General features: G+C 39.5%; 54 protein-coding genes, 1 tRNA gene, 1 pseudogene and 1 other annotated feature (1 of these 57 running past the window's edge). Of the genes and pseudogenes, 8 read left to right on the forward strand and 48 right to left on the reverse strand.

Annotated elements, in window-relative coordinates; all coding sequences use genetic code 11:
- From RQ973_RS03420 to RQ973_RS03470, 11 genes are all read right to left on the reverse strand, one after another.
- A partial coding sequence (locus RQ973_RS03420; RefSeq protein ID WP_311522744.1) for a G5 domain-containing protein occupies positions 1-4637 on the reverse strand: 4637 nt, incomplete at its 3' end.
- A 469-nt stretch (positions 4638-5106) separates the two neighbouring features.
- Positions 5107-5502, reverse strand: coding sequence for a YtxH domain-containing protein (locus RQ973_RS03425; protein ID WP_049548284.1), 396 nt, complete (start codon positions 5500-5502; stop codon positions 5107-5109).
- Between the two features lie 15 nt (positions 5503-5517).
- Complete coding sequence (locus RQ973_RS03430; protein ID WP_399553135.1) at positions 5518-5901, reverse strand: DUF948 domain-containing protein; 384 nt, start codon at positions 5899-5901, stop codon at positions 5518-5520.
- Between the two features lies 1 nt (position 5902).
- Positions 5903-6691, reverse strand: a complete 789-nt coding sequence (lgt, locus tag RQ973_RS03435; protein ID WP_311522745.1) for a prolipoprotein diacylglyceryl transferase — start codon at positions 6689-6691, stop codon at positions 5903-5905.
- Positions 6684-7619, reverse strand: coding sequence for an HPr(Ser) kinase/phosphatase (hprK, locus tag RQ973_RS03440; RefSeq protein WP_311522746.1), 936 nt, complete (start codon positions 7617-7619; stop codon positions 6684-6686). The genes lgt and hprK overlap by 8 nt, the downstream gene beginning before the upstream one ends.
- A 129-nt stretch (positions 7620-7748) precedes the next feature.
- Positions 7749-7925, reverse strand: a complete 177-nt coding sequence (rpsU, locus tag RQ973_RS03445) for a 30S ribosomal protein S21 (RefSeq protein WP_000048054.1) — start codon at positions 7923-7925, stop codon at positions 7749-7751.
- Between the two features lie 129 nt (positions 7926-8054).
- A complete protein-coding gene (locus RQ973_RS03450; RefSeq protein ID WP_311522747.1) occupies positions 8055-8381 on the reverse strand; it encodes a hypothetical protein in 327 nt (108 codons plus the stop codon).
- A gap of 47 nt (positions 8382-8428) precedes the next feature.
- Positions 8429-9136 (reverse strand): glucosamine-6-phosphate deaminase, encoded by a 708-nt coding sequence (locus tag RQ973_RS03455; protein ID WP_049508421.1) that lies wholly within the window; start codon positions 9134-9136, stop codon positions 8429-8431.
- A gap of 521 nt (positions 9137-9657) precedes the next feature.
- Positions 9658-10293, reverse strand: a complete 636-nt coding sequence (locus RQ973_RS03460; RefSeq protein ID WP_311522748.1) for an SGNH/GDSL hydrolase family protein — start codon at positions 10291-10293, stop codon at positions 9658-9660.
- 1 nt (position 10294) lies between these two features.
- A complete protein-coding gene (locus RQ973_RS03465) occupies positions 10295-11122 on the reverse strand; it encodes an HAD family hydrolase (RefSeq protein ID WP_311522749.1) in 828 nt (275 codons plus the stop codon).
- 21 nt (positions 11123-11143) lie between these two features.
- The gene (locus tag RQ973_RS03470) at positions 11144-12463 is read right to left on the reverse strand and encodes a CapA family protein (RefSeq protein ID WP_311522750.1); all 1320 of its coding nucleotides are present in this window, start codon (positions 12461-12463) and stop codon (positions 11144-11146) included.
- A 160-nt stretch (positions 12464-12623) separates the two neighbouring features.
- Here RQ973_RS03470 and def point away from each other — a divergent pair, with 160 nt between their 5' ends.
- Both def and rlmB read left to right on the forward strand, forming a co-directional pair.
- Positions 12624-13235 carry a peptide deformylase gene (gene def / locus RQ973_RS03475; protein ID WP_075228015.1) on the forward strand — a complete coding sequence of 204 codons (612 nt, stop codon included), beginning with the start codon at positions 12624-12626 and terminating at the stop codon, positions 13233-13235.
- A gap of 44 nt (positions 13236-13279) precedes the next feature.
- Positions 13280-14008 (forward strand): 23S rRNA (guanosine(2251)-2'-O)-methyltransferase RlmB, encoded by a 729-nt coding sequence (gene rlmB, locus RQ973_RS03480; protein WP_311522751.1) that lies wholly within the window; start codon positions 13280-13282, stop codon positions 14006-14008.
- A 181-nt stretch (positions 14009-14189) separates the two neighbouring features.
- Here rlmB and trxB read toward each other — a convergent pair whose 3' ends face one another.
- From trxB to RQ973_RS03515, 7 genes are all read right to left on the reverse strand, one after another.
- Positions 14190-15101, reverse strand: a complete 912-nt coding sequence (gene trxB, locus RQ973_RS03485; RefSeq protein ID WP_311522752.1) for a thioredoxin-disulfide reductase — start codon at positions 15099-15101, stop codon at positions 14190-14192.
- 65 nt (positions 15102-15166) lie between these two features.
- Positions 15167-15391: a DUF4059 family protein gene (locus tag RQ973_RS03490; protein ID WP_000960970.1), complete on the reverse strand. Its 225-nt coding sequence runs from the start codon at positions 15389-15391 to the stop codon at positions 15167-15169.
- 79 nt (positions 15392-15470) lie between these two features.
- A complete protein-coding gene (locus RQ973_RS03495) occupies positions 15471-16214 on the reverse strand; it encodes an amino acid ABC transporter ATP-binding protein (RefSeq protein WP_311522753.1) in 744 nt (247 codons plus the stop codon).
- Complete coding sequence (locus RQ973_RS03500; RefSeq protein WP_311522754.1) at positions 16214-17014, reverse strand: amino acid ABC transporter permease; 801 nt, start codon at positions 17012-17014, stop codon at positions 16214-16216. The genes RQ973_RS03495 and RQ973_RS03500 overlap by 1 nt, the downstream gene beginning before the upstream one ends.
- Before the next feature lie 156 nt (positions 17015-17170).
- Positions 17171-17527 (reverse strand): Spx/MgsR family RNA polymerase-binding regulatory protein, encoded by a 357-nt coding sequence (locus RQ973_RS03505; RefSeq protein ID WP_311522755.1) that lies wholly within the window; start codon positions 17525-17527, stop codon positions 17171-17173.
- A gap of 12 nt (positions 17528-17539) precedes the next feature.
- A complete protein-coding gene (locus RQ973_RS03510; RefSeq protein ID WP_311522756.1) occupies positions 17540-18052 on the reverse strand; it encodes a methylated-DNA--[protein]-cysteine S-methyltransferase in 513 nt (170 codons plus the stop codon).
- On the reverse strand, positions 18045-18545 hold the full coding sequence (locus tag RQ973_RS03515; RefSeq protein WP_311522757.1) for a GNAT family N-acetyltransferase: 501 nt from the start codon (positions 18543-18545) through the stop codon (positions 18045-18047). Before RQ973_RS03515 ends, RQ973_RS03510 begins: the two co-directional genes overlap by 8 nt.
- A 134-nt stretch (positions 18546-18679) precedes the next feature.
- Between RQ973_RS03515 and RQ973_RS03520 the strand changes: the two genes are divergently transcribed.
- A complete protein-coding gene (locus RQ973_RS03520; protein WP_311522758.1) occupies positions 18680-19135 on the forward strand; it encodes a DUF1836 domain-containing protein in 456 nt (151 codons plus the stop codon).
- Positions 19125-19772, forward strand: coding sequence for a hemolysin III family protein (locus RQ973_RS03525; protein ID WP_001097751.1), 648 nt, complete (start codon positions 19125-19127; stop codon positions 19770-19772). The genes RQ973_RS03520 and RQ973_RS03525 overlap by 11 nt, the downstream gene beginning before the upstream one ends.
- Before the next feature lie 29 nt (positions 19773-19801).
- Here the strand turns inward: RQ973_RS03525 and pdxT are convergent, their stop codons facing one another.
- The 6 genes from pdxT to RQ973_RS03555 all read right to left on the reverse strand — a co-directional run bounded on the left by pdxT (position 19802) and on the right by RQ973_RS03555 (position 23669).
- On the reverse strand, positions 19802-20374 hold the full coding sequence (gene pdxT, locus RQ973_RS03530) for a pyridoxal 5'-phosphate synthase glutaminase subunit PdxT (protein WP_311522759.1): 573 nt from the start codon (positions 20372-20374) through the stop codon (positions 19802-19804).
- Positions 20375-21250, reverse strand: a complete 876-nt coding sequence (pdxS, locus tag RQ973_RS03535; protein WP_006153788.1) for a pyridoxal 5'-phosphate synthase lyase subunit PdxS — start codon at positions 21248-21250, stop codon at positions 20375-20377.
- 138 nt (positions 21251-21388) lie between these two features.
- A complete protein-coding gene (locus tag RQ973_RS03540) occupies positions 21389-22021 on the reverse strand; it encodes a Pr6Pr family membrane protein (protein WP_311522760.1) in 633 nt (210 codons plus the stop codon).
- 2 nt (positions 22022-22023) lie between these two features.
- Positions 22024-22362: a zinc ribbon domain-containing protein YjdM gene (locus RQ973_RS03545; protein WP_311522761.1), complete on the reverse strand. Its 339-nt coding sequence runs from the start codon at positions 22360-22362 to the stop codon at positions 22024-22026.
- Between the two features lie 138 nt (positions 22363-22500).
- The gene (gene cmk / locus RQ973_RS03550) at positions 22501-23172 is read right to left on the reverse strand and encodes a (d)CMP kinase (RefSeq protein ID WP_075231790.1); all 672 of its coding nucleotides are present in this window, start codon (positions 23170-23172) and stop codon (positions 22501-22503) included.
- 8 nt (positions 23173-23180) lie between these two features.
- Positions 23181-23669 (reverse strand): SAG1386/EF1546 family surface-associated protein, encoded by a 489-nt coding sequence (locus RQ973_RS03555; RefSeq protein ID WP_311522762.1) that lies wholly within the window; start codon positions 23667-23669, stop codon positions 23181-23183.
- 45 nt (positions 23670-23714) lie between these two features.
- Here RQ973_RS03555 and RQ973_RS03560 point away from each other — a divergent pair, with 45 nt between their 5' ends.
- A complete protein-coding gene (locus tag RQ973_RS03560; RefSeq protein ID WP_311522763.1) occupies positions 23715-23918 on the forward strand; it encodes a ferredoxin in 204 nt (67 codons plus the stop codon).
- A gap of 98 nt (positions 23919-24016) precedes the next feature.
- Here RQ973_RS03560 and RQ973_RS03565 read toward each other — a convergent pair whose 3' ends face one another.
- The 6 genes from RQ973_RS03565 to RQ973_RS03590 form a co-directional block, all read right to left on the reverse strand.
- Positions 24017-24967: a glycosyltransferase family 2 protein gene (locus RQ973_RS03565; protein WP_311522764.1), complete on the reverse strand. Its 951-nt coding sequence runs from the start codon at positions 24965-24967 to the stop codon at positions 24017-24019.
- A complete protein-coding gene (gene galE, locus RQ973_RS03570; protein ID WP_311522765.1) occupies positions 24951-25970 on the reverse strand; it encodes a UDP-glucose 4-epimerase GalE in 1020 nt (339 codons plus the stop codon). Before galE ends, RQ973_RS03565 begins: the two co-directional genes overlap by 17 nt.
- A gap of 103 nt (positions 25971-26073) precedes the next feature.
- Positions 26074-27171, reverse strand: coding sequence for an FAD-binding oxidoreductase (locus RQ973_RS03575; protein ID WP_049548265.1), 1098 nt, complete (start codon positions 27169-27171; stop codon positions 26074-26076).
- A gap of 16 nt (positions 27172-27187) precedes the next feature.
- Positions 27188-27985 carry a Nif3-like dinuclear metal center hexameric protein gene (locus RQ973_RS03580; RefSeq protein WP_311522766.1) on the reverse strand — a complete coding sequence of 266 codons (798 nt, stop codon included), beginning with the start codon at positions 27983-27985 and terminating at the stop codon, positions 27188-27190.
- Positions 27972-28649, reverse strand: a complete 678-nt coding sequence (locus RQ973_RS03585; protein WP_311522767.1) for a tRNA (adenine(22)-N(1))-methyltransferase TrmK — start codon at positions 28647-28649, stop codon at positions 27972-27974. Before RQ973_RS03585 ends, RQ973_RS03580 begins: the two co-directional genes overlap by 14 nt.
- 101 nt (positions 28650-28750) lie before the next feature.
- Positions 28751-31087 carry a cation-translocating P-type ATPase gene (locus RQ973_RS03590; protein ID WP_311522768.1) on the reverse strand — a complete coding sequence of 779 codons (2337 nt, stop codon included), beginning with the start codon at positions 31085-31087 and terminating at the stop codon, positions 28751-28753.
- 132 nt (positions 31088-31219) lie between these two features.
- On the opposite strand from RQ973_RS03590, the gene RQ973_RS03595 reads away from it, so the two are divergent.
- Entirely contained in the window at positions 31220-31969 is a 750-nt protein-coding gene (locus RQ973_RS03595; protein WP_311522769.1) for a 1-acyl-sn-glycerol-3-phosphate acyltransferase, read from the forward strand.
- A gap of 117 nt (positions 31970-32086) precedes the next feature.
- A tRNA-Thr gene (locus RQ973_RS03600) sits at positions 32087-32159 on the forward strand.
- Positions 32160-32688: 529 nt separating this feature from the next.
- Here the strand turns inward: RQ973_RS03600 and pyk are convergent.
- From pyk to RQ973_RS03675, 15 genes and pseudogenes are all read right to left on the reverse strand, one after another.
- Entirely contained in the window at positions 32689-34194 is a 1506-nt protein-coding gene (gene pyk, locus RQ973_RS03605) for a pyruvate kinase (RefSeq protein WP_311522770.1), read from the reverse strand.
- Positions 34195-34260: 66 nt separating this feature from the next.
- On the reverse strand, positions 34261-35268 hold the full coding sequence (gene pfkA, locus RQ973_RS03610) for a 6-phosphofructokinase (RefSeq protein WP_075231570.1): 1008 nt from the start codon (positions 35266-35268) through the stop codon (positions 34261-34263).
- Positions 35269-35349: 81 nt separating this feature from the next.
- Positions 35350-38451, reverse strand: a complete 3102-nt coding sequence (locus RQ973_RS03615) for a DNA polymerase III subunit alpha (RefSeq protein ID WP_311522771.1) — start codon at positions 38449-38451, stop codon at positions 35350-35352.
- A gap of 247 nt (positions 38452-38698) precedes the next feature.
- Positions 38699-39367 (reverse strand): annotated as a pseudogene (locus tag RQ973_RS03620) (B3/4 domain-containing protein).
- Between the two features lie 77 nt (positions 39368-39444).
- On the reverse strand, positions 39445-39831 hold the full coding sequence (locus tag RQ973_RS03625) for a VOC family protein (protein WP_075231568.1): 387 nt from the start codon (positions 39829-39831) through the stop codon (positions 39445-39447).
- Positions 39832-39888: 57 nt separating this feature from the next.
- Positions 39889-40248 carry a 50S ribosomal protein L20 gene (rplT, locus tag RQ973_RS03630; RefSeq protein WP_000124830.1) on the reverse strand — a complete coding sequence of 120 codons (360 nt, stop codon included), beginning with the start codon at positions 40246-40248 and terminating at the stop codon, positions 39889-39891.
- Between the two features lie 51 nt (positions 40249-40299).
- Positions 40300-40500: a 50S ribosomal protein L35 gene (gene rpmI / locus RQ973_RS03635; protein WP_001125942.1), complete on the reverse strand. Its 201-nt coding sequence runs from the start codon at positions 40498-40500 to the stop codon at positions 40300-40302.
- A 32-nt stretch (positions 40501-40532) separates the two neighbouring features.
- Positions 40533-41063 (reverse strand): translation initiation factor IF-3, encoded by a 531-nt coding sequence (gene infC, locus RQ973_RS03640; RefSeq protein WP_000848177.1) that lies wholly within the window; start codon positions 41061-41063, stop codon positions 40533-40535.
- Between the two features lie 15 nt (positions 41064-41078).
- Positions 41079-41209 (reverse strand) — a sequence feature (ribosomal protein L20 leader region).
- Between the two features lie 86 nt (positions 41210-41295).
- Positions 41296-42687, reverse strand: coding sequence for a peptidoglycan-N-acetylglucosamine deacetylase PgdA (gene pgdA / locus RQ973_RS03645; protein WP_311522772.1), 1392 nt, complete (start codon positions 42685-42687; stop codon positions 41296-41298).
- A gap of 115 nt (positions 42688-42802) precedes the next feature.
- Positions 42803-44530 (reverse strand): septation ring formation regulator EzrA, encoded by a 1728-nt coding sequence (gene ezrA / locus RQ973_RS03650; protein ID WP_311522773.1) that lies wholly within the window; start codon positions 44528-44530, stop codon positions 42803-42805.
- A gap of 81 nt (positions 44531-44611) precedes the next feature.
- Positions 44612-46558: a DNA topoisomerase (ATP-hydrolyzing) subunit B gene (gene gyrB, locus RQ973_RS03655; protein ID WP_311522774.1), complete on the reverse strand. Its 1947-nt coding sequence runs from the start codon at positions 46556-46558 to the stop codon at positions 44612-44614.
- A gap of 29 nt (positions 46559-46587) precedes the next feature.
- Positions 46588-47151, reverse strand: coding sequence for an HAD family hydrolase (locus RQ973_RS03660; protein WP_311522776.1), 564 nt, complete (start codon positions 47149-47151; stop codon positions 46588-46590).
- Positions 47152-47256: 105 nt separating this feature from the next.
- Positions 47257-47808, reverse strand: coding sequence for a DJ-1 family glyoxalase III (locus RQ973_RS03665; protein WP_248034594.1), 552 nt, complete (start codon positions 47806-47808; stop codon positions 47257-47259).
- A gap of 10 nt (positions 47809-47818) precedes the next feature.
- Positions 47819-49042 (reverse strand): FtsW/RodA/SpoVE family cell cycle protein, encoded by a 1224-nt coding sequence (locus RQ973_RS03670; protein ID WP_153225409.1) that lies wholly within the window; start codon positions 49040-49042, stop codon positions 47819-47821.
- A 32-nt stretch (positions 49043-49074) separates the two neighbouring features.
- Positions 49075-51528, reverse strand: coding sequence for a bifunctional DnaQ family exonuclease/ATP-dependent helicase (locus tag RQ973_RS03675; RefSeq protein ID WP_311522778.1), 2454 nt, complete (start codon positions 51526-51528; stop codon positions 49075-49077).
- A 118-nt stretch (positions 51529-51646) separates the two neighbouring features.
- On the opposite strand from RQ973_RS03675, the gene RQ973_RS03680 reads away from it, so the two are divergent.
- Positions 51647-51832, forward strand: a complete 186-nt coding sequence (locus RQ973_RS03680; RefSeq protein WP_311522779.1) for a hypothetical protein — start codon at positions 51647-51649, stop codon at positions 51830-51832.
- Positions 51833-51855: 23 nt separating this feature from the next.
- Here the strand turns inward: RQ973_RS03680 and RQ973_RS03685 are convergent, their stop codons facing one another.
- The 3 genes from RQ973_RS03685 to RQ973_RS03695 form a co-directional block, all read right to left on the reverse strand.
- Positions 51856-52704, reverse strand: coding sequence for an NAD(P)H-hydrate dehydratase (locus tag RQ973_RS03685; RefSeq protein WP_311522780.1), 849 nt, complete (start codon positions 52702-52704; stop codon positions 51856-51858).
- Between the two features lie 3 nt (positions 52705-52707).
- Positions 52708-53532, reverse strand: coding sequence for a phosphate ABC transporter ATPase (locus RQ973_RS03690; protein ID WP_311522782.1), 825 nt, complete (start codon positions 53530-53532; stop codon positions 52708-52710).
- Positions 53533-53659: 127 nt separating this feature from the next.
- On the reverse strand, positions 53660-57671 hold the 3' portion of the coding sequence (locus RQ973_RS03695) for an SIALI-17 repeat-containing surface protein (RefSeq protein ID WP_311522783.1). It continues 3785 nt past the right edge of the window; 4012 of the gene's 7797 nt are visible here — the last part of the coding sequence; its start codon lies beyond the right edge, outside the window — the gene reads right to left on this strand; its stop codon occupies positions 53660-53662.

Consider the following 57671-nt stretch of genomic DNA (forward strand, 5'->3'; position numbering starts at 1 on the left):
TTATCCTTCGCTGGAACCTTGACAATAGTTTCTGTTGGATTTACTACTACTGGTTCTCCTACTCTTTCTGTAATAGCACCTGTAGTAGGATCAACACTATATGTTGTTGTGATAGTGCTTGAACCTGCTTGGCCTGCTTCTTCTACATTGTCTTGGCCTTTATCGCGTGTATCATCTTTCACATATTTCTTAGGTGATGGGATTTCGGTTGTTTCTACTTTATCCTTCGCTGCAACTTTAACAATAGTATTAGTTGGTGCTTTCGTACGAACTGGTTGACCTTCATTTGCTGTAATCTTTCCAGTATTAGGATCCACAGTGTAAATGGTTGTGATAGTGTCTTCACCATCTTCACCTTTAACAGTAGTTGGGGCTGTACCTTTTTCTTTCGTATCATCTTTTTCATAGACAACAGGTGATGGTACTACTCTCTTCTCAACTGTTGGTGCTTTCGTTTTCCCATAAGTTCGAACGGTTGTTGGAGTTACCTTACCTGTTTTTGAATCAACTTCATAGGTAGTGGTATCAATCACATCGCGACCTTGGTTATCCTTATTACGTTCAACCTTAGTTTTCGCACCAACTTTAATGACTGTCTTACCTGCTGGGGTGACGACTGGGTTGCCAACGTGTTCTGTGATATGACCATCGTTTGAATCTACATCGTAAGTGGTTGTAGTAACTGTTTTACCTTTAGCTCCTTCAACGCGTTCATTAGGTGTGTCAACTTCTCGTTCACCATCTCTAACATACTCAACTTCTGGTTCAATCGGGGTTTCTACTACTTTGTCCTTGGCTGCGACTTTGACAATTGTTACTGTTGGATTTACTACTACTGGTTCTCCTACTCTTTCTGTAATTGTTCCATCTGATGGATTTACTTCGTAAGTAGTTGTTACTGTGCTTGAACCTGCTTGTCCTGCTTCTTCTACATTGTCTTGGCCTTTTTCGCGCGTATCATCTTTTACATATTTCTTAGGTGATGGGATTTCTGTTGTTTCTACTTTATCCTTCGCTGGAACCTTGACAATAGTTTCTGTTGGATTTACTACTACTGGTTTTCCTACTGTTTCTGTAATAGCACCTGTAGTAGGATCAACACTATATGTTGTTGTGATAGTGCTTGAACCTGCTTGGCCTGCTTCTTCTACATTGTCTTGGCCTTTATCGCGTGTATCATCTTTCACATATTTCTTAGGTGATGGGATTTCGGTTGTTTCTACTTTATCCTTCGCTGCAACTTTAACAATAGTATTAGTTGGTGCTTTCGTACGAACTGGTTGACCTTCATTTGCTGTAATCTTTCCAGTATTAGGATCCACAGTGTAAATGGTTGTGATAGTGTCTTCACCATCTTCACCTTTAACAGTAGTTGGGGCTGTACCTTTTTCTTTCGTATCATCTTTTTCATAGACAACAGGTGATGGTACTACTCTCTTCTCAACTGTTGGTGCTTTCGTTTTCCCATAAGTTCGAACGGTTGTTGGAGTTACCTTACCTGTTTTTGAATCAACTTCATAGGTAGTGGTATCAATCACATCGCGACCTTGGTTATCCTTATTACGTTCAACCTTAGTTTTCGCACCAACTTTAATGACTGTCTTACCTGCTGGGGTGACGACTGGGTTGCCAACGTGTTCTGTGATATGACCATCGTTTGAATCTACATCGTAAGTGGTTGTAGTAACTGTTTTACCTTTAGCTCCTTCAATACGTTCATTAGGTGTGTCAACTTCTCGTTCACCATCTCTAACATATTCAACTTCAGGTTCAATTGGGGTTTCTACTACTTTGTCCTTGGCTGCGACTTTGACAATAGTATTCGTTGGTTCTTTCGTACGAACTGGTTTTCCTTCACTTACTATAATCTTTCCAGTATTAGTGTCCACAGTGTAAGTTGTTGTGATAGTGTCTTCACCACCTTCACCTTTAACAGTAGTTGGGGCTGTGCCTTTTTCTTTCGTACCATCTTTTTCATAAACTACTGGGGATGGTACTACTTTCTTCTCGACTGTTGGTTCTTTCGTTTTCCCATAAGTTCGAACGGTTGTTGGAGTTACCTTACCTGTTTTTGGATCAACTTCATAGGTAGTGGTATCAATCACATCGCGACCTTCAGAATCTTTAGATTGTTCAACCTTAGTTTTCGCACCAACTTTAACGATTGTCTTACCTGCTGGGGTGACGACTGGGGTACCAACGTGTTCTGTGATATGACCGTCCTTTGAATCTACATCATAAGTGGTTGTAACAACTGTTTTACCTTTTTTACCCTCAGTACGCTGAGATGTTGTACCGAAGTCTTTTTCAACATCTTTAACGTATTCTACTTCAGGTTCAATCGGTGTTTCTACTACTTTGTCCTTAGCTCCCACTTTTACAACTCTAGCTATTGGTATAGTTACGACTTCTGGTTTGCCTTTTGATGGAGTTAGGGTTCCATTTACTGGGTTTACGCTATATGTTGTGGTGACTTTAGTTTGTCCTGCTTTCCCTGGAAATTGAACGGTAACAGTACCTTTTGGACTGTTCTCATCTTTTAAATAAACTGGTTTGGGTTCAACTGAATTATACTCAACTATATCCCTCGCGCCACCTCTATTGACTACTTCTTCCTTCTCAGCCGAAGTAAGACTGCCAATTTTGGGGTCTACTGTGTAGCTTGTTGTCTTCTTAACAACGTCGTCTCCTTTTTTAATGTATTCTACTTCATCCTTGGCTGCGACTTTGACAACTGTTTCTGTTGCCGGTTGCTTAACTACTGGTTGTCCTACATGTTCAATAAGAACTCCAGTTTTAGGATTTACACTATAAGTTGTTGTTACCGTCTGTTTCCCGATTTTTCCAGGTACTTCAACATTAGCTTGTCCTTTTTCGCGTGTATCATCTTTCACGTATTTCTTAGGTGATGGGATTTCTGTTGTTTCTACTTTGTCCTTCGCACCATTTTCCTTGAACACTTGATCAAGTGCATTTTTAGTAATCTGTCCTGTATCAGGATCCTTGATACTAACAGTTGTTGACTTAATGATGTCATTTCCGAGTTTGCTATATACAACAGTTTCTCCAACTTTTTCTAGAGACTTGGCTGTAGTAATCTTAGGATTTTGAAAACCTATCCCATCTAAAGAAACACGTTTTCCTGATATGAATTTCGGTTCCCTATTAATCATATCATTTTCAAAATAAGAACGGGAACTATGCCCTCCTTTTGTATCCCCAACATTTATAACAACATCACTATCATTACTGACACTTTTTCCTATAGTAGAATCGTTATTAACTATATAATGGGTCAGTTTACCTGACTTAGCTATTTTTTTACTATCTAAACCTTTTTGCCAAAACGCAGATGATGAGAGAAGACCTGTCCTCACTTTTGGAGCATTAAATGTTGTTCCTTTTTTTAATACATTATTATAAAAGTTTCTATAAGCCAGCTGTTCTTTAGTAGACATGACTCTGCTGTCAGAATATGCCAACTGATAGGCTTCAACCATTGCCCGTTGTACTAAATATCCTCCCAGAGAATGTCCTGTTAGATAAAGGTTGGTGATACTCTTATCCTTAGCTAATTCACGCATAATTTCTTCTGCTTCTATCGCCTGTTTAGGATTACTCCCTGTTCCAAGTGTTATATCAGCACCTATATCTTTAGAATCACTAGTCCCACGAAATGCTAGTACCTGGGCAGTTCCATTTGGTAAATATAAGAAATCGCTCTTAGTCTCAAATAATACAGCATCAAGTCCACTGGATGTATGATAACTTTTCTTTCTTTTCCAATAAGGTCCCAATTCCCTATTCATCATCATATATTCATAGCGTGGTTTACTTTCACCTTTCTTTTTGTATAACTCTGCTTCTGTTAAAGGTGTCTTATGATCCAGTACTCTGTCAATGTACTTATCGTCACGGTAGGACAATTCCATGAACATAATCATATCACGTTCACTTACATTCCATTTTAATTTTTCATCTGACTTTTCGTCACTGTCAATAATACCATCACCATCAGTATCCTCTAGTAGCGGATGGCTATTATAACCTACATACTTTTTCCCATTTTTTTCATAAATATAAAGCTCTTCTTTATCCTTCAAGTAATCATCATCTGTATAACCTTCTGGATTTAACTTGGGACCATTAACTAATAAACTATCAAGTTGATCACCTTCTGAACCGATTATTCCTGCTTTGATTTTTTTAGCATCTTCCTCAGTCAATTCATATTTTTTAATCTCAGTAGGATTTGATGCTGCTCTAACCTCTGGAGCACTTGATCTGTCTTCACCAGCCACCAAAGTAGTTGCCGTCGAATTGATATTTTCCTTACCACCGGAAGTATCTAGAACTGTCTCTTTTGTAGCTACTGTTGAAATCTCTTTAGCATCTATCTCAGAAGAAGCATTGTTTCGATGTTCTGAGATACTTTGAACTTCTTCTTTGATCTCCACAGTCGGCAGTGAATTGTCAATCTCAGAATTAACTTCTATCCCTGATTTATCATTATTTTCCGTAGAAGCCAAAACTCCTTGAGTTGGAGCAAACAAGGCAACCCCTATTAGTACAGATGCCGCTCCAACAGAAAACTTCCGAATCGAAAAACGTTGGCGTTTATTAAAGATATCTTTCATGTTACCCAATTCCTTTTTAACTATCATTTCTATATATAATATAGAAGGTGTCAACATTTTCTGTTAACAAAATCATACTTTTTTATTTTCCTAAAATTTAGGAACTTTACTCTACTTTAATACATCACATTTTAAATCCTTTCAATCTTTAAATAACTATTTGTTGTAATAGCTAAACCCAGTCCCCCTGTTAATCAGGCGGGTTATTTAGGTTACGGACAGAACCGCTAATTTTAGACTTCCAAACAACTCTGTAAAAAATAACAAGGTTATCTTTTTCTCTTTTATCATCTAGGTACATTTCCCCATCCATATGAAGATCAATAACTTGCTGTTAAAATTTCAGTAAATTAAGAAAGAAATCTAAATATTACACTTTCTATACTGCCATTATATCACAAAGAGTTCATTAAAGGAAAAAAATCACCATTCTTGATTCTCTAGAAAACCAAGAAATGGTGATTCTATGTTAATTTTCTTGAAGCTCGATGACAATTTCTTGACCATTTTCTTTTTCTTCCACAACTACTTTCTCTTCCAGTTGTGATTTAAAATGATTCAAGGTTTCTTTTGAAGCTTCAGTCGCTTGTTGAGCATGATATTTTGCTTTATCAAGAACAGTGTCAAGAGTAATTTCCCCAGATTCAATCTGCTCTTTTGTTTTAAGAACAAATTCTTTGGTTTGTTCTTTGACATCCGTTAATTTTTCACAAACCTGCTCTTTAGCATACTCAGGATCTTCTTTTAGATCTTCTAAAAATTCTTGTGCTTGGCTTCTAACTTGTTTTCCTTTGTCACTTGTTAGAAACAAGGCTGCAGCAACACCTGAAACAGTTCCTAGAAAGATAGATGATAGTTTACCCATTAGCTTACTCCTTTTTTATTTTTTGAAAAATTTACTTGCAAGACGAAGAGCTGACAGACTTGCACCAGTCTTGAGTGTTTTTGAACCAGCAGATGATGCCTTTTTACTCAAAACACGCGCTTGATCATTAAGGTCTGATACAGAAACAGACAAATCAGCCACTGCTGTAAAGAGGGGATCAATTGTAGCAACTTTGACATTGATATCATCAACAAGAACGTTGACTTTTGTAAGCAATTCATTTGTTTGATGAAGAGTTACATCTACATCTGATGTTAAAGTTTTAACAGTTTTTTCAGTTTCATCGATTACACGACCAACTTTTTGAAGGGTAATAATCAAATAAACTAAAAATACAACCAAGGCAATCGCCACAATAATATAAGCCGCTTCTAACATTTTAATTCTCCTTTTTTACATTATAAAATGGTGCTTTTTTCCGATTTTGATAAAAGATGATATAAATACCAAGGCCAATCAATAGGGCAGACAACCATTGAGATACTCGAAGCCCAAAGAACATGAGACTATCTGTACGCATGCCCTCAATAATCATACGTCCAAATCCGTACCAAATTAGATAAAAGGCAGTGATATGACCGCGACGGATACTCTTTAATCGGCGTCTAAAAATGACAATCAAGGCAAAACCGATCAGATTCCAGATAGACTCGTATAAGAAGGTTGGTTGGCGGTATGAGCCATCAATATACATCTGATTCTTAATAAAACCAGGTAAATAGTCTAGATTTTCAACGACTGCTCCATAAGCTTCTTGGTTAAAGAAGTTTCCCCAACGCCCTAAACTCTGAGCAATCATGACGCTCGGAGCTGCAATATCTAAGAAATCCCAAGTATTGATTAATTTGCGATCAGCAAAGATATAGAGAACAACCGCTCCAGTAATTAAACCGCCATAAATCGCAAGGCCACCATTCCAAATAGCAAAAATCTCTCCCAGATGTTGGCTATAATAATCAAATCTAAAAATAACATAGTAGAGTCTAGCACCAATGATGGATAAAGGAAAGGCAATTAAGATAAAGTCCAAAATATCATCAGATAAAATCTTCTTTTTAGGCGCTTCTTTACTGGCAAGGTATACCGCTAAAACAAGACCTGAAACAATGCAGAGTGCATACCATCTAACAGCTAAAGGGCCAATTTGAAAAGCAATTGGATCAATCATCTTTCACCTCGTTCTTTGCAATCAGATTTGTCAATCTTTCTTCAAACAATCGAGTAGCATCAAAGCCCATTTCCTTAGCACGATAATTCATCGCTGCTGCTTCGATAACGACAGAAATATTACGTCCTGTTTTTACAGGAATGCGGATACGTGGAATGGCTACTCCAGAAATCTCCAATTCTTCAGCATTATTGCCTAGGCGATCAAAAGTCTTTTGTGTGTCATAATTTTCTAGATAGACAGCCAACTGAACTTGTGAAGAATCCTTAACTGCACTGGCACCATAAAGACTCATCACATCTATAATACCAACACCACGAATCTCAAGTAAATGCTTCAAGATTTCAGCTGGTTCACCCCAGAGAGTCATTTCATCCTTAGCAAAGATATCTACACGGTCATCCGCTACCAAACGGTGTCCTCGTTTCACGAGTTCTAGACCTGTCTCACTCTTACCAATACCACTGTCGCCCTGGATTAACACACCCATACCATAGATATCCATCAAGACACCATGTACACTTTCACGCTCAGCCAAACGAGAATCTAGGTAACTTGACAATTCCCCAGACAGACGACTTGTTGCTGTACGACTCGTTAAAATAGCGATTTTACATTCTCTAGCAGCCTTTAGCATTTCCTCTGGAACTACTAAACCACGCGCAACAATAACTGCAGGTGTTTCTGGTTGAAACATCTTTTTCAAAACCTGGTAGCGGTTATGAGAAGACATACTAATCAGATAAGACCACTCTTTCATTCCCAAAAGTTGAATCCGCTCTGGAGTATAGTAGTCAAAATACCCCGTCATTTCAAGCCCTGGCCGCGTAATATCCGCAGTATTGATTTTCTTTTCAAGTAATTCAGGCTCACCATAGACAATGTCTAGTCTGAGCTTATCAATCACTTCTTTGACTAAAACCGACATAATTTTCTCCTTCAATCAAGTTCTTCCCTCTATTATATCAAATTGTAGGAGGAAGTTTCAGAATTTTGCAGGATTTATAGGATTTATTTAAAGCAAAAAAGACTAGATTACTCTAGCCTTTCTTATTAATTAGAATTTTTTACGTTTACGAGCTGCTTCTGATTTACGTTTACGTTTTACAGAAGGTTTTTCATAGAATTCACGTTTGCGTGTTTCTTGAAGAGTACCAGCTTTAGTAACTGCACGTTTGAAACGACGAAGAGCATCGTCAAGAGATTCATTCTTACGTACTACTGTTTTAGACATTTTTTTCACTCCCTTCAAGTTCAAGATCTATTCTATTTTACACGGAATGAAGAAAATTGTCAAGAAAAAAATGAAATTCTCCCAAATCATTCCATTTAAAATTTATAAGATTTTACCATTACGTCTAGCCTAGTTCTCCACTTCTAAAGTTTGTTCTAAACAAACACTTAATTTTTTAATTTCTAACCCCATGTGATCTAGGTACTCCCAATAATCTGACGGTAGATCAGAAATGGTATATAAGTCCTTGCTGCCAACGTGATCAACAAGATGTTTCAGTATTTGCTCTCGAATAAAATATAAATCCTTTACTTGACCTAAACTAATAGTTTCTAACTTTGCTAAATACTGACATAAAGCAGAAAGTGAAGAACAGTCAAATTTGTCTTCTTCATGTAAAAAATATAAAAATTTTGATTTCCAACCCTTATCATATTTGAAATATATCCAGACCAAAAAACCACCCAATCCATAGGATCGAATGGTCTTTAATGATTAAAATCTTATTTTTTTAACAAGCTGAGTGCTGCTGCATCTGCGATAATGGTCACATCTGGATGGTTTTGCAGGCTACTTGCCGGTAGACTTTCTGTCACTGGCCCTTCAACAGTCCCAGCGATAGCTTCTGCTTTTGATTCACCATAAGCAAATAGAAGGATAGACTTAGCATCCAAAATGTTCTTAATCCCCATTGAAATAGCTTGGGTTGGAACATCTTCAATCTTCTCAAAAAAGCGCGCGTTAGCTTCGATTGTAGACTGATCTAGTTCTACAAGATGAGTTTGACTGTCAAATGGTGTGCCTGGTTCATTAAAGCCAATATGACCATTGCGACCAATTCCTAAGATTTGTAGGTCAACTGGATGGTCAGCAAGAATTTGGTTGTAGCGTTCTACTTCTGCTTCTGCATTATCCTTGACACCACGTGGCAAGAAACTTTCTTTAAATGGTTTCTTGTTGAAAAGATTTTCTTGCATAAAGTAACGGTATGATTGAGGATTGTCCCCATCAAGACCTACGTACTCATCCAAGTTCACACTTGTAAGATTTGAAAAATCAAGATCGCTCTCAACGATTCGTTGGTAAAATTCCAGAGGGCTACTTCCTGTTGCAAGTCCCAATGTTTGTGCACCGTTTTCCAATTTTTCTTTTAAGATATCAAAAGCAACTTTTCCACCTTCAATTGGATTTTCCACTTGAATAACTTTCATAATTTTGTCCTCCATATTCTTTATTTTATTATATGGTATAGACCAATTTTTGTCAAGTGAAAACGATTTATTTTTGTTGAAAATATGACAGTAGCCTCAAATAGCTACTGTCTTGTCTCATTTGATTCTTAAAACCTTGATAGACTTGACAAATAGTAGGAAAGAGGCAAAAAAAGCTCGATAATATTTGTAATAGGCAAATTCCTATAGATATTATGGAGCTTTTTATTGTATCGAATTGTCAAATGAAGAGCAGATAGTAGATTGCATACAGAATAGTGCACTGTGACTTCTAAAACATTGCTAGAAATTGATTTGACTTCCTTAATCAATTTATCCAGATTTCATTTCACTTCACTATACTTTCAAGGTCTATTATTTAGTATATCCTCCGACAGGTGAATGGTATCATCAACTAACATGAGATCGCTAGCATTGAGAGAATTTTTTAATAATATTAGCAACATATTTATTTTACAAAAAATATTAATCATAAAAAATCTTGTTCATCTATACTGAATCTATAAAATATATTTTTTTAAAGTATTTGATAAAGCTTGATAACCAGCGACACCGAGATGAAGACCATCCGTTGTATAGTCTGCCTTGAGTTGCCCCTCCTGATCGAGTAAGTTCTCAAAAACAGGCACAAATTCAACCTGCATATAGGCAGAGGCGAGGTCTTGATAGGCTTGGTTCCAGGCCATGATCTTCTCATTGGTACGAATATAAACTGTCTGTTTGTATTCTTCCCCTTGATGAACTGGCAGAATAGAAACTAACTTTATCTGTGACAGTGGATAGTCGCGAGAAATACTTTGAATCACGCTTTCAAGATTGTTTAGCGCTTCATTCATTGGAACATCTTTTCCAATGTCATTTGTTCCAATCAAAAGTACAATTTGATCTACTGCATCGCCATAGAGATGAGCATCAAGATTTTCTCGTAAAAGTCCCGTCTGGTAGCCTCGAATCCCTCGGTTCACAATGGTTTTTGACGTTCCCAATAATTCTTGCAAGGGATAATACTCAATAATAGAATCCCCGATAAAAATGATATCTGGTTCAATTACTGAGATTTGATTAAGTTCACGATACTTGGTTTGAATTTTCTCTTGCTCTTTTAAGAGCCAGTTTTCTAAAAGCTGTACTGCCAAGTTATTCTCCTCTTTCTAGCCAATTTTCTAAAACTTGGTAAACACCTGCCTGACTGTTGGCTGGCGCCACTTTTGTCGCAACTTCCTTAACAGACTCCTCAGCATTTTCCATGGCGTAAGAAATTCCTGCTAGTTCCAACATTTCAATGTCATTTTCACTGTCTCCAAAAGCCATGATCTGTTCAGATTCTAAGTTCCAACGTTTGAGTAATTCTTTTAAGCCCCAAGCCTTATGAATCCCATCTTGTAAGATATCAATACAGCCATACCCACTAGAAACAGCTCGCACATGACCGTCAAACAAGTCATTGATTTCTTGTAAAACAGAATTTAATCGTTCTTCTCCAACAACCATACTCATCTTGAGGACACCTCCAAAGAGACTGGAATCAAATTCATCAACAAAGTGCATCCGTTGATAGAATTTCTCTATCATCTCCGGAGTCATAAAATTTTCAAGTTGAGTAAAAACGGTGCCTTCTTTCACAAAACCGCCATTCATAGCAGTTACGACAAACTGATCCTGACACTCTCTGCCTTTAAAATGGCCCAAAGCCCTATCAACCATAGCATCGTTCCAAGTCTGAGCTTGAATCAATTGATCATTTTCTAATATACGAGCACCATTAGCAACCACAAGAACTACTCTTTCTGCTAGATGTCCCAGTAATTGTCGCATTCGATGAACTTCATTTCCCGTTGCAATGACAAAACGAACGCCACGTTGATCTAGCTGATCTAAAATTTTCTCTAGTCGAGGTAGGTCCAGTTGTCCTTGAGGATCCAACAAAGTACCGTCCATATCCGTCGCTATTATCTTAATATCCATCTTGCTCCTCTTTTAATGTCACTACCACTTCAAACCTACATGCTCGTTCATTTCTTTATAGGCTGTATCAATCCGTTCCTTGGTATCTTCATCTAATTGACTACGATATTTCCCACCCTCTATAAAATCTTCTAAAATGTAGGTCTGGTACAGATAGAGCGGATAGCCTTCAGGAGAATAAGTTCCTTTTGGTGTTCTATTAACCCAGCTAGGATGAGCTTGAGCTGTCTCAATCGTAGTCTTACCTGCTTTTTTCTTAATAGTCACATCCATGAGAACACCACGTTCTGTCCATTTTGCATTTTCCTCATCTTGCATAGTCTCAATTCGCTGATTTGAGATAAAATTCCCCATAGAATAGATAATGAGTTTCTTGTCCCCATCTTTCTCAACCGTTTCAGCAGGCTCAACTACGTGAGGATGGCCACCAAAGATAATATCAGCTCCCCAATCAATCATCTTGTGATAGAGTTGCTTTTGCTCTTCAGTTGGTTCCAATTGGTACTCAATTCCCATCTGAGGCATGATAATTGTAATATCCGCTTCCTTCTCTGCTCGTTCAATTTCAGCCTTCATCTTGTCCTCATTTAGGTCAGAAAGATGATTATCATAGTCTTCTTTAGAAATGTATTCTTCAATGCCGTTAAATCCATAAGAATAGGCTAAAAGGGCAACTTTAATTCCATTGACTTCCTTGATAACTATCGGTGCTTTCTCTCGTGGTTCATGGGTATAAACACCAATTGGTGTCATTCCAGCTTTTTCGATAGCATCTGCAGTTGAAAAAACTCCCTCAATCTGAGAATCCAAGATATGATTGTGAGCCAAGTCTAAGACCTGATAACCAGCATCCTTTATAGCATCCATGACTTCACCAGGTGCATTAAACAAGGGGTAACCTGCGAGATAATGGTCTTTATTTACAGTTCCTTCAAAATCACCGATGACTAAGTCTGCTTGCTTGAGCCATGGTTTTACATAGTCAAAATTTTCATGGAAATCATAAGTCCCATCTTCTTTTAGAGCGGTTCTATAAATCGGAATATGATAGAGCAAATCCCCATTTGCCATAATACGCGCACTTGTTTCTTGCTCCGTATCTGCATTCTTTTCCTGAGAATTTAACTTTTTCTGCACAGCACTTGGATCACTACTGCTTAAAGAAATTCCTCGAGTTCCTTCCACTAGTAAAGTAAGCATCATCGAGACAGCTACCGAAGCTAACAAGACCACAATAAAAGTGCGATTGTTCCACTGCTTATAGTTCCTGAAAAATCGAACAGAATGTCTAATAGCATGTAGAACAGGACCTTTTTTTCTTTTTCTACTACGTTGTTCCAAATTTTTTCTCCCTACTTTTTGATGCAAGTCACCTTACCTTATTATACCACAGACAAATTGGTATTTCCTTTTATTATATTATTTTTTAGCAACTTCTGTGACTTTCTTTCTCATCTGTTTTGTGTTATCATGTAATTGTAATAGAAGGAAAGGAAAGAATATGTCTGCTATAGAACGAATTACCAAAGCTGCTCATTTAATCGATATGAAAGATATTATCCGCGAAGGGAACCCTACTCTTCGTGCCGTTGCCGAGGAGGTCTCTTTCCCCTTGAGCGATCAAGATATCATTCTCGGAGAAAAAATGATGCAATTTTTAAAACACTCGCAAGATCCTGTTATGGCTGAAAAATTAGGTCTACGTGGAGGTGTTGGGCTTGCTGCACCACAGCTGGATATCTCAAAACGCATCATCGCCGTACTGGTACCAAATATCACTGAGGATGGCGAAACACCTCAGGAAGCCTATGACTTACAAGCTGTAATGTACAATCCTAAAATCGTCTCACATTCAGTCCAAGATGCTGCTTTAGGTGAGGGAGAGGGTTGCTTGTCTGTTGACCGTGCTGTTCCAGGTTATGTTATCCGCCATGCCAGAGTAACTGTAGACTACTTTGATAAGGATGGAGAAAAACATCGTATCAAACTAAAAGGCTACAACTCAATCGTTGTTCAACATGAAATTGACCACTTAAATGGCATTATGTTCTACGATCGTATCAATGAAAAAGATCCATTTGAAGTTAAAGATGGATTGCTCATTCTTGAATAAAGAAAATCCCGTTGCAAGACGGGATTTTGTGTTATAATGAAGATATGAAAACAAACGATATTGTCTATGGCGTTCATGCCGTCACAGAAGCTCTTTTAGCAAATACTGGAAACAAACTCTACCTTCAGGAAGATTTACGAGGAAAGAATGTGGAAAAAGTTAAGGAATTAGCTACTGAAAAGAAAGTAGCCATTTCTTGGACTTCCAAAAAATCACTTTCTGAGATGACTGAAGGAGCTGTTCACCAAGGTTTTGTCTTACGCGTTTCTGAATTTGCCTACACTGAACTTGAGCAAATTCTTGCTAAGACACGCCAGGAAGAAAACCCACTACTACTAATCCTTGATGGTTTAATGGACCCACATAATCTCGGTTCTATCTTGAGAACAGCGGATGCAACCAATGTTTCAGGTGTCATCATTCCCAAACACCGAGCTGTCGGCGTCACTCCTGTCGTAGCAAAAACAGCAACAGGTGCGATTGAACACGTTCCTATCGCTCGCGTGACCAATCTCAGCCAAACCTTGGACAAACTCAAGGATGAAGGCTTCTGGACATTCGGTACTGATATGAACGGAACTCCTTGCCATAAATGGAATACCAAAGGAAAGATTGCTCTCATTATCGGAAATGAAGGCAAAGGTATCTCTAGCAACATCAAAAAACAAGTGGACGAGATGATCACCATTCCTATGAATGGTCACGTACAGAGCCTCAATGCCAGCGTTGCTGCTGCCATTCTCATGTACGAAGTCTTTAGAAATCGACTCTAATAAAAAGTGAGGTTGGGACAAAAGATCCCGACCTCACTTTTTATTAGCAATCAAACTTTGACGCGGTAGCTGATTGAACTTTTTGTTCGTCTTTTGGACTCCAAAAAGCTCCTAATCATCCTCGAGGGGCTGGGACTACGAAATCGAGACTTTGTCTATCGATTTCTATCCCACCGCCTTTTTAACTATGTTCAGTAATATATTTATAGGCCTCTTGACCTGCAATAGCACCATCTCCAACAGCTGTTGTAACTTGTCGAAGGTCTTTCTGGCGAACATCCCCAACTGCGAAGACCCCTGCAACGCTTGTTTTCATGTGGTCATCTGTCACAATCCAACCTGCCTGGTCTCGAATCTGCAACTCTTGGACGAAATCACTAACAGGGTCCAATCCAACATAGATGAAGACACCACCAAAGTCTTGTTCTGTCACTTGTCCTGTTTTAACATTTTCAATGACAACTGACTCTACACGGTTCTCACCCTTGATTTCTTTGACAACAGAATCCCAAATGAAATTGATTTTTTCATTGGCAAAAGCTCTATCTTGCAAGACTTTTTGAGCACGAAGTTCATCACGACGGTGAATGATGGTTACAGACTTAGCAAATCGTGTTAAGAAGATAGCCTCTTCAACTGCGGAGTCACCTCCACCTACGACCAACAAATCTTGGTCGCGGAAAAAGGCTCCATCACAAACCGCACAGTAAGAAACACCACGGCTATTGAGTTCTTCTTCACCTGGAACTCCCAAGAGACGATGTTTAGAACCAGTCGCCACGATAACTGTGCGAGTTTCATAAACTTGGTCGTCTGTTACGACTTTTTTAAATTCCCCATGATCCTCAACATTTTCAACGAAGCCATAGAGATGCTCAACACCCAGATTTTCAAGAGGTTCAAACATTTTTTCAGCTAATTCAGGACCACTGATATTAGCATAACCTGGATAGTTTTCAATGTCAGAAGTATTATTCATCTGACCTCCTGGAAGGCCCCCTTCAATCAAAGCCACTTTCAGATTACTGCGTGCTGCATACAAGGCTGCAGTCATCCCAGCAGGACCTGCACCGATAATAATCGTATCGTACATTCTCTTTCCTTCTTTCTTGTTGTAACTATTTTTATTCTAACGAATTAAATCCCATTTTACAACTATTAAGCCTTGAGAACCAACAAGATGCTCATGGTTGCAAATGACAATACTGGAATGGTCAAAACTCCAATCATAATCATATCGTAGAGATGGGCTTGACGTGCTTTAGCAGTTTTATCAACCCCCGACAGAGCTCTAAGTCCAATCCAGAGTCCCAAAATAATCAAGACCAGTAGAATTGTCAACACTAAACTCTCTAAATACAAAGCAAATAGCTGAACTAGCATGCTCTCTCTCATTTCTATTAATTTTAAAGAGCAAACCCAGTTAGCCTAGCTAACTGAGTCTTTCTTATCTTCTATTATATCAAATATAGGTCCGTTTGTAACTAGCAAAGAATTCTTTTGTTCGTTCTTCTTTAGGATGATTGATAATCTCATCTGGTGTTCCAGACTCAATAATCTTTCCTTTATCCAAGAATAAAACCTTATCGGCTACCTGAGAAACAAAGGACATATCGTGACTGACTAAAATCATGGTTTGACCTGATTTAGCTGCATTAGCAATAGATCTTTCTACCTCACCAACCAATTCTGGGTCAAGGGCTGAAGTAGGTTCATCCAAGAGCAAGATAGCTGGCTTCATGGCCAAAGCACGCGCCAAAGCCACCCGTTGTTTTTGTCCACCTGATAAGTGGCGAGGATAATGCTGTTGACGATCTGAAAGACCAACCTTAGCCAACTCTTCTTTGGCAATCTTAGTTGCTTCTTCGTCGGAAAGTTTTTTAACAACTACCAAACCTTCCTTGACATTGTCTAGAGCTGTTCTACGTTCAAATAAGTTGAACTGTTGGAATACCATAGACAACTTGCGACGAAGAGTTAGGATTTCTTCTTGAGTGATTTGAGAAAAGTCGACTTTAAAGTCATCAATCTGAATGCTTCCACTATCAGGTGTTTCCAGATAATTTAGGCTACGAAGAAAGGTAGATTTACCCGCTCCTGATGAACCAATCAAAGCCACTACTTCCCCTTTTTGAATATCTAAATTCAGATGATCCAAGACGGTTTGACCTGAAAAGGATTTGCTTAAATTTGAAATCTTAATCATTAGCGAAGGTCTCCTTTCACATCTGTTTTTACATTATCTGGTGCTTCGATGGCCATTTTTCTCTCAATAAAGCGACCAAGATTTTCAATAGCGATATTTACCACCCAGTATACAAGAGCAACTGAGATGAAACGTTCGAAGTAACGGTAGTCGGCACCACCCAAAATCTGAGCTTGGGCAAAGACTTCTACAACACCCGCACTAAAGGCTAGGGAAGTACCCTTAGTCAAACCGATTAGGGAGTTAATCAAGGTTGGAGTTGCTACTACCGCTGCATTTGGAATAATCACACGACGGTAAACTTGTGCACGTGTCATTCCAAGACTACGAGCGGCTTCAATCTCTCCAGGATTGACAGAAAGAATAGCGGCACGGATAGTTTCACTAGCGTAAGCTGCTTCGTTAAAAGCAAAGGCTACAATGGCAAAAGCTGCAGCCGGAATCGCATTGATATTAAAAGCAGTCCCCCATTGTTGATTCAACGCTTTTAATGCTAGAGGAATTCCATAGTAAGTCAACATCAGCTGCACTAGGATTGGTGTCCCTTTTAAGAAACTAACAAAGAATGCTTGTAATGGATAAAGAATTCTAACGCGATTAATTTTTACAATAGCAAAAACCAAGGCCAAGATGATACCAAAAAAAGCACCAAATACTGTCAACATCAATGTTGTTGGCAATTGTTGTACAATTCTTGGAATCCCATCAAAGACAGAACGAAAACTAAACAGTTTACCGTCTGGAATATACTGCATCAAGTTTTGGTACCAATCTGATGCTAAAATTATTGTAACATTCATAGAAACATCCTCTCCTGATAATGAATCATTCTATCATACTTCTGCCTAGATTTAAAATATTTGCTACGAGCAGAAGAGACTTTGTCTACCTACTAGTTTATCATACTTTAAAAGCGTGAGGTTATATATTTTACCTATCAAGGAGATAGAAAAAAACTATTTCAAGTCTAAGTTGTCGTAGGTTTTACGATAACCAATCTGCTTGACAGCACCATTCTCCACTAATATTGGACGTTTTAATAACATACCATCACTGGCCAAGAGTTTGGCTGCTTCTTTATTTGATAAAGTTCCAACCTTATCTTTTAAACCCAGTTCACGGTATTTAATACCACTAGTATTGAAAAATTGCTTCAACTCAAATTCTGAAGTTTCAAGCCAATTTAAAATGACTTCTTCACTCGGAGTTTCTTCTACGATATGAACATCCCTATATTCTAGTCCGAGTTGATCTAATTCTTTCTTAGCTTTTTTACAGGTTGTACATTTTGGGTATTCGATAAATTCTAACATTTTCTTTTCTTTCTATTCCTTATTCTCTTGAAATACTGCACCTTCATGCTTTAAGAGCCAAGCCTTCTTGTCAATTCCTGAAGCATAGCCCGTCAGCCGATTGCCAGCTCCTAGTACACGGTGACAAGGTACGAGGATAGACCAAGGATTTCGGCCTACAGCTCCTCCGATAGCCTGAGCCGAAGCTATCTGCAAATCCTTAGCTATTTGTCCATAAGTAACTGTCTGACCAAAAGGAATTCCACGCAAGTAGTTCCAGACTCTTTTTTCAAAGTCACTACCAACAGGAGCCAAAGGTAACTGAGACAAATCTTGATTTTGTCCTTTAAAATAAGCATCTAAATAGCTAGCAATCTGATTTAAGATGGGATGACTTTTCACCTCAACTAGATTACCTAGCGACAAGCCTCGCTCAAAATGGCTCTGTGCTTCAACCCATATCCCAAACAGATAGTGATCATCTGCTACCAAAGATAAGATTCCAATCGGAGACTTGTACAGCATCTTTGCATACTTCTTAGACATTTGATTTTAATTTTTGATAGGCCAAACGTTCCCCATCTACTGGAACTTTACCGACCTGTTTAAAACCAAGCTTTTCAAAGATATGTTGCATGGCTTTGTTTTTAGCGTGCGTATCTGAACGAAAATCTAGGTAATCAAAGCCTTCAATCAAGCCTTCCAAGAAGGTCTGGGCAACACCTTGCCCTTGGACATCTCTAGAAACCGCAATCCGGTGAAAAACTAGATACTCTGACTCTCTTCCTTCCCAGCTTCCATCATAAATGGCTTCATAGGCTTTTTCTGGACTCTTGGTTACTGCTGCATAAGCTAAGAGCTCTCCTTCTTCCAGGGCTACATAAGCCTGACCTGAGATAATATCTTCAATAATCGTATCAGTATTTGGATAACCATTTTGCCACTGAGTGCTACCAGCTTCCGCCAAGCATTTTTTAGCTTCCTCAATCACTTGCATAATTGCATCTACTTCGTTTGGAAAGGCTAAACGAATTTCCATCTTATCTCCTCTTTTCTGACTAGTTTCTCTCATCATAGCATAATTTAAGGCTTTCTACAAGCAGTTAAAACTTGACTTTTTATTTCTATTATTTTATAATCTAGTTATTAAAACTAGATAAACAGGAGTTGGAAATGAAATCTACTTTTTCCTACCCAGAATGGGACGAAATTCCAAACATTGATCTCTATTTGGACCAGGTCCTACTTTATGTGAATAAAGTTTGTTCCCCTATTTCTCTTGCTAAAGAGAAAGGTTTAACTGCATCAATGGTGAACAACTATGTCAAACACGGATATATCACCAAACCTGAAAAGAAAAAATACCAACGCAAACAAATCGCCCGATTGATTGCTATCACAACGCTCAAGTCTGTTTTTTCAATCCAGGAAATTGCTCAAACCCTGAATAGCCTACACACAGAGGCTAACTCAGAAGAACTTTACAATGCTTTTGTAGACTATATGAATGAAGACCTAGACCCAGCCAATCCTATTATCCGAACAAGCTGCCAAACGGTCAAGCTCTATCATCAAACACTTGCACTGGTCTATAAAGAAACCGAAGAGGAGGAAACAAATGAATACTAGTTTCAAACTTAGCAAGCGCCTTAGTTTTGGAGAAGAAATAGCAAACAGTGTCACCCATGCTGTAGGGGCACTTATCATGCTGATTTTGCTCCCTATCTCATCGACATATAGTTATGAAGCTCATGGATTTTTATCATCGATTGGGGTGTCGATTTTCGTTATTAGCCTCTTTCTAATGTTCCTTTCATCGACCATTTATCATTCTATGGCTTATGGTTCCACTCATAAGTATGTCTTGCGCATTATCGACCATTCCATGATTTATGTTGCGATTGCTGGCTCTTATACTCCTGTCGTTTTGACCTTGATGAATAACTGGTTTGGTTATCTGATTATCGCCATTCAGTGGGGAACAACTATTTTTGGTATTCTTTATAAAATCTTTGCCAAAAAAGTCAATGAAAAATTTAGTCTAATTCTCTACTTAATCATGGGTTGGTTAGTTGTGGCTATCCTACCAGCAATCATCAGTCAAACAAATCCAATCTTTTGGACTCTTATGGTATCAGGTGGTCTTTGCTATACAGTTGGTGCTGGATTTTACGCTAAGAAGAAACCATACTTCCACATGATCTGGCATCTCTTCATCCTAGCAGCTTCTGCTCTCCAATACATTGCCATTGTTTATTACATGTAAAAATAGGCCGGGAAAATCCCGACCTATTTTTATTTGCACATGTTGATAAAGTATTGATGCAAGCGAAGATCATTTGTCAATTCCGGATGAAAGGAGGTCACTAGCATATTCTTTTCTTGAGCAGCAACGATTTGATTGTTCACTACTGCAAGAACATCAACACCCTTACCAACTTCACTAATAATAGGTCCACGGATAAAGGTCATGGGAATTTTGCCAACACCCTTACAGTCTGCTTCGGTATAAAAGCTTCCTAGCTGACGTCCATAGGCATTGCGCTCAACTATTATATCCATAGTCGCTAGATGACTTTCCTCTTGAGAAGTGATTTGACTCGCTAGCAAAATCAAACCGGCACAAGTCCCAAAGACTGGTAAACCATTGAGAATAGCCTCTCTTAGAGGGAGTAGCATTTGCTGGTCACGTAGGAGTTTTCCCATAGCTGTAGACTCACCTCCAGGTAAAATCAAACCTGACAAGTCACTCTGATGTTGTTGAAAGTCTTCAAGATTTCGCAGTTCAATACTTTCTACTCCTAGTTTTGCAAGGACTTTCTCATGCTCTACAAAGGCTCCTTGCAAGGCCAATATTCCGATTTTCATCTATTTTCCTCGCTCTGCCATAAGAATTTGAATTTCATTCTCATTGATACCAACCATGGCTTCTCCCAAATCTTCTGAGATTTGAGCTAAAATTTGAGGATTTTGATAGTTGGTAACTGCCTTGACAATTGCTGCTGCACGTTTGACAGGATCACCTGACTTGAAAATCCCTGAGCCAACAAAGACTCCTTCCGCACCGAGCTGCATCATGAGAGCAGCATCTGCTGGTGTTGCAACTCCTCCAGCTGCAAAGTTGACAACTGGTAATTTCCCATGTTCGTGGACGTATTGAACTAATTCTACCGGAACTTGGAGTTCTTTTGCTGCGACATAGAGTTCATCTTCACGGAGATTTTGAATGCGACGAATTTCTTGATTCATCATGCGCATATGACGGACTGCCTGAACGATATCTCCTGTTCCAGGTTCCCCTTTTGTTCGAATCATTGAAGCTCCTTCAGCGATACGACGCAAGGCTTCTCCTAGATCTTTTGCACCGCAAACAAAAGGAACTTGAAATTCTTTCTTGTCTACATGGAAACGATCATCAGCTGGAGATAGAACTTCGCTCTCATCAATATAATCAATCTCAATAGCTTCTAAAATTTGAGCTTCAACAAAATGCCCAATTCGAACCTTAGCCATAACCGGAATGCTGACTGCTTCTTGGATTTCCTTGATCATCTTAGGGTCGCTCATACGAGAGACACCACCAGCTGCACGAATATCAGCTGGGATTCGCTCCAAGGCCATAACTGCTGCTGCACCTGCAGCCTCTGCAATTCTTGCTTGTTCAGGATTTTGAACATCCATAATGACGCCACCTTTAAGCATCTGTGCCAAATTTTTATTTAATTCATAACGATTTTCAGTCATTTTCTCTTCCTCAATAGTTGTATTGGTAGCTACAGTTTTATTGTAAGGTAGAAATGACTCAAGAACAAGATAAAAAAAATTGATTTGTCCGGGTACAATTATATCAATCATCAAAAAAAGTACCCACAAAGGGTACTTTTATTTCTTAGATTTTTTAATGTTTTTAACAAGATAAAACAGATATCCTGAAACCATGTAGGCAACAAAGATAATGGCTGCCCATCTAAAGACAAAGCCCCAACCATGTTTATTGGCATTTAAAAAGAAATAAGGGAAGGGACTATCCTTAGCGTTAGGAACGTCCATCTTTAGAACAAAGCCGTTTAAGATTGCAAATCCCATATAGAGCAGTGGTAAAACTGTCCATACAATAGGATCAAAACACTTATATTGACGACTCTTATCAAAAATGATGGTATCAACTAGAAACCAGAGGGGTACGATATAATGGCAAAGGAAGTTTTCCAAACGGTAAAAATCTTTTGTCAAGGGAGCCAACATGAAATGATAGATGACACAGGTAATCATGATACTCATGGTGATACCACCCTTGAGTCGCAAAAGACTTGAACTTTGCCAATGGTCACCCTCACGTCGCATCTTCCATAAAAGATAACCTGTAAAAATCATCACCAAGAGGTTGGAAAGCACTGTATAGTAGAGCAACATCCCGAAACCACCGTGCTTGGTAATTTCCAGATAAATACCTGTAAATGCTGCTAAAAACATGAAAGAGCGACTGAAAAAAATTATTTTATTCCAAGCAGTCATGATTAGATCTTTTTAACAAATTCTGATTTTAATTTCATAGCACCAAAACCATCAATCTTACAATCGATGTTGTGGTCACCCTCAACAATACGGATATTTTTAACACGTGTCCCTTGCTTAAGGTCTTTTGGAGCACCTTTTACCTTAAGGTCTTTGATCAAGGTTACTGTATCACCGTCAGCCAATTTATTTCCATTAGCGTCGATAGCAACAAGGCCTTCTTCAACCTCTGTTTGCTCAGCAGGATTCCATTCATAAGCACACTCTGGACAGACTAGCAAGGCTCCGTCTTCATAGACATATTCTGAATTACATTTTGGGCAATTTGGTAGATTGTTCATCTTATCTCCTTCTATTTTTATGATGGTTTGAATGTCAAATTTTCGTTAACAAAGACTATTATACCTTAAAATTAAAAATTTGACAAATTGCTAAAAAACCGACTCACCACTATCGTGGTCAATCGGTTAAAATTTCAATTAAAAATGTTTGACTGCTTCTGATTTAATTTTTTCGACAACTTCTAAAATACTTAGCCCTGTTGTGTCCAAATAGATTGCATCATCAGCCTGTTTAAGAGGAGAAGTTTCACGATGACTATCCTTATAATCACGCGCAGCAATCTCTTCTTTCAAAGTTTCCAAATCTGTTTCGATCCCTTTTGAAAGATTTTCCTTATAACGTCTTTCCGCACGTTCATCCACTGAAGCAACAAGAAAAATCTTCAATTCAGCTTGAGGTAATACAACTGTACCAATATCTCGACCATCCATGACGATTCCGCCTTGTTGGGCAATTTCTTGTTGAAGGGCTACCAATTTTTCACGAATAGCTGGAATGGCTGCAAAAGCAGATACAGCATTGGTTACTTCATTTTCACGGATTGGATTGGTAACATCAACGTCTCCAACGAAAACAAGCTGTTCTCCTGTTTCAGCACGACCAAAGCTAATCGGATATTGTTCCAATAATTCAAGAAGTCGAGAAGACTCTTCTGGACTTACTTGGTTGTTCAAAGCGATGTAAGTCGTAGCACGATACATGGCACCTGTATCTAAGTAGGTATATCCAAAGTCCTTAGCAATAATCTTGGCTACTGTACTTTTACCACTGGATGCTGGTCCATCAATAGCGATCTGAATTGTTTTCATCGTCACTCCTATCTTGTCTTAAGGACATCACCAGGATTTGCAAACCAAGTTCCTGAAGACATATGACCAGGGTTCAAGGCTTCAAGCTGAGCAATAGAAATGCCTGCTCTAGCTGCAATAGCTGCTTCACCTTCACCTGCAAGGACAGTAATGGTTCCCTCAGCATTTGTATGTTCCTCTGAACTACTTGAAGAAGTTGATCCTGCTTCAGAACTTGATGCTTCAACTGAACTACTTGATGACGTTGAAGAAACTTCCTCTACCTTAGGCGCAGAAGAATCATGAAAATCTTTCAAGGCTGCTGTACGATCACTTCCACCAGATGACAGGTAGATTAAAACAGCAATCATACCGACCACGATTACAAAGAAAATACAAGCTAAAATGGTTAGAATACGGTTGGCTACCACTCCTGTTCCCTTATTTCCTCTGCTTCTACGCTCCGAACGGCTTTCCTCATTGTTATAGATATCTTCTTGCCACGGTTCCTTTTCCATACCTTACTCCTTGTTTTTTTTCTATTTTCTTATTACAATATAAATATGAAAATCACACTTATACCTGAACGATGCATTGCCTGTGGGCTTTGCCAAACTTATTCTGATTTATTTGATTACCACGATAATGGAATCGTGCGTTTTTACGATGATCCTGATCAACTAGAAAAAGAAATTTCTCCTAGTCGAGACGTCTTAGAGGCTGTCAAAAATTGCCCAACTCGTGCGCTCATCAAAGACCAGTTTTAATCGTTAATGGAGATTATATTTCTAAATCCCGCTTCTTCTAGTTTAGCATATTTTTCCAGAAAATTATAGTCTTTTGAAGGACTAATTTTTATCAAAGCCTATCTCGGCTCACTCTGTTCTTTTATCAGATAGAGGGGCCTTTTTTTTGTTTCTAGATATATTTTACTGACATATTTTCCCAGAATACCAATGGTCAATAATTGGACACCACCAAGAAATAGAATGACAGCCATCAGAGATGTCCAGCCAGAGGTTGGATTCCCAAGCATAAGAGTACGAATAACTACAAAAAGGGTCATCACCAAAGCCATAAAACAAGACGTAAGACCAGCAACAAAGGCTAATATCAAAGGAAAATCTGAAAAATTTACAATCCCTTCGATAGAGTAGAAAAAGAGTTGCCTAAAGCTCCAACTAGTCTTACCTGCCTGCCTTTCAACATTAGGGTATTCTAGATAGTGAGTATGAAAACCAACCCAGGCAAAGAGGCCTTTGGAAAAGCGATTGTATTCTGTCAATTCTAACACTGCATCTACTACTGATTTTCTCATCATCCTAAAATCACGAACCCCTAGGGGAAGAGCTACTGGGCTAATTTTTTGCATGAAACGATAAAAAAGATTGGCACAGAAACTACGTAGAAATGGTTCTCCCTCTCGACTAGTTCTACGAGTTCCCACACAGTCCAAATCCGGATTCTGATCTAGTAGTTCTTTCATCTCAAGTAAGATACTTGGCGGATCCTGAAGATCTGCATCCATAACCACAACCAAATCTCCACTTGCTTGCTGTAATCCTGAATATAAGGCTGCTTCCTTCCCAAAGTTTCGCGAGAAAGAGATATAATGTACTGCAGAATTTTGCTCCCGATATGCCTTTAAAACTTCCAATGTCCTATCAGTTGACCCATCATCTACAAAAATATATTCGATTTCTGTTCCCAAATCTGGGATCAATGCTTCAAGAGTTTGATAAAAAAGAGGAAGTACTTCCTCTTCGTTTAAACATGGGACTACGATTGAAATCATCATTTTAGTCTTCAAATCCATTTGGATGCTTGCTTTGCCAACGCCATGCATCTTCACACATTTCTGTAATACCAAGTCCAGCTTCCCAACCTAGCTCTTCCTTAGCTTTTGCTGGGTCTGAGTAGCAGGCTGCAATATCACCAGGGCGACGTTCAACGATACGGTATGGAATTGGGCGTCCAACAGCTTTTTCCATATTTTGGATAATTTCAAGAACTGAGTAGCCTTTTCCAGTACCAAGGTTATACACATTGAGTCCAGAGCCTTTTTGAAGCTTCTTAAGGGCGGCAACATGTCCTTTTGCTAGGTCAACGACGTGGATATAGTCACGAACACCTGTTCCATCTTCAGTATCGTAGTCATCTCCAAAAACCTGAACTTGTTCCAACTTACCAACTGCAACTTGTGTCACATATGGAAGAAGGTTATTTGGAATACCGTTTGGATTTTCACCCAAATCACCGCTCTTATGGGCACCGATTGGGTTGAAGTAACGAAGCAAAACAACATTCCACTCTGAATCTGCTTTATAGATATCTGTCAAAATTTCTTCCAGCATTAGTTTGGTACGGCCATAAGGGTTGGTAGCTGAAAGTGGGAAATCTTCTAGGATTGGAACAGTATGTGGATCTCCATAAACTGTTGCTGAAGAACTGAAGATAATATTCTTACAGTTTGTCTCTTCCATAACTTTCAAGAGACTGACAGTTCCAGCGATATTGTTATCATAGTAGGCAAGTGGGATACGTGTAGACTCACCTACAGCTTTCAAACCAGCAAAATGAATCACACCTGTTGGTTCTTCATGTTTGAAAATATCACGAAGTGTATCTGTGTCACGAATATCTGCTTCGTAGAAAGGAATTTCTACCCCAGTGATTCTTTCGACTACTTCAAGACTTTTACGACTACTGTTTACCAAATTATCCACGACAATTACTTGGTGTCCAGCTTGGACCAATTCAATGACAGTGTGAGTTCCGATAAAACCTGCTCCACCTGTTACCAGAATTTTTTCTTGCATTTTATTTCCTCAATTCTTGGATTATTTTTTTCATTTTACCATTTTTGATAGGGAAAGTCATTTACTTTCCTAAGACTATCGTAAAAACTAGGTAAAAAGTTTACTATTGTTTCTTTTTAATATATCTTTCAGTCGGATAATCTGCTGGATCCAATACTCCTTTTCTCCCTTGAAGCATTTGAGCTAGATGATAACCGATAATAGGACCAGTCGTTAACCCTGAAGATCCTAGACCACTTGCTGTATAGACTCCTGATAAGTTTGGAACCTGTCCGAAAAACGGCGAAAAATCACTCGTATAAGCACGAATCCCCACACGTTCACCACTTATCATTGCATCTTTTAAACTAGGATAAAACGAACTTGCTGCTTCAGCCATTTGTTGGAGCAAATTTTTATCGACTGTAAGATCAAATCCCATGTCATTTTCATGGGTAGCTCCTAGAGATAACTTACCTCCAGGAAATGGTATCAAATCCCACTCACCTTCCGGCATAACTACAGGGTAAGCTCCCATGTCTTGTGGCACTTGATAATCTCTAAGTTGACCTTTTTGAGGACGAACATCCACCTCATAGCCTAAAGGCTCCAAAAAGTGTCCAAGCCAAGCTCCCGTAGATAAAATTACTTGGTCAAACATTTGATTGTCTATCTGATAGCCTGATAATAAAGGAGTTAGACTAACCTCTTTCTTTACGACCTTAACCTGACTGGCATCCAGTAAACGACTCACTAGGAGTTGCCCATCTACTCGAGCTCCACCAGAAGCATAAAGCAATCTCTCAAATCCCTTTAGACCAGGGAATAACTTACTCGCAGACTCTTGATCCAGAATGGCTAATTCCCCTATTAAGGGAGATTCATCTCTACGTTGCAGAGCTAGTTGATAGAGTTCTTCCAATTTAGACTCATCTTTTTTCAAGAGAAAGACTCCTGAGCGCTGGTAAAAATCTACCTTTTGACCAGATTTTTCTATATCAGCTAATAAATCTACATAAAAATCTGCTCCTAGGCGCGCCATCTTGTACCAGACCTTATTGCGTCGTTTAGAAAACCAGGGGCTGATAATTCCTGCCGCTGCCTTGGTCGCTTGTCCGTGCCCATGATCAAAGACAGTTACTTCGATATCAGTTTCTTTAGAAAGATAGTAGGCAGCCGTTGCCCCTACAATTCCTGCTCCTACAATAGCAACTTTTTTCATTGTCTTTACCTTCTAACTAGATATGATGGAATGGATTGGTCGATGCCTGACTTGCGATAACCTCTAAAGGCCAATCATTTTCTTCCTTCCATTCATTCAGGAACGCTGCAATTTTTTCAACAAAAAGAACTTCGATATAGTGGCCTGGATCCAATGCCAGCAAACCGTCAGACAACATATCCTGGGCAGTATGATAATAAATATCACCAGTGATATAAAGATCTGCTCCTTTTTCTAAAGCATCAGAGTAGAAAGATTGTCCACTGCCACCACAGATAGCCACTCTTGAGATTGTTTTTTGCAAATCACTCTCATGATAATACACCATACGAAGGCTATCTAGACCAAAGACTTCCTTAACATGACTGGCAAATTCTTCAAATGTTTGAGGTCTAATCGTTCCAATACGCCCAATCCCACGTTCAGGACCTGTTTCCTGCAGATAAGTTGTATCTTCAATACCCAATAGTTGGCAAAACCAATCATTAAGACCATTTTCAACAATATCGATATTAGTATGGCTAACATAGACGGCAATATCATTTTTGATGAGATTGATGTAAATCTGATTTTGAGGACGACTAGCTACCAAGTCCTTGATAGGACGAAAGATAGGAGCGTGCTTAACGATAATCAGATCAACACCCTTGTCAATAGCTTCAGCGACTGTCTCTTCACGGATATCAAGAGCAACCATGACTTTTTGGATATCCTTATCTAGAGTACCAATTTGCAGACCACGACTATCACCTTCCATAGAAAATTCTTGTGGGCAATAGGCTTCATAACGCTTAATCACTTCACTTGCTTTCATGGAGCACCTCCTTGATGGCTTGAATTTTATCTGCTAGAACCTGACGTTCTTCTTGATTTTTTTCTGGAATTTGACTAAGGGCAAACTCAAGCTTGCTGGCTTCTTTTTGCCATTTTTGGATGAAGACTGGACTGACTTCTTTGGACAAGAAGGGGCCAAAGCGAACATCAGTGGCTGATAGCTTCATTTCACCAACTTCTACAACTATGATCTCGTAGAATTTCCCAGCTTCTTCTAGAATACTTTCTGCTATGATTTGAAAACCGTGTTCTTGTAACCAAGAACGCAACTCATCTTCTCGGTTATTTGGTTGAAGAATCAAACGCTCAACATTGGCAAGTTTGTCTAATCCTTCTTCTAATATCGTAGCAATCAAGCGACCACCCATTCCAGCAATAGTGATAACAGAAACTTGGTCAGCCTCTTCAAAAGCAGCCAAACCATTGGCTAAACGAACCTGAATTTTCTCAGTCAAACCATGACTCTCAACATTTGTAACTGCAGATTGATAGGGACCTTCTACAACCTCTCCTGCAATGGCACGATAGATGTGACCTTTTTCAACCAATTCAATGGGTAGATAAGCATGATCACTCCCGACGTCCAGTAAAACGGCTCCTTGAGGTACAAAAGAAGCTACCATTTCTAATCTCTTCGAAATCATTTTCTCTCACTTTCCAAAAGTCTATTTCTCTTTATTATACCATATTTTGTCTAGCAATCCTGTACCTAAAAAAGACCGCAATCATAGATTGCAGCCTTTCTTTATCTTCTAGCTTGATAACGACTTGTCAGGATGAAAATCACAGTAAAGATCAGCATCATGATGCCATAGACAGGTAATGTTTGTCCTGTCAGTGTTGAAATTTCAAGTAGTTTTTGGATTCTTGGGAATAGAGCTGTTCCAAGGAAGCCACCAACTGACCAAATAATCAAGAACACACGCCATAGACTAAATGGCAAGCAAGCTCTAACTACAGACATGAAACCAATCGACGCTAGTAAATAATACAGAAGAGTCGAAATTTCAATGGCTGACCAGCCTTGACTGGTTCCAAAAATTTTAACAAAGAGAACACTAAAGACTACCATCAAGGCACTTGGTAGTGCACGGAGCATGGATTTTCTGAGGAAGTTTTGTTCGACTGGTTTAATATTTCGCTCAAAGGTCAATACGAACGGTGGGAATCCTTCTACAAACTGGTCAATCATGGTAATCTGAATCGGGATGAATGGGAAAATCAAAATCCATTCACTACGTCCCAACAATGCACTTGCAATACAGATAACTGCTAACAAGAAAGAATAGATTGTCTTAATCAAGAAAATTGGAGCAATGTGGGCAATGTTATTGACCACACGACGACCTTCAAAGAGAATCTCAGGGACATCATTAAAATCTGAGTTCAAGAGGACCAGATTTGCAATCTGACGAGTCGCTGGATCTCCTTCAGCCATCACGATGGAACAATCTGCCTCACGGAGGGCTAGGATATCGTTGACACCATCTCCTGTCATAGCTGTAGTATGACCTGCTTTTTTCAACGTTTTGATGATCAGTTTCTTTTGATGAGGAGAGACACGTCCGAAAATCGCTGTCTCCTCAGCCATAGCAATCAATTCCTCGTCCGTGATCTTCGAACAATCTACATAGCTGTGGTAATCTGCAAAACCAGCTTTTTGAGCAATACTTGAAACCGTAACTGGATTATCACCAGAGATAATTTTCAGCCCCACTTCCTGAGAACGAAGATAGTCTAACGTTTCAGCAGCCCCTTCTCGGATTGGGTCTAGAATCTCAAGCAAAGCCAAGGCTTGCATATCCGATGGTTTCTGTGGCTTGTGGTGATCAAGTTTTTCTTGACTGAGGGCCAGAACCAAGACACGAGAGCCTCGTTCAAGAGCTTCTCTAGCCTCAGGAACTTCAGCATCCAACAACATCTCAGGTGCACCTAGGAAAACAGTTCCGAGACCTTCCAACTCCATTGCTCCCCATTTACGATCGCTTGAAAATGGAAGATTAGAAATCATCGGATAAGTTACTTGACCTTGGAAACGTTGGCGAATAGCTTGGGCAGTTGGATTTTTATCCTCACTGTTTGCCATATAGCTGGTTAGTATGTCGGCAATAGCATCCTTGTCATAAGCCTGGGTCAGAGGAAGAACAGTCTCAACCTGCATCTTCCCTTGGGTGATGGTACCTGTCTTATCCAAGCAGAGCATATCCACGCGCGCCAAGGTCTCAACTGAATACATCTCCTGTACCAAGACCTTTTTCAAACCAAGCTTAATAACAGCGGTTAGAAGAGAGGTAATGGTTAAGAGGGCAATCCCCTTAGGCAACATTCCCAAAAGAGCTGTAGAGGAATTCACTACAGAAGACTTCAGTGGTAAACCTTTCAAGACCAAAGCTTCAAGCAAGAGGGCAATTCCAAAAGGAATGATAATTTTCCCAGTAAATCCTGCAAGTTGATCTAGTGATTTCATGATACGAGAATTGATTGGTTTAATTGTCTTAGCTTCAAGCATGAGTTTGGCTGCATAGTTATCTGCTCCTACATGATGAACCTGAGCGAGGACAGAACCACTTGCAAGAAAGCTACCTGACAACATTAAGTCTTCTATTTCTTTTTGCACCAAGTCGCTCTCACCCGTTAACATGGCTTCATTGACTTCTGCAAAGCCTTCTAATACAATCGCATCACTTGGAATTTGATCCCCTGCAGACAAGCGAATCACATCATCCAAAACAAGCTCTTCAGGGTCTAAAGCAATCTCTTGTCCATCACGAATAGTCGTAATCTTTTCTTTATTTAAGAGATTGAGTTTATCAACCATATGCTTGGCACGTAGCTCGGTTACAATTCCTGAAAAAGCATTAAAACAGATAACCGCAAAGAAAACCAAGTTGCTCCAGGCTTGAACAAAAGCTAGCGCTAATGCAATAGCAAAGTTTAAAGCATTAAAGAGAGTAAAGACATTTCGTTTTACAATCTGCCAAGTACTGGTACTAGCTGATGCTTTGAAATCATTGACCTGTCCCTGTTTCTGACGTTCTTTAACTTCTGATTGGCTTAAGCCCAAAATTTTATTTTTATCCATAATCTCTATCATATCATTTTTTTTTGAATAATTCTAATTTCATATGAAGAGCAATTCCACCTAAACAAAAAAACATTTGCTTGTCCTAGTATGATAAGGTATAATAAAAGAAAGAAAATTGAAGGAGATACCATGTTTTATACTTATCTTCGTGGGCTGGTTATGTTGATTCTCTGGTCTATCAACGGTAATGCTCATTATCATAATACCAATAAAATTCCAAGTCAGGATGAAAACTATATCCTCGTCGCTCCGCATCGTACTTGGTGGGATCCTGTCTACATGGCATTTGCGACCAAACCGAAACAGTTTGTTTTTATGGCTAAAAAGGAACTGTTCTCTAATCGAATCTTTGGTTGGTGGATTCGTATGTGTGGTGCCTTTCCTATTGATCGGGAGAATCCTAGCGCTTCGGCTATCAAATACCCTATCAATGTTCTTAAAAAGAGCGACCGATCTCTCATCATGTTTCCAAGCGGTAGTCGTCATTCTAACGATGTCAAAGGTGGCGTAGCTCTGATTGCTAAAATGGCCAAGGTTCCCATCATGCCAGTTACTTACACTGGTCCAATGACCTTAAAAGGACTCATCAGTCGCGAACGTGTCGATATGAACTTCGGAAATCCTATCGATATCTCGGACATTAAGAAGATGAATGATGAGGGAATTGAGATAGTTGCTGAACGTATCCAATCAGAATTCCAACGTCTGGATGAGGAAACAAAACAATGGCACGATAATAAAAAACCAAATCCTTTGTGGTGGTTTATTCGCATACCAGCACTGATTCTTGCTGTCTTAGTTGCGATTATTACCATCATCTTTAGCTTTATTGCAAGTTTTATCTGGAATCCAGAAAAAAAACAAAATCAATTAGGTTAGAATAAAATGGCTGAGGGATATTCTCTTAAGCCATTTTAGTTTGACTGACAGCTGATTACTTTTAAATAAAATATTTTATTGACAAAGATTTGAAACTATAGTATACTTTTTAAGTAAGCTGATTTAGCTCAGTAGGCAGAGCGCATCCATGGTAAGGATGAGGTCGCCGGTTCGATCCCGGCAATTAGCATTGTTTAACAGTTCCTTTATACAGGAACTTTTTTATTGACTTTTTTTTGACCTTATAGTAAAATAAAACTTGCGATGAGTCGATATGTAGCGAAAGCTACTATTGAGCAAAGGAGGTCATAAAGCAGGAGCGGACCTTGAGAAATTGTGTGAACCGATTTCTCACATGGAGATGCCTCTCAGGCTTTCTGGTTTTTCCAGAGAGCTTTTTTTATTTTCCTAAACACTACTAAATCCTATCTAGGTTTAGTCGTAAAGATACTAAGATGACCAATGAAATCTCTAATTACAGCAAAAGTTACAGGGAAAACTGTAGTTTATACCTTAGCATTAAAAGGAAGATGATATAGCAGCTTGAATCTATAGCAGTACACTACAACTGCTAAAAATATTTCTAGAAATTAGTTTGACTTTCTTAATCTCTCTGTTCATATCTTATTTCAAACCACTATATATTTTGCCCCTCGTCACAAAAAAAGACCTATCATACAAGCTATAAAGCTTGATATGATAGGTTTTTTAATGTTAGATTAACGTACTGTACGGATACGCATTGTGTTAGTACGAACTGCTTCACCAAGTGGCACACCTGCAACGATAACGATATCGTCACCAGATTGTACAAGACCTGCTTCAACTGCTTTACGTTCAGCAATTTCAAACATGTCATCAGTTGATGATGGAGCTTCTGTCAACATTGGGATAACACCCCAGTTCAACATCAATCCACGTTCTGTCAATTCGTCAAATGTCAATGCCAAGATATCAGCATTTGGACGATATTTAGAGATCAAACGTGCTGTGTGACCAGTCTTAGTAAGAGTTACAACCAATTTGATGTCCATTGAGTTTGTAGCGTCTTTAACCGCTGAAGCCATAACTTCTGTCTTAGAGTTACGTTCAAATGAATCTGAGTTCAAACGTCCGTATTCGTTAAGAAGAGTTTGAGCGTTCTTATCGATAGTTGCCATTGTACGAACAGACTCAAGTGGGTATTTACCATTTGCAGACTCACCTGAAAGCATTGTAGCATCAGTTCCGTCGATAACAGCGTTAAATACGTCTGATACTTCTGAACGTGTTGCACGTGGTTTTTCAGTCATTGTTTCAAGCATGTTTGTTGCAGTGATAACAACTTTACCAGCAGCGTTCACTTTAGTGATGATCATTTTTTGGTAAACTGGAACCATTTCAAATGGTACTTCGATACCCATGTCACCACGAGCGATCATGATACCGTCAGCAGCTTCAATGATTTCATCCAAGTTATCGATACCTTGTTGGTTTTCGATTTTAGCGAACAATTGAACGTGACCGTTACCAGTTTCTTCACAGATTGCACGAACTTCATTCACGTCTTTTGCAGTACGTACGAATGAGATCGCGATGAAGTTGATACCTTGTTCCAAACCGAAGCGGATATCAGCGTTATCACGTTCAGCAAGAGCTGGGAAAGGAATTTTAGTGTTAGGGATGTTTACACCTTTTTGTTTAGCGATAACACCGTCATTTTCAACTTCAACAACAAATTCACGAGTTGCATCGTCTTTTTCTACAACACGAAGACCAAGTTTACCATCGTCAACCAATACTTGACGACCAACTTCAACATCATCATAGATATCAAGTGCTCCTGCAACGTTCAAAGCAATCACTTCACGAGTTGATTTGATTCCTTGTTTAGTTGCAACACGGATTTTTTCACCAGTTTTGTATGAATACTCTTTAGCTTCACCTTCGAACAATTCAGTACGGATTTCTGGTCCTTTAGTATCAAGAAGGAAACCAACTTTTTTACCTGCAAGTTTTTCCGCAAGTTTAACAGTTGCCATACGGTCACCTTGTTCTTGGTGGTCACCATGTGAGAAGTTGAAACGGAAAGTGTTAGCTCCTGCTTCAATCAATTGAGCAATGTTTTTAGCTGAAGCTTCAACGTCAAGTTTTTCACCCCAGTATCCCTCATCACCAAATTTTTTACCACCGCGGATTTCTACCGCAGGACCCAAAGTTGCAACGATTTTTACACGTTTGTTCATGATTTTTGTGACTCCTTTATATAATTCGACCTTTTTTGGTCATTTTACCAGTTTAGTTAAAGTTGATTAAGACAAGCTCTTGTTTAAAGCAGAAAGTTCAATATCAGCTTTGTGAGGGTTGTTAACAACGATCTTACCATCAGCTGTTAGGCTAAATAAAGCTCCTTCTTCTGCAGTTCCAAGAATTGGATTTTCAACCATTTTCTCATTGCGAATACCAACAGCGACACCACCGATTCCTTGTTTAAGGAGTTTAACAGCATGTGCACCCATGCGTGACGCCAATACACGGTCACGAGCAGTTGGTGATCCACCACGTTGGATGTGACCAAGTTCAGTTACACGAAGATCGCTTGTATCTCCAGCTTCTTTTAGTTTTTGACCAAATTCTGCCGCTGACATAACACCTTCTGCCAAAACGATAATGTTGTGCTTCTTACCATGTTCATATCCAGCCTTGATACTTGCTACGATGTCTTCCATCTTGAAGCCTTCTTCAGGGATAATAATTTCATCAGCACCTGTTGCAATACCAGCCCAAAGAGCGATATCACCAGCGTTACGTCCCATTACTTCAACTACAAAAGTACGACGGTGACTTGATGAGGTATCACGAATCTTATCGATGGCATCCATAGCAGTTGTAACTGCAGTATCAAATCCGATTGTGAAATCAGTACCTACGATATCGTTATCGATTGTTCCCGGAAGTCCGATAGCAGGGAATCCATGCTCAGTCAAGCGCATAGCTCCGTGATAAGAACCGTCACCACCGATAACCACGACACCTTCGATACCGTGTTTTTTCAACTGCTCAATCCCTTTAAGTTGACCTTCGAGTTTTGCAAACTCAGGGTAACGAGCAGAGTGAAGGAAAGTACCACCACGTGAAATGATGTCTCCCACTGAAGCTGCATCAAGTGGATAAATTTCGCCGGCAACCATACCTGCGTATCCATCATAGATACCAAAAACTTCCATTCCTTCTGAGATTGCTTGACGAACTACTGCACGGATGGCAGCATTCATACCAGGGGCGTCTCCACCACTAGTCAAAACAGCAATACGTTTCATTTGGTTTTGCTCCTTTTTCTTTTAACATTCTAACTGATTATACCATAATTAAAGTTAAAATTCTTTTATTTTCATTGATTTTTAACGATAAATCGTTTTCATAGTTATTTGACTCAAAGTTTCCTGCAAACTAACATCTTTTGCAACAAAATAGCCCGGCAAAAGAACATTTTTTTGTTCATTTTCGTAGCGAATGATGACAGGAATTTGTCCCTTGTATTGTTCTAAAATATGATAAATTTCAGAATCATGTTCATGATCAGCAGCCTGAATCCAAAATCGTTCACTCACTGCTTCTTTTAGATTATTTAATACTAACTGAAGGCGACCGTCTCTTGCCTGCACTTTTCCATTAAGGTAGTAAAATCTTCCTTCATGTAAGAGATTTTTAAATTGGCGATACTGGTCAGAAAAAACTGTGACTTCAAGCTTCGTTTTACTATCACTAACTTTCAGAAAAGCCATGTTTTCACCTTTTTTAGTACGAATGACACGAATGGATTCTATCTCAACGAGTACTGTAGCTGTCTGTCCTTCAGATAGTTCAGACAAACTCACAATTGGATAGAGGGGATTCTTTGCTAAAATCAGTAAGGGGTGCGGACTGATACCGACTCCAAGCCACTCCTGTTCCTTACGAAACTTTTCGACTTGCGTAAAATCCTCACTCTCAAGCCAATTGTAGCTATTATCTGCAAATAAACTACCCAATTCTTCCACAAAAATAAACAAAGTAGGTAAATTAGATAAGATTTTTTGGCGATTTTTTTCAAAACTATCGAATAAACCAATCTCGACTAGGGGAGTTAAGAGACTCAACTTCTGATAATTTTTAGGCAAGCGAGTGACAAAATCTTCGACACTACTAAAAGGACGATTCTCTAAAATCCAATAGGCAAAATCTCGAGGCATCCCCTTGATACTCTTAAGTCCCAAATAAATAGTCTTCTCTGTTAATTTATCCTGATATGGGATTATATTGATAGAGAGTGGTGTCAGTTCAAAGCCCATTTCAAGCGCATCGAGAATATAAGCTCCACTGGCATAGTTGAGCATGACTTGATAAAAGATTTCTGGGTAATGTGTCTTAAAGTAAGCAAGTTGAAAGGCTAAAGCCGCATAAGCATAAGCGTGCGATCGGTTGAAACCATAACCAGCAAATTTTTCCATGACAGCAAAAACCTGCTGAGCCTGTTCTTTTCCATGACCTTTTTCGAGTGCTCCTTGGATGAAACTTTCCTCCATTCGGTGCATCTCAGCTGCGTTCTTTTTCCCCATGGCACGACGTAAAATGTCGGCCTTCCCAAGGCTAAAACCAGCATATCGCTGAGCTACTTGCATCACCTGTTCTTGGTAAAGCATAATGCCATAAGTTGGAGCTAAAATATCTTCCAAAACTGGGTCCAGAACCGTTACCTTTTCTTTACCATGTTTTCGAGCCACAAAGTTATCGATATAGTCACTCGCCCCGGGTCTGTTGAGGGAAGTCGTTGCCACTACTTCTTCAAAGCTTTCTGGTTTCACGCGCTTTAATAGGCGAATAGCTCCAGGTTGTTCAAACTGAAAAATCCCCTTGGTCTTCCCAGCTGCAAAGAGGGCTAAAGTTTCCCTATCCTCAAGGTCAATATTCTCAATCCTTAGCTGAATTCCTTGAGTTTCAAATAAGAGCTCCTGCATTTTTTGAGCGAAAGTTAGGTTTCTTAAGCCCAAGAAATCCATCTTGAGCAAGCCATTTCCCTCGACTCCATGAGCATCATACTGGGTAATGAGCATATCCTCACCATACTTAAGAGGAATATAGTCCGTTAGATTTTTATCACTAATCACGACACCAGCAGCGTGGATAGATGTCTGTCGAGGATATCCTTCTATCTTTTTGGCAATTTCAAAAGCCTTTTGGTACTCAATCTTACTTTGAATCAGTTGTCTAAATCCTAGATTGCCTTCATAGGCGCTTGTCAAGGTATCTTTGAAACCAATTTTCTTGGTTATGGATGTCAACTCGTACTCGGGAACACCATACCGTTTAAAAACATCTCGGATAGCCTGTTTGGCACCAAAAGTCGAGTAGGTGACTATCTGAGCAGCGTGAATACTACCATAACGGTCACGAACATAGCGGATAAATTCAGGACGATAGATATCAGGAATATCAATATCGATATCAGGCATGGTATAGCGTTCACGATTTAAAAAGCGCTCAAAGATGAGATTCTTAGACACAGGATCAATTCCTGTAATATCTAGAGCGTAGGCTACTAAACTTCCAACTGCAGAACCACGTCCCATTCCCATGTAATACCCTTGAGAACGACCGAAACGTAAGAGATCCCAAACAACCAAGAAATAGTCATCGAATCCCATGTCATGAATCACAGATAGTTCTTCTTCCAAACGAGCCTGATAAACTGAATCGAGTAAGCCTTTCTGTTCCAAGCCCTTAATAGCTCTTTCGCGCAACTCTTCAACAGCAGGATGCTCTGGATTGAAACGTGGAAGCTTGAGACTACTATCAATCTCATAAGTAGTTGCTCCAATCAGTTCAGAAAGATTTTCTAAGGCTTGCGGAAATTTTTCTTGAAATACTTGCTCTAAGCGATCAGCAGGTAAAAACAAGCCTTGTTGCGATTGAACATCTACCTCTCGCAAGGTCACATTTTCCTTAATCGCCTTGAGCATTTGAAGCGTTTCTAAATCCTCAGATTCGAAGGAATTAACACGATAAAGTGGGAGAATGGAGTGAGAAAAATTCGACTGAGGTGTATCTGGATATACTCCGATATAATAGTCATGCCCTAAGTCCAAGGAATCAATTGCAGAATAATAGGGAACAATAACACAAACATCTTCTAGATAGGGGAAAAAATCAGTCCATTCCTTTTTACCTGTCATTTTTAGAGTCGAAATCTTCATGAGATTTCGATAACCACGATTTGACAAGGCTAAAAATCGGAGGTTGACGAGTTCCTCCTTATGATGAACGGTCACCTCAAGACCTAATAAGGGCTGGATCCCTTGCTTTTGGCACTCTTTGATAAAATAATAAGCCCCATAGAGATTGTCAATATCCATGATTCCAAGTGCTGAGTAGCCGTATGCTTTCCCCTGGTCAACATACTTCTGAATGGAAATCATACTCTCCATGAAACTATAAACCGTTTTTGTATCAAGTTGTGCAATCACTCGCTATCACCTCCCTTTTTCTCCTTATATTATACCATTTTAGAAAATAGAAAAACAATTTCTTTCTCCCCTTGTAGAAAAAAGAACCATAGTTGAATTAACCGTGATTCCCATTCATTATTCTACCTCTAGGATAGGATTTGTGGTTGTCAAATGACTGATCTTACCACTAATACTCTTCGAAAATCAAATTCAAACCACGTCAGCGTCGCCTTGCGGTACTCAAGTACAGCCTGCAGCTAGCTTCCTAGTTTGCTCTTTGATTTTCATTGAGTATAACACCAAAATATTTCTCAATTTTAGTATGTAATTCTAGCATTGATTCTAGAGCTCGTGATGCCTGCTCTTCATTGATAGCTTCAATGACTAAAATAGCATCTTTGTTTTGGTTCTTTGGGCTTCACGCCAGTTTAAACAGCGACAAACCGCACCGTGGTCATCAAAATAAATCATTTCATCAGCTAATGCAGAAGCATCACTTTCAGACCCTAGTGGAAGAAGGATTCATTCCTTCGTGCTCTTCCAAGAAGTCACCAACAATCTTAGCTAAATCCTCTTCCCCACAAGGAACAGCGTAAGAAAGTAAGACGCTATTATAGATATCTACCAAAGGATTTATTGGATTAAATTCTCTTCCTTGACTCACACGCTTTAATAAAGCTTCAATAGAAGAACGAGCACCTTTTTCGGTTTTGAATTTAGTGAATGCCTGACGCCATTCTTGAATCACTTCATTCTGAGTAAAATTCTCATCTGCTATAAAAGTCCGGGCTTTTTTTGTTCCTTCATCTAATAAAGCTTTAAAATATGGATCGTCACTCTCATCAATAGTATTGTTGAGACCTTTTACCACCAATACAGAGATTTGAGCATCTGGAAATAGTTGCCAAAAATCATCTTTTACATGAACTTTCATGACCTTGCCTCCATTCTTTTTCTTTCATTCTACTACAAATTAAAAAAACGAGTAGCATACAAGCTACTCGATAGGAACTATAATGAATTTTCACGAATCACTTCTACCTTGTATCCATCTGGATCTTTGATAAAGTAATAGTTTGGTTGAGTCCCTGGAAGTCCATTAGGTGCTGTCACTTCATAGCCTTTTTCGCTATGTTCTTTGTGAAGAGCCTCAAGGTCAGGTGTGCTTAGGGCAATGTGAGCAAAACCGTCACCGACAACATAAGGTCCGTGATCATAGTTGTAAGTCAACTCCAACTCATAATCATCACCTTCAAGTCCAAGATAAACGATAGTGAAAGCATAGTCTGGAAAGTCTCTACGACGCAATTCCTTAAAACCAAAAGCATCTTGATAAAAAGCGATTGATTTTTCAAGATTTTCAACTCGCAAACAAGTGTGTAGCATTTTAGAAGCCATTTTTTTCTCCTTTGTTTAAAAAAGACTGGGACAAACTTGCACCAGTCTTATGAATAATTATTTACCAAGTTTTGCTTTAGCTGCATCTGCAAGAGCTGTGAAAGCTGCTGCATCGTTAACAGCCAAGTCAGCAAGCATTTTACGGTTAACTTCGATCTCAGCCAATTTCAAACCATGCATCAATTGTGAGTATGAAAGTCCGTTCAAACGAGCTGCCGCATTGATACGTGTGATCCACAATTTACGGAAGTCACGTTTCTTTTGACGACGGTCACGGTATGCATAGTAGTAAGAGTTCATTACTTGTTCTTTTGCAGTACGGAACAAGATGTGTTTAGCTCCATAGTAACCTTTTGCTAATTTAAGAATACGTTTACGACGTTTGCGTGATACAACGCCACCTTTAACACGTGCCATGTTTTATTTCCTCCAAATATTTCCTAGAATTCTTTACTTACAAATACGCGATTATTTCAAGCGAGTAAGCATTGCTTTGATACGTTTGAAATCTCCTGAATGCACCATAGATGCTTTACGAAGATGACGACGTTGTTTTTTAGTTTTTCCGTGGAAACGGTGAGATGTGTAAGCACGGAAACGTTTAAGTCCACCAGAACCTGTACGTTTGAAACGTTTAGCTGATGCGCGGTGTGTTTTTTGTTTTGGCATGATTTTTTCTCCTTTATTTAACTTTCTGACAATTATTTTTTGTCAGTTGCTGGCGCCAATTGCATGAACATTTGGCGACCATCCATTTTAGCACGTTGTTCGATGATAGCAATATCTTGTGTTGCTTCAGCAAACTCGGCTAAAACTTTTGCACCAATCTCTTTATGGGTGATCATACGCCCCTTAAAGCGAATGGATACCTTCACTTTGTTCCCTTTTTCGAGGAACTTGCGAGCATTGCGAAGTTTAGTTTCGAAGTCACCCTTGTCAATAACTGGGCTCAAACGAACTTCTTTCACGGTCACAACGCTTTGTTTCTTGCGTTGTTCTTTTTGTTTCTTCTGGTACTCAAATTTGAACTTGCCGTAGTCCATAATTTTTGCAACAGGAGGTTTAGCTTGAGGTTGAATGAGAACCAAGTCCACATTAGCTTCGTCCGCAAGTGCTTGCGCTTCGCTTAGTGGTTTGATACCCAATTGCTCACCTTCAAGACCGATTAAGCGAACTTCGCGTACACGAATTTCATCATTGATGAATAAGTCTTGCTTTGCTATGGTTTTCACCTCTTTTTTTAATTTAGAGAAAAACAAGAGCGGACTTGCTAACGCAAACCCGCACTACATGATTGTATTTCATTTCTGAAATTTGATCCGTAGGGGCCAGACAACGTTAGTCGCAAGGCGAGAAGTTCTCACTTCTGCTTTTCTCAACTTTTATATAATATCAAGTTTTCCCCTACTTGTCAAGATTAAAACTATCTTTTTTTAATTTTTTTAAATATTTGCCTACTGTGACTTACTGGTTACGAGAATAGTAAATCTCATGTGGCTTCAAACGAGTGTTGAGTAGATCTGATACAGTAACAAAACTATAACCTTGTCCCTGCAGATACTCAATTACCTTTGGTAGTGAATTAACAGATGTTTGATGAATATCATGCATTAAAATGATAGATCCATTGCTCACTTGGCGCTGAATTACTGTCAAAATCGCCGCTTCATTTTTACTCTTCCAATCCAAACTATCCACATCCCACATGATAAAGCTTAAATCAAGGCTATTGCGAATATCATCTGAGATTGCACCGTATGGTGGACGCATCAATTTAGAGCTTTTCCCAAGAACTTTTGTAATAGCATCTTCTGTATCCGTAATTTGTTTCTTAGCATCTTCCAATGACAGTTTTGTTAAAACCGGGTGATTCCAACTATGGTTTCCAACTTCATGACCTTCAGACTGCATACGTTTAAGGATTGACTCATTGCCTGCAATATTCTTTCCTTGAACAAAGAAGGTTGCTTTGATTTTATACTTGGCTAAAATATCTAAAGCTTGTGGAGTTGTCTTTCCATCTGGTCCATCATCAAAGGTAAGAGCTACTACTTTTTTATTTTTCTCAGCCTGAGCCTTCTTATAAAGTTCTGCATCCTTTTCAGTTAGATAGGACGATTGGATAACATCAAAGAAGTCTGAAATAGGCAAAGCTACTTCTTCTACATTATTAGTTGCTTTGATTGGATAAAGAACCAATTGACTATCTTTGTAAGCAAACTTCCAAGATGATAAATCGGTAGCTGAAAAATCGGCTATCACTTGATCTACAAGTGTTTGTTCAAGCTTTTTATCTTGAAGCGTTGACTTGATAATCTCAAGAAATGTTTCTTTGGCTTTGCTAGCATCTGTAAATAGCTGATCAAGAGTGAAAGGACTACCATCTTCTTTAAGGTAAAGCTGTTCCAATGAAGTGTTTTCCAATTCAACAACATTAGAATTACTTACGTCATAGGCCTGTTTTTTTATAAGGTGACTCTCAATACCTTTGATAGAGGATGAATCTTTTTCAGAATAGTAAAAAATCAAATGTTCTTTATCTTCTACCTTATCCGTGATATCTTTTACTATGATATCCTGAACAGAGGTAATGACCTTGTCCCCCGTCATAGGATAGTAGGTGATGATTTCTGCCTGCCCTTTACGAAAATGATCTTTCTGACTTCCTTGTGAATAGGAATCATCTTTTTCTTTTTTCAGTGCTTCAATTTTTTGCTCAAAAGCTTGCTTGGTAAGAACTTGATAAGTGATGGTTCCACCTAATGCCAAGATTGTGAAAAATAGAAGCCCCACAATAATCCATAAATTTCTCTTCTTCTTGTCGTTTACTTTACGGCTTGTTCTTTTTTTTGTCATAGTCTTATCATATCAAATCAAAACTATAATTTCAATGAAAAATAGGAAAATGTCCATTTTTTAGGAAAAGAAAGGTAAAAGAAAAATCCTAGATCTCCCTAGGACTTTCTTTTGTTTAGAAACGAATAGTTTCTCTTGTTTTTTCATAAGAAGAAACGAAGCGGTTTGTTACACCTGGCTCAGCAACTTCCAAAGCTTGGGAAATCTTTTCGAAAGATGCTTGATAATCAAAGGCATTTTCAAAGATTTCTAAAGATTCATGGAAGGCTTGTTGAATCCCTTCATCAAATGATCTGTAGCGGTTAGAATATTGAAGCAATTGCTCTGTCAAGGTTGCATATTGCACAATACTGTAAGTTTCTGTTTCCAAAACTTCCATATCATGTGATGCAATTTCTAGGATACGATTAACAGACTCAATGTTGACTTGTGACTGTTCCAACTCTGCCATCAAATCCTCAGTACTATGGCTAGCAGCAAAGAACAATTTCAAGAAGTTCTGTGGAATTCCTGGAAGATTTCTCTTTTCCATGTAACGCTTAATGGTGTGGAGTCGATTAACGTAGACATTTGCCTTTTGACGAGCATTGACATCGTCTTTTTCAATCTGTACTAGACGTTCGCTCACTGAAACTTGATCATCTTCAATTTCTTTTAATGTAGCTTGAACATTTTCTAAACGTTCTTCCAATACAGAGTAAGCTTCTGAATATTCCTCTTGTTCTGAAGTCAAATCACTAACTGTAACTTCTAGGGAATCCAAATCCACTTGAAGACGACGGACGTGATTTACATCACTCTCAGACATCAAGTAGGTCTTGCTCAAACGCTCGATATCTTTCACCAATACTTGATTGTTGTCTTTTAAGTGGTCAAGATAGGTTGGAAGTGTTGACAACAAGTTTTCAACAACTTTTTGAGAAGCAATCTCTCGTGTGAAAATATTATAGAGAGCATTGATTTCTTCTTGAATCTGAGTGTTTTCATATTCAGCATTGTCCAATTCCAATTTTTTAATATTTTCTTGGTTATTTTTCAAAGCTTCATACAATAACTGCAAACGTGATTCAATGTCAGTTTCTACAAAGTGATAGTTGGCATCAAGCAACTTACGATAGCCAGCCTCTAGATCTTCAAGTTGATCAGGGAGTTCAATCGTTAGTTTAGTAACAATTGCTGGAATTCTCTCTACGATATGTGTCAAAGCGAGAATATGGTTTTCAGCATTATCTAAAATTCCCGCTGCTTCAACTGGATCTCCTGAAGAGTTTAGCGTCACAAATTGAGAAAATTCTGATTGGATGTTCTCCAATTGTTTTTCAATTTCAGGAAGTGCTTGACCATATTTCTCAGAATCTTCAGCGACTGTTTTCTGCAGGCTTTCAAATAAATCTAAAGCATGCAAGACACGACCACTATTTTTTGATTCTTGTTTTTCTAGATCTGCCAAAGCATTTCGAATGGAAGCAATATCTTCTTCGATAAGGGTAATCTGGCTTTCAATTTGATCAATTTTGTGTTGAGCTTTTAAGAAGCGAAATGAATTATTGTACCCTTCTGCTTCAAACAGATTATTCTCAATATCTGCAAATGAGTTGAGGGATAGGTCTACCCATTTTTGGTTCCACTCTCTAAATGCAATCTGACTTTGACCAATCAGATGCATATTCTTAACAGCTTCAACTTCATCGTTAACTGGAAGGTTATACAACTCTTCCTTTCTTCCTTCTAGTACTGCGAGCCTCTTTTCATTTCGTTTGCGTAACAAAATCGCTACAACATAAGCAATGATCAGAAGAGTCGCGATTACAATCATAATAATAATCAACAGATTATCAGACATATCAAACTCCTTTTTATACTTGAAACAATTGTAATGATTATATCATATTTTTCAAACCATGGGAACTATTTCCAAATTTTTTTAAACGTCAAGCGTACTGTAAACAGCATTTTCTTCAATAAATTCTCGACGCGGTTCTACACGGTCACCCATGAGCATATCAAAGATTTTATCTGCTTCTGCAGCATCATCAACTGATACACGCGCCATGAGACGATGTTCAGGATTCATAGTTGTTTCCCAAAGCTGATGATCATCCATTTCTCCAAGACCTTTATAACGCTGAATAGTTGGTTTTGAACGTCCTTCACTATAGCGAGCTAAGGCTTCCTGTAGACGGGTTTCTTGATCTGCTCCAGGTTGGATGTATTCTTTAATTTCACTGCCGACCTTAACACCGTAAATTGGTGGTTGAGCGATATAAACATAACCTGCTTCTAAAACGGGTTTCATATAACGATAAATCAATGTTAACAAGAGGGTACGGATGTGAGCTCCATCAACATCGGCATCCGTCATGATAACGAGTTTTTGGTAACGGGCCTTGCTGACATCAAATTCAACACCAAAGCCTGTTCCCATAGCTGTGAAAAGGCTACGGATTTCTTCATTGGCAAGGATTTTATCCATGCTGGCCTTTTCAACGTTGAGGATTTTACCGCGAATTGGTAAAATTGCTTGGAATTCACGGTCACGACCAGACTTTGCAGAACCTCCTGCTGAATCTCCTTCGACGATGAACAGTTCAGTTTCAGCTGGATTGTTTGATGAACAATCTGCTAATTTCCCTGGAAGGTTTGAAATCTCTAAACCAGATTTCTTACGAGTAACCTCACGCGCACGCTTGGCTGCGACACGCGCCTTAGCTGCCAGAATCCCTTTTTCAACGATACGCTTAGCAATCTGAGGATTTTCCATTAGGAAGTCTGAAAATGCTTCACTAAAGAGTCGGTTGGTAATCTTGACAACTTCACTATTTCCAAGTTTAGTTTTCGTTTGTCCTTCAAACTGAGGATTTGGATGTTTAACCGAGATAACAGCAGTCAAGCCTTCACGGACATCCTCACCTGTTAGATTATCTTCATTGTCTTTGAGGAGTTTGTTTTTACGAGCGTAGTCGTTAATGACACGAGTTAGGGCTGTACGGAAACCTTGTTCATGGGTTCCACCTTCATGGGTATGGATGTTGTTGGCGAAACTCATGACATTTTCATGGTAACCAGTTGTGTACTGCATGGCTACTTCAACTGTGATGTCATCCATTTCTCCATCAGTGTAGATTGGCGTATCAAAAATGACATCCTTGTTTTCATTGATATACTCAACATAGCTCGCAATCCCACCTTCGTAGTGGTAGTGTTTTGTTTGTTCAAGCCCCTCACGTTTGTCAGTGATGGAGATTTGAAGGCCACGATTCAGAAAGGCTAGCTCCTGAATCCGCTTGTTTAATTTATCAAAATCAAAAGTTGTTGTTTCTGTAAAAATCTCTGGGTCTGGAATAAAGTGTACGGTTGTACCTGTTTTATCTGTATCTCCAATCACCTCAAGGTCAGCAACAACATGTCCACGACGGTATTCTTGGTAATGGATTTTTCCATTTTTGTGAACACGAACATCCAACTGAGTTGAGAGGGCATTTACAACGGATGAACCTACACCGTGGAGTCCACCTGAAACCTTGTAACCGCCACCGCCAAATTTACCTCCAGCGTGAAGAACGGTAAAGACAGTTTCAACGGCAGGACGGCCTGTCTTTTCTTGAATATCAACAGGGATACCACGTCCATCATCAACAACCGTGATAGAGTCATCTGGCTCAATAAAGACCTGAATATGACTAGCAAATCCCGCCAAGGCCTCATCGATAGAGTTATCAACGATTTCCCAGACTAGGTGGTGAAGACCTTCTTTTGAAGTCGATCCGATATACATTCCAGGACGCATACGAACGGCTTCCAGACCTTCCAAAACTTGAATCTGACTGGCATCATAATCCTGTGCCTGTTGGTTTTTGATTTCTTCTGTCATTTTTTCCCTTTTTCTTTTTTTCCTTTTTCTTACATGTCTAATACTTGTCTCAATGTCACGATATTTTCAAAGAGATGCGTCGCTAAGCCAGCTGCTTGTCCAGCTTCAATATCGATAGGACGGTCACCAATCACGATACCAGAACTAATCTTATACTTATCTCGCAAATAAATCATTGACTCTGGGTTTGGTTTTCTCTTGAAGCCAGAGCTAGCTGTTACTACTTCTGTAAAATAGTCAGCAATACCAGTCTTTTCAAGGATATCCAAAACTTGGTCATTGCGATGCGAAACTAAAAAGTTCCGTCCTCCCTGGTCTGAGATTTCCTCCAATAAAGCAGGTACTCCATCAAACAAGGCAGGATGTTCAAGCTCTCGCGCTTCGTTTTCCTTGTATTTTTCTAAAAAATGCTCTATTGTTGGGGCAAATTGGTCAATCGCAAAAGCAGTTGACACTTTCAAGGCATTGTAAACTTTATCATGTTCTTCTTCGATTCCAAATTGAGCTAACGTTTCCACAAAAGCCGCGGTCGAAGTCTCATAATTATCAAGTAAAGTTCCACCTAAATCCCAGATGTAATCGTGATATTTCATACCCTTCATTATAGCATTTTTTTATCAAAAAAGCGACGATTTCCTTCTATTTTAACAGTAAAAAACGAGAAGAATCCCCTAATTGATAGATTCCTCTCGTTTTAGTTAATCTATTCCAAACACATCACGATAGAGCATGGCTGCTCTCAAAGCATTTGCATCTCCACCAAGTTGTTCTACTAAGTTATAAGCAAAGGCAAGGGCAGTTGCTGGACCGCGACTGGTAGTCAACTGACCATCGACAACTACTGTTTCCTTTCGATAATGGCCATCAGTAATTTGCTCTTGGACACCATCATAGCAGGTGAACACTTTATCCTTGAGGAGACCAGCTCGATTCAGTACAATTGGTGCTGCACAAATGGCTGCTACTTTTTTACCAACTTGCTCACATTTTTGAAGTTCAGCAATCAATTGCTCATTATCACGCAAGTGAGCTGAACCTGGCATACCTCCTGGTAAGACAATCATGTCGTAGTCAGATAAATCACCATCAAACACACGATCTGCTTGTACTTGGATGGCATGTGATCCCGTCACTCGGTCTTCAAAACCAACCATATGACAAGTAATATTGGCACGACGTAATACGTCCACAACTGTTAGGGCTTCGATTTCTTCAAAGCCCTCTGCTAAGATAACTGCTACTTTAGCCATGATTTACTCCTTATTTAACTTTTTTCAAAACAACTTTCTTACGTTTAAATCTTGTCTTACCGCTCTTTTCTTCGGCTAGATGCGTTTGATAACTCATCGATAGAAGCAAACCAACACCAATCAGATTACTGATAATGGCCGATCCCCCTTGGGAAATGAATGGGAGAGGAATCCCTGTCAGAGGAAGGAGGCCTGTCACTGCACCGATATTTTCAAAGATATGGAACAAAAGCATCATAATAAATCCAGTTGAAATGTAGGTATAAAATTGGTTATTGGACTTCAGAGTGATTTTTAACATTCGATAGATAAGTAGGAGATAAAGTGTAATTACAAGGACAGATCCGATAAAACCAAAATCTTCTGCAATGACTGTAAAAATCATATCACTCTCACGAACGGGAATGAGGAGATTGGATACATTAAATCCTTGACCAAACAAGCCTCCACTACCGATGGCGATTTGCCCTTGGGCCTGTTGATAGGTGGTCGTTTGTGCATAATCAAATGGATTGAGCCAAGCAAGGATACGGTTAATCTGATAGGTTGGCATCCCGATTTGATGTATGAAAGCACGCCCATCTTTTGTGATGAAAATTGCCAAAAATCCTGCAATTCCCGATACAGCTGTTACAAAAATTGGAATGATGATTTTCCATGATACTCCAGAAAGCAAGACCAGTCCCGCAAAGATTGCGACAAAGACCAAGGCCGTTCCTAAGTCACTCTGCAGGGCCAGTAAACCTAAGACTGGCAGCGTGAAGATAATCATCCACAGTATCAAGAGGAAATCTAAAGGAATCGTTCGTTCACTTTCCTTGTGTTTCTGTGTGAATTGAACAACAACCCGAGCCAAGATCAAAATATAGGAAATTTTCATGAATTCGGAAGGTTGGAAAAGTGTCACTCCTCCAATTGACACCCAGTTTTTAGCCCCTGTTGCTGCCACTAAATTAGGATTGTAAAAAATCAAGGGTAAAACCATAAGGGCTAGACCTAGGGCATAAAGATAGGGAGTCGCCTGCCATAAAAATTTTGTATTAAAGAACATGACTACAAAGCTGATGATAATTCCCAAGACGATCCATGCTAGTTGCTGACCGAGAATTGGCCAAATATTATGTGGATAGTCATGACTGACAGCTATGTAAATAGCCACCACTCCAATCACCAGCAAACAGAATACTGGTAAAATCAAACTATAATCGACCCGAGAGTCGAGAGAACGTTTCATAAAGGTCTCCTTCATTCTTTCAGATGTTTATTTTATTTTTTGTGTAAAAATTCTTGAACTTTTGAGAATACTTGCTCTTTGCCAACTTCTCTCACTCGACTAGTCTGTGACAAGGCCTTGCTAATCTGCTTTCCATATCGTTTGCTTGTCATTCGGCTATCCAAGATAAGGACAGATGAGCGCTGTCCAAGACGACGCATGGTTCTACCAATCGCTTGTTTGAGGCGAATAATAGCCATCGGCAGTTGATAGTCATAGAAAGGATTTTTCCCTTCAATGCGAAGTTCCTGATTCATTTTTTTCGTAAAGGGATCTTCTGGATTTTGGAAGGGCAGGCGTGTCACCACTTCAATCACTCGAGGATGAGTCGCAAAATCAACTCCCTCCCAAAAACTTCCTGTCCCTAGTAAGAGTTGAGAGTCTCCTCTTTCAAATCGTTTCTTGAGTTGAGCAGGATCTCCGTTCTTATACTGGGCTAGATGAGTCAGAGATAGAGAGTCTGATACCTGCAACAAAAGGTCTTTTGAAGTAAATAAAACGAGCATGGGTTCTTCAAGATAGGACAAATCTTCCAGCACTTCTACAAGAGCCTGAGCATAGTCTTCTTGGGAGGTTTCTGTCACCAATGGAAAATCCTTAACGACCAAAATTTCTTGATTTTCTTGAAAATTCTCATCCAGTCTGTCAAAAGCTGCATGCGAGAATCCCATTAGTTCTGGTAAAGATACTCTGCTACTAATTTCCAAGGTTGCAGAGACAGCTAATAGCTGACAAGTCTCTGGAAAAATTTCAGAAAAGAGCAGACGTTGATTGCGACTGGAAGAAATGACAACCTTCTTGCTAGACAAGTCTGAGGCTGATAGCCAAAATTCTCCATCAGTGCAGAAAAAGCGCTGATAGTCCTGGAAACCTTGAACGTCTAGCTCAGAGAAATCCTGTTGGAGTTGTGCTATTGTAGTCGTCGGGCACATTCTTCGTTTGCCAGATAGGAACTGATCCATCAAGTGACAAAGCTCAAAGCGAATACTCTCCATCAAGCGTCTCTGAAGCATCCCTTTTTCGCGAACCAAGGCTTGATCTAGCTGGTCTACTATGTCGTTTAAAATGAAACTCTTTTGTAAAAGACTTTCCAAAGTTAGTAAGATCTTCTGGGCCTCATCCAAAATCAAGAGACGGCCCTCTAGTAGACTGGGATCATCCTCAAGTCGGGTAACGAGATAAGCATGATTGGTCACAAGTAGCTGGCAAGAGCGAGCTTTTTTCTGCCCCCGTCTCCAAAAATCCTCCAACCAAAAGAGAGAAGCTTTGGGAAGGTTCCCATCATGTACTAGATTTGGTAAAAACTGCTGGTAGCGATAGAGCTGTCCAATCTCATCTAAATCTCCAGTTTCTGTTTCGGTCAACCAAACTAGAAGTTGCATCTTGAAACGTGTGTACAAGCGATTGGACTCTTCTTCCTCTAGTGCATGATGAAAGGCATCCAGTTTAAGATAATTCTGTGGTCCTTTCAGACTATGAATCGAAAGGTGAAAGACCTCTTCCAATCTACGAGCTTCTTCTTGCATGACTTGATTTTGCAAGATTTTAGTCGGAACACTAAGGAGAATTCCTTTTTCATTTTCTAGTGATAAAGCGGGCAACAAATAGCCGTAGGTTTTTCCGATCCCCGTCTGAGCCTGAACAAAGGCAAGCTTCTCATTCTGTAGAAAAGTTTGAACCTTCTGAGCAAAGCTAGCTTGCGGAAGTCTATCTTCCAAATTCAACAAGGCAATATTGGTTTGAAAATCCTTGGAAAGTTTTCGTGGAGAAAGGACTGATTTTTCTTTTCTTAAAAATATACCTTGCACCTCAACCAAATCATGTTCTGCAAGGATTGACTGCTTCTGATAAACTTCTTCAATGACTAGATAAGACTCATATAATAAACCATCTGACAAGTTTAACAAGCGTTCCAACAAGCCTTTAGGCAGTTGAAACATTTTTTGACGCATACAGAGAAAGAGCTCTGCTGTTGCCTGAGCATCTGATAGAGCAGTATGGGCTTTTTCTAGTGAAATTCCCAACTCTTGACAGAGAATCCCCAGATTGTATTTTTCAAGTTGAGGATAAAACACCTGAGCCAATTCGACTGTATCGATACGGGGAGTACGCAATTCATAGCCCTCAAAAAAGAGGAATTCTGCTAATAAATTAGCATCGAATTGAACATTGTGCGCAACAAAAACACCGTCCTTGACCAAGTCAAAAATTTTTCCAGCCACCTGAGGAAACTCTGGTGCCTCTGCTAGTCGCTGGTCGGTCAAGCCCGTTAATTCTTTGATATGAGAATCCAAGGGTTCGTGGGGATTGACATCCGTTGCAAATTGGTCAACAATCTCGCCATTTTCAATGACCACGATTCCCACTTGGATAATTTTTGCCCTGCTTCCGGTACTGGTCGCCTCTAAATCCACGACAACGTACCGATCATTTCTAAAATTCATCATTAAAAATTATATCAAAATTTGCACCATTTGACACCCCTGAACTTGATTTGAAGAGTCAAGTTTCTTGCAAGTTTTTTCAAAAAATGATTGAATAGAAGTGTAGAAAAGGAGTGACATCATGAACCCATTAGATCTGTTTAATCAAGTAAAAGAGCTAATCGAGAAAAAAGATTTGACTGCAGCAAAAACCTTTGTCGAAGGAAATAAGGATCAACTCGGTGAGTATCTTAACCAAGCACAAGCTTTGGTTTCAGGCTCAGAAGGACTTGACGGTCTTGTAAATAAGGTCAAAGGCCTCTTCTAATAGTCAAAAGGCACCTGAAAAATTCAGGTGTCTTTTTGTATTTTCTTCATGAAGGCTGGGATATATTGACTGATCGTGGTTGGCAGAACTACAAAATTATCCTCAGCTAGTTCTTGAGCAATTGCTGAATGTAGATAGGTCGCTACAGTCACTCTTTCATAGAGACTAACTTGTGGAAATTGGCCTGCAAAGCCAGCAATCATACCAGCCAGAGTATCCCCCATGCCTCCAGTTGCCTGATAGGGGCCACCGACACTCAGCTGATAACAATCAACTTGTCCAGCTTGCCAGATTCGAGTCGCAGGACCTTTTTGAACTAAAATCGTTCCTGAAGGAAATCTCTTCAAAGTCTCTCCTGTTTCCTCAGTTCCTTGGGAAGTCAAATCTAATCCTGACAAGACTTGCCATTCCCTTTGATGAGGAGTTAAAACAAGCTGATCCTTAGGAAATTTCATTCCCGTCTTAGCAAAAATGGATAGGGCACCACCATCCAGTATGAGGGTCTGGTCTTGATTTGAATAATGAAAGACTGTTTGGAGAAGCTCTTCTCCACGCTCATCATCCACTAGTCCAGGTCCGACCAAAACAACACTTGCTTTCTGTAACTGTTGCTCCAGTAATTGCTTATCATCAATGTCAAAAGCCATGGCCTCCGGCAGATGGCTATGCAGAGCTGGAATATTCTCTTTATCCGTCGCTACTGTCACCAAGCCTGCGCCACTTTTAACAGCCCCTAAGGCAGCCATAATAATCGCTCCCCCATAGGGATAAGTCCCACCGATCAAGAGAAGACGCCCGTAGTCTCCCTTATGACTAGAACGAGGACGCTCGATGATCACTTTTTTCAGTAGAGCTTGATCAATCTCTTTCATACACTACTCCTTCAACTTATCCTTACAATGTAGTACTTGATTAACCTTGGTATTCCAAGCCTGTAACCCTTCTCCCTCATAGTCTAGGTAAATCACTCTATCTTGTAATTGACAAGGAATCAAACCTTCAAAACAAGCCTTATCTTTTGACGGGATGATACACAAATGAAGAAAGGTATTCAAATCTAAACTATCTCTTACCTTCGCAACATGATAGCCATCAAAGATATAACCTGGCGCTTGAATTAATTCTTCATACAGAAAATGAAAACTAACGCCAGGAATGAACTTTTCTTGCAATTCCTCTTCAGAAGGTGCCCTTCCTAACAAACGCTCCATAGCGAGTCGATAACCCGAAGTCGTATTAGACCATCCGAACATGATATAGTCAAAATAGTCTGCTGGATCAGAAGCTGCATTACGACTATCTGTAACTAGCTCAGCCCCACTTTTACCAAATACTTCTACCGCCGACATGATTTTTCCAGTCTGAAAAATAGCCTGAGCCACCTCAACTGTACAAGTATGACTACAATAATTGGAAGTAACCAACTTCCTCTGGATATCATAGGTAGAAGCTACAAGGCGATGACTTGGTCTGTAGGGAGGAAAATAGCTATGCTCTTGCAAGTAATCATGAATTCGTATATTTAATTCATGATTCTCACATTCCACAATGGTCTGACGATGATGGTCCTGTTCGTAAGCAATAAACTTTGCTAGCTTCTCCAATTCCCATTCTTTAATCTGAGGATAGTTTTCAAGAGCAAATTGATACATCCCATCCCACTGGAGACTAAAATCTGCATTACAAACCTTTACAATCATGGTCCTTCTCCTCACATTCTCTTACTTTCATTATACACCTCACTACCCAATTAATAAAGGAGAAGACTATGCTATCTTCTCCTTCTTTTATAATGATTTGCTTTTTCAGAGTTGCGAGTTTTTAACCTTACTTTTCTTTACGTTTAACTGTTAGTAGTGCTACTGATAAAACAAGACTGAGACTTGCTAGGAAGACAGCTGTATCAGATTGACTTTCACCTGTTTCTGGAAGTCTTTCTGAACTTGTTTTTCCTGGATTATTTCCAGAAACCTCTCCCTGAGCTGCTAGCCCATGAGCTTGATCTACTGGTTTTACTGGTTCTTGATTTTGTTCTTTATAGACAATCGCATAAAGTCCTAGATCTGTGGTTGTAAATTCAACCATGTCACCTACTAACGTCACCTTTTGAACCTGCAAGCCTTGATCTAAGCTCATGTGATAAACCTCTTGAACCTGACCCTTGACTGGTAATCTCACCAGGACAGCACCCTTTGGATCAACCATTTGGTTATCTTTATCTAGCAATTTCACTTGATAAGCATCATAGTGTTTACCAACTAATTCTTGTCGTAGACCCTTTTGCACTTGAAGCTTGAGGTCTTTAGATAACTCTGTAGTTAGCCCTGCTACCAGAACTCCAGTTTCCTTATCAGTCAAAATTCGAACCTCTTCGGCTGGTTTTTCCACACTTGGAGCTGGATCGTCGCCTACTGTGCCGATTGCATCTGTATATTCTGGTAATTCATTCTTAGCGGCTTCTACTGCATTGACTCCACCCTTGAATTCTGGGATTTCTACTACTGGAGCTGGTTCGTCGCCTACTGTGCCGATTACAGCTGTGTATTCTGGCAACTCATGCTTAGCGGCTTCTACTGCATTGACACCACCCTTGAATTCTGGGACTTCTAACACTGGTGCTGGCTCATCACCTACTGTGCCGATTGCAGCTGTGTATTCTGGCAACTCGTTTTTAGCCGCTTCTACTGCATTGACACCACCCTCAAATTCTGGAACTTCTACTACCGGAGCTGGTTCGTCTCCTACTGTGCCGATTGCTTCTGTGTATTCTGGCAACTCATGATTAGCTGCTTCTACTGCATTGACACCGCCCTTAAATTCTGGGGTTTCTACTACTGGGGCTGGATCGTCGCCTACTGTGCCGATTGCATTTGTGTATTCTGGCAACTCATGCTTGGCAGCTTCAGCAGCATTGACGCCACCATCAAATTCTGGAATTTCTACGACTGGAGCTGGCTCGTCACCTTTGCTAGTAGTAATGGCTGGTTTGACCTTAACTTCAACAACTCGATCTTGCGCCTCAGTCGTATCTGTATGAACAGTGGTACGGTTAGATCCTAGAACCTCAACATAATCAACTCTTTCACCCTTCTTACCTTCTGAGATTACACGACGTTCATCTTGCGCTAAGTCATTGTTTTCACGAATAATTTCCTTAAATGGAATTTCGGTCTTGACAACTTCTAAACTTGGTCGTTCTAGAACAGGACTTTGGTCGCCTTCTTCTGGATCTATACGGTGACTAGGCTTGAAGTGAATACGATATTCCTTGACAAGACTACCATCCTTAGCAAGAAGACGAACAAGGCTAGGAAGGTTATCCTGACTAGACTCAACAACCGTTGTCACACCGTGACCACTTGCTTGAGCAGTCACCTGTGGTTTAGTGCCATTTAAGTTCACTGTATAATCTGAAACCGCAGGATCAAAGTTTTCCAATGCTTTTCCAGCAACCGAAATAGTCACTGAAGGAGTTTTCACATCGTTTGCTTTAGCAGGAGAGTAAGCACTAAATTCGACCATTGCTAGACCATTAGTTGTAGATTTACGAGTCATGCGTGCTCGAATAGCTGTTGTCTGAATTGGATCAAAGGTAAATTCGATTGGCTTACCAGCCACGATTTCTCCAGATGCCTTATAAGGAATTTCTTGCCAGTTTTCTGCCTTGTTAAATGGATGATCCGCATTCTCTTCATAACGAGAAATAGTGCTTGGTTCTGTATAGGCAGGCCCAACATATCTTTCTAATACCATTGTCGCTGGTGCGTCTGTTCCACTGTCTTTAAAGAACTGAATAGCTACTTTTCCAACAGACTGAGGTGTAATCTGACCATTCTTCTTAAAGAGAATTCCCACAGATGTTTCTTGGTCTTTCGGAGTACGAGACCAGTTAGTCCAACGTCCATCTTCGTTAAAGTGACCATCGTTGATATAGAAAATTTTATCCCGAGAAGCTGCTTGTGTATCATTTGTAGTAGACGCAAAGGCTTTAGAATCTGTCGCATTATTGCTTGCATTCTCAGAGATAACTTGATTACCTTTTGTAACAACTGTTACTTGCATCTTGGTTGTTAAGTCTGTTCCTAGAACATGACCAAGCACTTCAAAGTTACCTTCTTGGGCAGTCGCATGTTCTGGAACTGCATCCCATTGGACAGCAAGGTTAGCTTTAACCCAGCCAGTTTGTGATGGATAGTAGACTGTTACTTCGGCAGGCAATTGAAGTTGATCGCCAACATTCAAGGTATGGGCACTATTTTCCGCAGCTACTGGTTGTGTTGACTCTTTTTCGTCATCACGGAAGATACGATATTCTTTAAGAACAGTTCCATCCTCAGCTTTCAAGATAAGACGTGTCGCACCTTTTTCACTTGTTGCTGGAACAACTGTCACCAAGCCATTGTTGCTGGCTGTTGCAGTGATTTCCTTGCTTGTTTGAGGAATATAATAATCTGTCTTAGACGGATTGAAATGCTCAAGCTTCTTACCATCTACTTGGATAGAAATTTCTGAGCTGGTAGCACTTGGAACCTTACTTCCTAAAATAGTGATTTCTGTCAAACCGACACCAGCAGTTCCATCTGCTTTCTTCATACGCATACGAACAGCATAAGTTTCAACCTTATCAAATGTAAAGTGGTTTGTTTGACCTGCAGATAATTGTCCTGGAGCTTTGAGATGTTCAACTTCTTTCCAGTTGGCAGCATTGTTGAATGGATGGTTGGTATCACGTTGAGCATTATTGACATCATTTGGAAGATCTGGAACTTCTTGACCGACATAGTATTCAATAACATATTCTTTTGGAAGTCCGATTGCCCCGTCTGTATAGAAATCAACTGATAGATTGTCGACAAAGCGCTTGGTCAAATCACCAGAGTTACCAAACAAGATAGATGCCCAGTCATTATCAGTACCTGTTTGCCATGTAGTCCATCGATTCTTAACATCTGTACTGGCTCTTGAAACTGTCAAGTCGTTCAGGGTACTTGCCGAATCATCACCACCCGTATTGGATACAATAGCAGCTGGCAATTGAGAACCAGTCCACTGTTTAGAGATATTATTTCCAGCAACAACTTGACTAGAAACACGGACATGGGCCTTGGTAGTCAGATGGCTACCCACTAATTGACCCTTGATTTCATAGATACCTTCAGTCTGACTAAAGTTTTCAGGAACCTTGTCCCAAAGGACATCTTTATAGATAGTTGTTCCATTAGAATGATAAGCACGTATGTTAGCTGGCAATTGAACAGTTTCACCCTTAGGTAGTGTTAAACTGATTTCTTCTGCAACCTGCAAACCTTCTACAGTCACATTGGCAAGAGCCTCAATATCTGTACCTTCGACATGACCTTTAAGGGTAAAGCTATGATAGTAACCAAGTTCTTTGGCATCTACCTTGTCCCAAGTTACAGCTACCTTACGAGGCAAGCCCTTATCAAATTCTGCTCCGATTTGATCAGGCAGATTTGGTTGCTGATTGATATCTGTAGAGATAGAAACAGGATGTAGCTTGACAATTTTCTTGTCTACTGTATTTTCTTTTATCACAAGTTCAGTTGCTACAGACTGAGTCTTATCAGTTTGATTGTCAATACGAGGAGTGAGGGTTACACTACCTTTCTTGTAAAGAAGCAAGTTCTTACCATTCACCTCAAGATGTCCACCATCAGCTGACTTAGCTTCCAAATGGATATCTGACGCTGAAAATTCAGTCTGTGAACCATCCTCGTAATGCCCAATGACATGATAAGGGAGAACTTGGTCTTCTGTTGCAGTCTCTTTTCCTTCAACACTTACTTCCAAGCGTGTCAAGGCAGGCGCTTCTTTCACA

It is taken from the genome of uncultured Streptococcus sp. (genome assembly GCF_963511325.1).
Lineage (GTDB): Bacteria > Bacillota > Bacilli > Lactobacillales > Streptococcaceae > Streptococcus.

Bases quoted from the DNA above. Each gene is read 5' to 3' on its own strand.
- RQ973_RS03540 (WP_311522760.1), bottom strand. From the start codon at position 22,021: ATGACTGCTTGGAATAAAATAATTTTTTTCAGTCGCTCTTTCATGTTT.
- def (WP_075228015.1), top strand. From the start codon at position 12,624: ATGTCTGCTATAGAACGAATTACCAAAGCTGCTCATTTAATCGATATG.
- RQ973_RS03500 (WP_311522754.1), bottom strand. From the start codon at position 17,014: ATGAATGTTACAATAATTTTAGCATCAGATTGGTACCAAAACTTGATG.
- pdxT (WP_311522759.1), bottom strand. From the start codon at position 20,374: ATGAAAATCGGAATATTGGCCTTGCAAGGAGCCTTTGTAGAGCATGAG.
- rplT (WP_000124830.1), bottom strand. From the start codon at position 40,248: ATGGCACGTGTTAAAGGTGGCGTTGTATCACGCAAACGTCGTAAACGT.
- RQ973_RS03560 (WP_311522763.1), top strand. From the start codon at position 23,715: ATGAAAATCACACTTATACCTGAACGATGCATTGCCTGTGGGCTTTGC.
- pdxS (WP_006153788.1), bottom strand. From the start codon at position 21,250: ATGACTGAAAATCGTTATGAATTAAATAAAAATTTGGCACAGATGCTT.
- RQ973_RS03525 (WP_001097751.1), top strand. From the start codon at position 19,125: ATGAATACTAGTTTCAAACTTAGCAAGCGCCTTAGTTTTGGAGAAGAA.
- RQ973_RS03545 (WP_311522761.1), bottom strand. From the start codon at position 22,362: ATGAACAATCTACCAAATTGCCCAAAATGTAATTCAGAATATGTCTAT.
- RQ973_RS03625 (WP_075231568.1), bottom strand. From the start codon at position 39,831: ATGGCTTCTAAAATGCTACACACTTGTTTGCGAGTTGAAAATCTTGAA.
- RQ973_RS03455 (WP_049508421.1), bottom strand. From the start codon at position 9,136: ATGAAAGTTATTCAAGTGGAAAATCCAATTGAAGGTGGAAAAGTTGCT.
- RQ973_RS03490 (WP_000960970.1), bottom strand. From the start codon at position 15,391: ATGCTAGTTCAGCTATTTGCTTTGTATTTAGAGAGTTTAGTGTTGACA.
- RQ973_RS03465 (WP_311522749.1), bottom strand. From the start codon at position 11,122: ATGGATATTAAGATAATAGCGACGGATATGGACGGTACTTTGTTGGAT.
- RQ973_RS03690 (WP_311522782.1), bottom strand. From the start codon at position 53,532: ATGATTGTAAAGGTTTGTAATGCAGATTTTAGTCTCCAGTGGGATGGG.
- galE (WP_311522765.1), bottom strand. From the start codon at position 25,970: ATGCAAGAAAAAATTCTGGTAACAGGTGGAGCAGGTTTTATCGGAACT.
- pfkA (WP_075231570.1), bottom strand. From the start codon at position 35,268: ATGAAACGTATTGCTGTTTTGACTAGTGGTGGAGACGCCCCTGGTATG.
- pyk (WP_311522770.1), bottom strand. From the start codon at position 34,194: ATGAACAAACGTGTAAAAATCGTTGCAACTTTGGGTCCTGCGGTAGAA.
- RQ973_RS03680 (WP_311522779.1), top strand. From the start codon at position 51,647: ATGAACCCATTAGATCTGTTTAATCAAGTAAAAGAGCTAATCGAGAAA.
- RQ973_RS03595 (WP_311522769.1), top strand. From the start codon at position 31,220: ATGTTTTATACTTATCTTCGTGGGCTGGTTATGTTGATTCTCTGGTCT.
- RQ973_RS03585 (WP_311522767.1), bottom strand. From the start codon at position 28,649: ATGATTTCGAAGAGATTAGAAATGGTAGCTTCTTTTGTACCTCAAGGA.
- RQ973_RS03515 (WP_311522757.1), bottom strand. From the start codon at position 18,545: ATGGAAATTCGTTTAGCCTTTCCAAACGAAGTAGATGCAATTATGCAA.
- RQ973_RS03685 (WP_311522780.1), bottom strand. From the start codon at position 52,704: ATGAAAGAGATTGATCAAGCTCTACTGAAAAAAGTGATCATCGAGCGT.
- lgt (WP_311522745.1), bottom strand. From the start codon at position 6,691: ATGATTGATCCAATTGCTTTTCAAATTGGCCCTTTAGCTGTTAGATGG.
- RQ973_RS03565 (WP_311522764.1), bottom strand. From the start codon at position 24,967: ATGGATTTGAAGACTAAAATGATGATTTCAATCGTAGTCCCATGTTTA.
- hprK (WP_311522746.1), bottom strand. From the start codon at position 7,619: ATGTCGGTTTTAGTCAAAGAAGTGATTGATAAGCTCAGACTAGACATT.
- cmk (WP_075231790.1), bottom strand. From the start codon at position 23,172: ATGAAAACAATTCAGATCGCTATTGATGGACCAGCATCCAGTGGTAAA.
- RQ973_RS03660 (WP_311522776.1), bottom strand. From the start codon at position 47,151: ATGAAATATCACGATTACATCTGGGATTTAGGTGGAACTTTACTTGAT.
- RQ973_RS03670 (WP_153225409.1), bottom strand. From the start codon at position 49,042: ATGAAACGTTCTCTCGACTCTCGGGTCGATTATAGTTTGATTTTACCA.
- RQ973_RS03520 (WP_311522758.1), top strand. From the start codon at position 18,680: ATGAAATCTACTTTTTCCTACCCAGAATGGGACGAAATTCCAAACATT.
- RQ973_RS03505 (WP_311522755.1), bottom strand. From the start codon at position 17,527: ATGTTAGAATTTATCGAATACCCAAAATGTACAACCTGTAAAAAAGCT.
- rpmI (WP_001125942.1), bottom strand. From the start codon at position 40,500: ATGCCAAAACAAAAAACACACCGCGCATCAGCTAAACGTTTCAAACGT.
- RQ973_RS03510 (WP_311522756.1), bottom strand. From the start codon at position 18,052: ATGTCTAAGAAGTATGCAAAGATGCTGTACAAGTCTCCGATTGGAATC.
- ezrA (WP_311522773.1), bottom strand. From the start codon at position 44,530: ATGTCTGATAATCTGTTGATTATTATTATGATTGTAATCGCGACTCTT.
- RQ973_RS03430 (WP_399553135.1), bottom strand. From the start codon at position 5,901: ATGTTAGAAGCGGCTTATATTATTGTGGCGATTGCCTTGGTTGTATTT.
- trxB (WP_311522752.1), bottom strand. From the start codon at position 15,101: ATGTACGATACGATTATTATCGGTGCAGGTCCTGCTGGGATGACTGCA.
- rlmB (WP_311522751.1), top strand. From the start codon at position 13,280: ATGAAAACAAACGATATTGTCTATGGCGTTCATGCCGTCACAGAAGCT.
- RQ973_RS03675 (WP_311522778.1), bottom strand. From the start codon at position 51,528: ATGATGAATTTTAGAAATGATCGGTACGTTGTCGTGGATTTAGAGGCG.
- RQ973_RS03425 (WP_049548284.1), bottom strand. From the start codon at position 5,502: ATGGGTAAACTATCATCTATCTTTCTAGGAACTGTTTCAGGTGTTGCT.
- RQ973_RS03580 (WP_311522766.1), bottom strand. From the start codon at position 27,985: ATGAAAGCAAGTGAAGTGATTAAGCGTTATGAAGCCTATTGCCCACAA.
- RQ973_RS03555 (WP_311522762.1), bottom strand. From the start codon at position 23,669: ATGGAAAAGGAACCGTGGCAAGAAGATATCTATAACAATGAGGAAAGC.
- gyrB (WP_311522774.1), bottom strand. From the start codon at position 46,558: ATGACAGAAGAAATCAAAAACCAACAGGCACAGGATTATGATGCCAGT.
- RQ973_RS03575 (WP_049548265.1), bottom strand. From the start codon at position 27,171: ATGAAAAAAGTTGCTATTGTAGGAGCAGGAATTGTAGGGGCAACGGCT.
- rpsU (WP_000048054.1), bottom strand. From the start codon at position 7,925: ATGTCTAAAACAGTAGTACGTAAGAATGAATCTCTTGACGATGCTCTT.
- RQ973_RS03590 (WP_311522768.1), bottom strand. From the start codon at position 31,087: ATGGATAAAAATAAAATTTTGGGCTTAAGCCAATCAGAAGTTAAAGAA.
- RQ973_RS03495 (WP_311522753.1), bottom strand. From the start codon at position 16,214: ATGATTAAGATTTCAAATTTAAGCAAATCCTTTTCAGGTCAAACCGTC.
- pgdA (WP_311522772.1), bottom strand. From the start codon at position 42,687: ATGACAAAAAAAAGAACAAGCCGTAAAGTAAACGACAAGAAGAAGAGA.
- RQ973_RS03665 (WP_248034594.1), bottom strand. From the start codon at position 47,808: ATGGCTAAAGTAGCAGTTATCTTAGCAGAGGGCTTTGAAGAAATCGAA.